This is a genomic window from Nocardia sp. NPDC059236 (assembly GCF_042754085.1).
GTDB lineage: Bacteria > Actinomycetota > Actinomycetes > Mycobacteriales > Mycobacteriaceae > Nocardia.
Map to the genome: position 1 here is coordinate 113,059 of NZ_JBHZAF010000017.1, position 55,664 is coordinate 168,722.

Consider the following 55,664-nt stretch of genomic DNA (forward strand, 5'->3'; position numbering starts at 1 on the left):
GGAGGCGATGACGCCGGCGATCCGCATCCACGAGATGGAGATGAGGAATCTGATGAGTTGCATGGCTGCTGGGCTCTCTGGACGGAAACTATGCCCGGATCAGGGGCGGATGATGTCGAAGACGACACCCTCGAGGGTGACGCCGGGCGCGAACGAGAACGCCACCCCGGTCGAGATAGGCTGCGTGGCCTGCTGCGCGATCATCTGCTCGAGCACGAAGATCAGCGAGACGCTGAGCATGTTGCCGTACTCGGCGAGCACGTCCCAGCTGGTCGCCGCCTGCTCGGAGCCGAGGCCGAGCGAGCGCACGGACTCCTCGATGATCTTCGGGCCACCCGGGTGGATCGCCCACAGGTCGATGTCGGACTTGGTCATGCCATTGCGCGCCAGCACGCCGGTCACCACCGGGTCCACCCCGCGCAGAATGTACTGCGGCAGGTTCTCCGACAGCTCGCAGGTGATGCCATTGTCGTTGACGCCCAGGACGATTCCGTCCTCCGCGTCGTCGAACAGGTAGCTGAAGCTGTCGCGGATGACCACCGCGCCGGCCGGCAGCGGCTGGTGCGGCTGGCTGGCCCCGATGACCACCGCGCCGCAGCCGTCTCCGAAGAGGCTGTGGATGATGACATCGTTGATATTGTCGTCGAACACGGCGTTCACCGAGCTCAGTTCGATGCAGATGACCAGCGCCTTCTTGTCCGGGTGCGCCCGGACGTAGTCCACCGCGGCGCGCACCGAGTTCATGGCCGCGGCGCAGCCCATGAAGTTCACGATGACGCGGTTGACGGTGGGGGACAGGCCCAGCTGCTTGACCACGGCCACATCCACGCCGGGTGCGATGAAGCCGGTGCTGGTGGCGAAGACCAGCATGCCGATCTCCGACGCCCGGTCCTCCAGGTGCGCGGTGGCGCGTCCGGCCACATCCACCGCCAGCGGCACCGCGTGCTCGTAGAAGGTGTTCATGCGGTCCCGGATAGTGCCGACTTCCTTGCTGTAGGACAGGAATTCGGGGTCGATCGGGTCGACCGCGAGGTGGCGGGTGGTGATGCGGGTCTTCTGGTAGATCCGCGGAATCCGGGCCTGCTGCACCGGATCGCTGAACAGCCCGGCCACCTGGGCGGCGGCGTCGGCCTGCGAGAAGATCTGGCTCGGCGAACCGGTCGCGATGGATTCGATGACGCCGACGCTGGTCGGCGGGGTCGGCGGCAGCGGTGCGGGTGCGAAGCCCTCCCGGTGTAGGAAGGCCGAGCCGGGCTCGCCCCCCGCGAGCCGGGGCACCGCCGTCGAGGGGCGGGCGCCCCCCTCATCGATGGTGATTGACACGAAATTCTCCCCTCGTTTCGATATGACGACCCGCGGTGCGGCCGGCGCATGTACGGACGCACCGCGGTAGTGGAATCGGTTCAGACGGTTCCGATTCCGGTGAAGCCCTGAACCGTGTAGACGGCGCAGGTCTTCAGGGCAAGTGGTGAGAAGTGCTCCTTGACGAACCCCCACTTGCGCTCCACCGCGTCGTCGGACGGCGCGAGAATGTAGGTGCGGATCTGCTTGGGGAAGCGGTCGGTGAAGAAGCTCTTGGCCGGCAGCCACTCCACCCCGAACTTCGCGGACTCCTCGCGCAGCACGTCCTCGGTCGCGATGTTCGCGAATCCACTGCGCTGGTAGGGCAATACGTGATGCACCCGGTGCGAGCTCAGGCCCGCGGACAGGAAGCAGTCGACGTAGCGGTTGCCGACCACCTTGAGGTCGTAGGCCTGCTCGATCTGGTTGACGCCCCAGTCCTCGGAGTTCGACTCGATCTCCTCGGTCTCCAGTTCGAAGTCGTGGCTGGCCACCACCAGGAAGGTGGAGATCCACAGCGTGATCACGAATTGCAGTGCCCAGGCCCAGAAGTCGCCCATCACGGTGAAGACGATCAGCTCGCCCAGCAGCAGGAAGCGCACGCCGAAGGAACCGATGAAGTGCGGCAGCGCACCGCCCCAGGTGCCGTACATGTCCTTGATGCCCACCTTGCGGGTGAGGCGGCAGACGTCGAGCAGGCGGATGGTCATGCCGGTGATGGTGTGACCGAACTTGTGCAGGGTGTGGATCGGCACCCGGTACAGCCGCGGGACCCGCATCATCATGGTGAAGACGTTCTTCTTGATGTCGACTTCACTCTGGGTGTGCGGGTGGTGCAGCAGCGCGTGGCCGTCCGCGGTCACGAAAGCCAGTGCGACGTAATTGAAGTCGAAGGCATTCGTGTAGATCTTGTTCATGCCCTTCTGGGCGCGGTGGATGGCGTAGTGCCCGAAGCCGGCCAGCGAGCTGCGCAGCAGCACCATGGCGATCACGAACACCGGCAGCGGCATCCAGCTGCGCTCGAACAGCCGCAGGCCCTGCACCGCGAAGTACAGCACCGCCAGCGTGGCCACCACGATATTGAAGTAGGTGTCCATGCGCCGGATGCGGGCGGCCAGCTCAGGTTCCTTGAGCCGGGCCTTCACCTGGTGGAGCAGGTCGTCCTTGTTGTCGAAGCTGAACTTCGGGGTGTCGCGCCAGCTGTCGAAGCCCTCGTTGAAGAGGAAGGCGGGCGCGTTGGCCTTGGGGTGGATGTCCTCCGGCAGGGCGTCGCGATCCAGCGCATACTTCTTCAGGATGCGGCCGATGGCCTCCGGATTCTTGTGGTACGAACCGACGATCGAGGTGATGTCGCGATTCTTGGTCCGGCCGATGAAGAACTCGCCGCCCGGATGCTTGGAAATCCAGTCGCTGAGGTCGTAGGCTTTGCCGTTGTAGACCCAGACATTCGATACCGGCGGCGGGCCGTCCATCGGGGGCCGGCGGAACTCCCCTTCGGGCTCCTGGCGTTCGATCGTCGCTTCGGTTTCTGGGCGTTCGATCGTCGCTTCGGCCTCTGGTCGTTCGATCGTCATAGCATCCCTCCACACGCAGGCACGACGTTTGAACTATCAGACGAAATCGTCGCTGCTGCGCCTTGCATTTCACTGAACAATCTCTTAAGCGTGCAGCCGAGATAGCTGCGGACTAACCAGCTCGCGGAGCGAGCCGGAATTGGTTGTAAGCAATGGTATTTCGGACCGTGTGCCGAAATGCGAAAGCCGGTCCGGGGAGGGCGGACGACAGGCGTTGCCGCCGTTGCTTTTTCCCCGAACCGGCTCCGAACTCACATGACAGGGATGTGCGCGATCAGCTGCCGGGCTTGGTGACGTGGACCGGCTTCGCCCAGTCGGACAGGGTAACCGTGACGGTGCCCGTGTCCTTGGTGACCACGGCGCGCACCAGGTTGGGACCGGTGCCCGGCGAGGCGGCCGTGGACGGCAGCGTGGTGCCGGCGCCGCTCGGCGGAGCGACGTCCTTGATGTACAGGGTGATGGGGAAGGTGCCGCCGTCCTTGCCGATCTGCGGCACGACCGGGTCGAACACCGAGGCGTCGATGGTGCCGCTCACCTTCACGGTGTCGACGCCGTCGATCTTCTCGCGGCTCTCGGCCTTCGCGTTCTTCACCTGCGCAATGACATTGGCGAGGCCCTTGTCCTTGTCCAGGAGGACGCCCGGATCGTAGATCTTCTCGGCGGGGCCGACGGGGGCGTACTTGCTGCCGTCGCCGGTGTAGAGGGTCTTGTCGACGACCATGAACTTGGTGTCGGTGAAGTCGGCGTCCGGCTTGACCTTGACCTTGGCCTCACCGATGGCCTGACCCTGGCCCTGCGGCTGGTTGGTGACGTCGGCCTTGAGGCTCTCGACCGGGAGGGTCGGAAGGTTCTGGACATCCATGACCACGTGCACCGACTGCAGGGTCTGGGTGGTCTTGGCGGATTCGGCGACGATCTGCGCACCGTCGGGCAGCTGCGACGGCGGGGCCGCCTGCGAGGTGGTGGCCTTGCTGTCCGAGCTGGAGGACGAGGAGCAGCCCGACACCAGCGCGGCGGCCGCGGCGGCGGCGATCATGATCGGAAGGACGCTGCGCCGGACGCGGCGTCCAGCGGTGTGCTTGCCTTGGGACATCAGTTCATTCATGTACAACCCCCGAAGATTCCGTTCGATCTCGTTGTGAGGACAGCCTTGCCGCTGCCCGTCGTAGTATGCAGGACTTCACCCGCGTCCGTGTCGAACGAGGCGATACTCTGGCATCCAACCAGCACCACCTGCGTGACGCCAAAGTTTTAGATCATCCAGCCGCGCAGGCGATTACCCTGCAACCCAGTATTTCCCACGCGGCGGCGAGCGTTAACAGCGTCGTTGAGTCGGCAGCAAGCCGAGCGGCCGCGAATTTGCGCGCAGTTCTGTCGCTGGATATTAGCCAATTGATTCTTGAAATTTCAGCTGATCGTTGAAATTTCGGCGGAATCAGTGCTGTGCGGTCTCGTGGATCAGCTCGGCGAGTTCCTCCGGTTTCGACCACATCGGCCAGTGCCCGGTCGGCAGGTCCACGTACTCCGCATCGATGTTGCGCAGCTCCCGGAACAGCGGCGGCTCCCCGGCGTCGCGGAGCTGCTGGACCAGCTCGGAGGGGAAGCTGCAGCAGATCACGGTGGTCGGAACCTTCAGTCGCGCAGCCGAATCGCCGAGCGTCACCGGGCGGCCCGCCACGCCGGCCGGGACCGGCACCGCCCGCTCCCGGAAGCGGGCCAGCATCGCCTCGTCCAATCCGGCCAGGCTGTTCCCCATGGCCTCCACCTCGGCCCAGGTGTCCGGCAGCGGAAACTCCGCCGCGTCCCCCAGGGCCGGGTTGAGGACGAACCCCTGCGGCATGGGTGCACTGTCGGCGTACACGACGCGCGAAAACAGTTCCGGCGCCAGATCTGTTGCCATGTACGCAACCGCACCGGCGCCCGAATGGGCCACCAGCACATCGCCCTCGCGGCCGGCCGCGACGATCGCGCGCGCCTGTGTCTCCAGGGTTGCCGACAATCGCTCCGGATCCGCCGGATCCAGACCCGGCAGGGTCAGCGCCTCGACCTCGTCCCCGAGCGACCGCAACTGCCCGGCCACTTCCTCCCACGCCCATGCGCCCAGCCAGAAGCCGGGAACCAGCAGTATCCGTGCCATGTCCTGAGGATTGCACAGCCCGCCGACAGTCGAAACCCCATGTCTCCTGGGGGCTCTTGACCCGAGCGGCGGGTGAGGCGCATTATGAACGCACGTTCATGAACCAGCGTTCATATAGGAGTCGATCATGACCGAGATCGTCAATACCGCTCAGTCCGATGCCTGGAACGGCTACGAGGGCGAACACTGGGCCGGCAACCACGACCGCTACGACGCGGTGAACCACGGCTTCAACGAACCCCTGCTGACCGCCGCCCGCATCTCCGCCGGTGACCACCTCCTCGACATCGGTTGCGGCAACGGCCAATTGACCCGCGCCGCCGCCCGCCGCGCCGGCACGGGATCCGCGACCGGCATCGACCTCTCCGGTCCGATGCTCACCCGGGCTCGCACCCTCGCTGCCGCCGAGGCCGTTCCCAATGTCACCTTCGAACGGGGCGACGCCCAGGTATTCCCCTTCACCGGCAACGCTTTCGATGCCGCCCTGAGCCGCTTCGGCATCATGTTCTTCGCCGACCCGCTGGCCGCCTTCACGAACATCGCCCGCACCCTGCGCCCCGGCGGCCGCCTCGCCTTCGTCACCATGCCGCCCATGCCCGGCACCGACCTCGGCACCGTATTCGGCGCGGCCGCACAGCATCTCGCCGACTTCGAGATCACGCACACCCACGGTCCGCTCGCCGACCCCGATGCCATCCGAGACCTTTTGACCGCCGCCGGTTTCCACGACATCGACGTCGAACACCGTGAGGCCGAAGGTCTCTGGGGCCGCGACCTGGACGACGCCACCGACTTCATCATCGACTGGGGCCCGCTGCGCTACCACCGCTCGCTGTCCGGTTTCACCACCGATACCGCAGTCCGCGCAGCCATCTCGACCGCCCTGGCCTCCTTCGTCACCCCCGGCGGCATCCGCCTCCGCAATGCGGCCTACCTGGTCACCGCGACCCGCCCGCTACCGTAACCACCCATGTCCCCGAGAAAGGCAGCGGCGCTGCGCGGCACCGACGACGACCGCAACCTCCGCGACCACCTCGTCACCACCGCCCAGCGCCTCCTCGCCGACCAGGGCGCACCCGGCCTCACCGTCCGCGCCATCGCCCGCGCCGCAGGCGTCGCCGACGGCGTCCTCTACAACCACTTCCCCGACAAGGACGCCCTCCTGGCCGCAGCCCTCAGCGCCCACGTCGCCGCCGCCCACGCCGCCCTGGCCCCCCTGCCCACCCCCGGCACCGCCACCGTCCAGGAGAACCTGGCGCTGTACCTACACGCCGGCCTCACCCTGCACCGCGCAGTCCTCCCGGTCTTCGCCGGCCTGCTGGCCAGCCCATCCGTACTGGCCCGCTACGCCGAATCCGAAGCCCGCAACGATGATTGGCGCGAACTACTGGCCCGCTACCTCCGCGCCGAACGCGACCTTTCCCGCCTCGCCCCCGACGCCGACACCGCCGCCGCGACCGCCATCCTCGTCGGCATCTGCCACGACGCAGTCCTCACCGCATTGCTCCCCGGCACCACGCACGCCGAAGTCGAGGTAGACGCAGTAGTTGTGACGCTCCTCGCCGGAATTGCACCCCACCCCTGAGGCATCCAGCTGCCGCCACAGTCTCGACCTTGCTCAGCCGATGCGGCCTTGTTGAACTGAAGGCTTTGTGTCACAGTCGATCCGGGGAACTCAGCCCGGCGTCGCGCGGCCCCACCACGGCGATTGCGATTTCCACGGCTGGGGCGCGGTCGACCCAGGTTCTCGATCCACCGGTCTCAGGCTACTGAGCGGGGCGGGGTGAATCGGCCGAGCGGTTGGCTCAGTACACCGGGCCGGTGTACTTCTCGCCCGGGCCGGCGCCGGGGGCGTCGGGGTAGGCGGAGGATTCGCGGAAGGCGCGCTGGAGGGATTGGAGGCCTTCGCGGAGGGGGCCGGCGTGCGGGCCGAGGTATTCGACGGAGGCGGTGATCAGGCCGGCGAGGGCGGTGATGACGCGGCGGGCCTCGTCGAGGTCGAGGTGGGGGCTGGTGGCAGGATCGGCTTCGCCGAGGCCGAGCTTCTCGGCGGCGGAGCTCATCAGCATGACGGCGGCGCGGCTGATGACCTCGACGGCAGGGATGTCGGCCAGTTCGCGGACGATCTCGCCGTCGATGAGGGCCGATTCGTCGCTGGTGATTGCCTCGCTCATGCGGTAGAGCATCCCACCGTGCGGGTCGGCGCTGGTCGCGGGGGCCGTCGATTCGGAGCTCACGGCTATGAGTGTTAGACTCTTCCGCGACGACCGTCCCGGACTGGTTCCTGCAACCGACTCGGGGCATCAAGTGGAGCCCGACTCCCACCGTCGATCGGCCCTTCCGGTCAGATCAGGCGGTCCGGTCGCCCATCATTTACCTGATGGGTTCTGTACGTGGGTTTGCCCTGCGTGTGGTGCGATGCCAGCTGTTTGCGTCGCGGATCGGTCGACTCGGGCCCCGTGGTGGTGAAATACCAGCACGGGGCTTTCGTGTTGGAATTGGGGTTGCAGTTATTGCTTGCGGTCGTTGACGAACCGCTTGACCTAGGAGGCCCCATCAGCACTGAGACCCGCATCAACGATCGCATCCGCGTTCCCGAGGTCCGACTCATCGGACCGGGTGGCGAGCAGGTTGGGATCGTGCGTGTTGAAGATGCACTACGCGTCGCTCAGGAAGCTGACCTCGACCTGGTCGAGGTCGCGCCGGATGCACGCCCGCCGGTGTGCAAGATCATGGACTACGGCAAGTTCAAGTACGAGACCGCGCAGAAGGCGCGTGAGTCCCGGAAGAACCAGGTTCAGACCGTGATCAAGGAGCAGAAGCTCCGGCCGAAGATCGATGACCACGACTACGCCACCAAGCGCGGCCATGTGATGCGCTTCCTCGAGGCCGGGTCGAAGGTCAAGGTCACCATCATGTTCCGCGGTCGCGAGCAGTCGCGTCCGGAACTCGGCTTCCGGCTCTTGCAGCGACTGGCCGCCGACGTCGCCGACCTCGGTTTCGTCGAAACTTCGGCCAAGCAGGACGGCCGGAACATGACCATGGTCCTCGCGCCCCACAAGGGTGCGAAGACGCGGGTGAAGGCCCAGCAGTCTGCGGCCCAGGGCGGCACCGTCCCGGCCGAGACCCCGGCTCCGGCCCCGGCCGAGACCGCAGCCCCGGCTGCCGAACCGGCCACCCCGCAGCAGTAATAACGAGAAGCTCCGGTGGCGCGCTGACGCGCGCCTCCGGCACGACAGATTGAGGAATCCATGCCGAAGATGAAGAGCCACAGCGGCGCCTCGAAGCGATTCAAGGTGTCGGGCAGCGGCAAGCTGCTGCGTCAGCAGGCGAACCGTCGCCACCTGCTCGAGCACAAGCCGTCCACCCGGACTCGTCGTCTGGACGGCGTGGAGGTCGTCGCGAAGGCGGACGTCGCTCGCGTCAAGAAGCTGCTCGCCAAGTAATTCGGCTGAGCCAGCCGCTCGCGATCCGTTCGCGGAACGCATCACCGACCAACCTCGGGCGCACTCACCGGGTTCACGCGAAAGACCCGGCGCCCCTTATTCGATCAAGGACTGACAAGTGGCACGCGTCAAAAGGGCCGTCAACGCTCAGAAGAAGCGCCGTTCCGTTCTCGAGGCCTCCAAGGGCTACCGTGGCCAGCGGTCGCGCCTGTACCGCAAGGCCAAGGAACAGCAGCTGCACTCGCTCACCTACGCCTACCGGGATCGCCGGGCGCGCAAGGGTGACTTCCGCCAGCTGTGGATCACTCGTATCAACGCCGCCGCGCGTCTGAACGACATGACCTACAACCGCTTCATGCAGGGCCTGAAGGCCGCCGGCATCGAGGTGGACCGCAAGATCCTGGCCGAGCTCGCGGTGAGCGACGCCGAGGCGTTCGCCCAGCTGGTGGCCGCCGCCAAGGCCGCGCTGCCCGCCGACGTCAACGCCCCGGCCGCCTGATTCGGCCTGCGTGACGACGCAACACTCGAAGCGACCCGCGGACGTGCTCTCCGAGCACAACCCGCGGGTCGTTTCTGCGGTCAAGCTCCATCGCGCGCCGGTGCGCCGCAAGACCGGCCTGTTCCTGGCCGAGGGCGCGAATTCGGTGGAGGCCGCGCTTGATACCGGGCGGATCGAGGAGCTGTTCTACTCCTCCAAGGCCGCCGAACGTGAGCACGAGCTGGTGGCCGGCGCTGCGGCGCAACGGGTGCGGACCACGCTGGTCAGTGACCGTGCCGCGGAGATGCTGGGGGAGACCGTGACGCCGCCCGGCCTGATCGCGGTGTGCCGCCAGGTGGATGTGCCGCTGTCGGAGATCATCGACGCGTCCCCGCGCATGCTGGCCGTCCCGGTCGAGATCGCCGACCCCGGCAATGCCGGAACCCTGATCCGGGTGGCCGACGCGGTCGGCGCGGATGGCGTGGTGCTGGCCGGTGATTCGGTAGATCCGCACAACGGCAAATGCGTGCGTGCCTGTGCCGGAAGCCTTTTCCACGTTCCCGTGGCCCGCTCCCGCGATATCGATGCCACCCTCGACGCCCTCGAGCATGCGGGGATCGCCGTGCTGGCGACCACCGCCAAAGGCGAGGTCGACCTGGACGATGCCGACGAGATCCTGCGCGGCCCGGTCGCCTGGCTGTTCGGCAACGAGGCGCACGGCCTGGACAAGGCCATCGCCGCCCGCGCCACCCATCGGGTCCGGATCCCCATTCACGGCCGCGCCGAGAGCCTGAATCTCGCTGCCGCGGCGGCCATTTGCCTCTATGCGAGCTCTCGGGTCCAGCACGCCAAGTGACGCCCGCCGAGTCTGCCGACGCCATCGTCGAGGTCGACGCGGTGCCGAAACCCGGCGAGCCGGCCCGGATCTGATCAGATGCCGTCCTCGCTGAGGTTGGCGAGGATCTCGGTGGCCCACGGCGGGGTGTCGGCGTCGTCGCTATCGGTGACCTGGAGCGCAGTCAGGTCGATGAGCAGCATGCCGGTGGCGAAGAAGCGGCCGATCTCGTAGGTCGTCGCGCCGGTGAGCTCCTTGGCCAGGTTGTAGAGGCGTCCGAAGTGATCGCGGATGTTCTCGCCGATGGCCGGCTCGCTCGCCGCCGCGATGCCCTGCAGGAAGACCCTGGGGAGATCGCGGTCGGTGAGGAAATGGTCGCCGAAGTGGCTGCCGAGGGAATCGAGGCGGTCTTTGGGGGAGGCGTCCGGTGCGGCCTGGGTGGCCCCGGTCCGGAAGAGCTCCTCGATGCGCCCGCACACCTGGTCCAGCACTGCCAGGAACAGCTGTTGCTTGGTGCCGAACAGTCGGATCACATAGGGCTGCGAGACCCCCGACCGGCGCGCGATATCGTCGGTTTTCGTTGCCGCGTAACCGGATTCAGCGAAGGCGGCGGTTGCCGCCGCGAGGACTTCCGCGCTGCGTTCGGTCGCCGTCATCCGGGTCCTGGTCATGGCTGTCGTGCCTCCTCGTCGTCGCGATCCCGTGTGCCATTGACATGTTATCAGTCAATGCATACTCTCTAGTTATCAGTCGATAACAACAAGGATTGGTCATGGCTGAAACACTCGAAACCTCAACCCTCACCGACAAGGTCGTCGATGCCGCCCGGCGGCGGCCGCTGGGCGCGATCCTGGCGGCCGTGGGCATCCCGATGTTCATGGTCACGCTGGACAATCTCGTGGTCACCAACGCGCTGCCGGTCATCCGCACCGAACTGCACGCGTCGCTCACCGACCTGCAGTGGTTCGTGAACGCCTACACGCTGTCCTTCGCCTCGCTGCTGCTCACCGCCGCCGCGCTCGGCGACCGGATCGGCCGCCGGCGGATGTTCGTCATGGGCATCGCGCTGTTCACGGCGGCCTCGGCGGCGTGCGCGCTGGCCACCGAGCCGTGGATGCTCATCGCCTCGCGGGCGGTACAGGGCTTCGGCGGGGCGGCGGTGATGCCACTGTCGCTGACACTGCTGTCGGCGGCGGTCCCGGAGAAGATGCGCAGTGCGGCCATCGGCATCTGGGGCGGCATCTCCGGGCTCGGCGTGGCGCTCGGACCCGTGGTCGGCGGCGCGGTCGTCGACGGACTCAGCTGGCAGTGGATCTTCTGGATCAACGTTCCGATCGGCATCGTCGCCGTTCCGCTAGCCGCCCGCATCCTGAACGAATCCTTCGGCGGCGCAAGGAAATTGGATCCGATCGGCCTGCTGCTGTCGGCGGGTGGCGTGCTCGCGGTGGTCTGGGGCGTGATCCACGGCGCGGACGACGGATGGACCTCGGCCAAGGTGCTGACCGGACTGATCGGCGGCGCGGCGCTGCTGGCGGCGTTCGTGCTGTGGGAGAACCGCTCGGCCGACCCCATGCTGCCGCTGCGGCTGTTCCGGTCGCGCAGCTTCACCGCGGTCAATACCGTGCTCTTCACCTTCTCCGTCGGCGTCTTCGGCTCGATCTTCCTGCTGGCCCAGTACTTCCAGGTGGTGCAGGGCTACACGCCGCTGCAGTCCGGTATCCGGACGCTGCCGTGGACCATGGCTCCGATGGTGGTGGCTCCGCTCGCCGGGCTGATCGTCGATCGGGTGGGTGTGCGGCCGCTGATCGCCATCGGTCAGGTGTTCCTGTCGGCGGCGCTGCTGTGGATGGCGCTGATCACGACGGTCGACGTCTCCTACGGTTCCTTCGTCCTGCCCTTCGTGCTGGGCGGCATCGGTATGGGTCTGACCTTCGCACCCACCGCCACCGCCGTCATGGCCAGCGCGGCCCCGGCCGATCAGGGCATGGCCTCCGGCACCAACAACACCATCCGTGAAGTGGGTGTCGCCATGGGTGTCGCGGTGCTGGCGTCCGTATTCGCCTCGCACGGCTCGTATCTGAGCCCGCAGGAATACGTGGACGGCCTCACCCCGGCGGTCAAGGTGGGCGCGGCCATCGTCGCGGTCGGTGCGCTGGTCGCATTGCTGCTGCCCAGTCGGCAGGCGATCGCCGAATCATCCACCGGTGCACCGGCTGTCGCTCACTGACCGGGCTGGTCTCCACGGAGGTGCCTCATGTACGAGACCCTGCTCCTGCTGTTCGTCCTGCTGCTCCCCGCGAATATTCATGCGGCAGTGGACAATATCCCCTTCGCTGGTCAGGCGGCCACACCGCTGTGGTTCCGCATCCCCGAACAACTGGTCTACATCGGCGTAGCCTTGTTCGCCACCCTCGGATCGGCGTCGACGATCCGATCCGTCCCTCGAACGGCGTCTCTGGCAACCGGTGCGCCAGGGTAACGCCGGCACGAACCGCGTTGTGCCCCTTCCGGACCGGTCCGGAAGGGGCACAACGCATTCACGTGCACTCGGGAGGTGGCGCCGGCTACGGAGCCAGGCTCGGAGCAGCGGCGGCCTCGAAGGCGGTGGTGATGGCGGCGACCACCCGGTCCATCGTCGGCGGCTCTTGCCCGGGGAGTTCCCGCTCGACGGAGGTCATGTCGACATCGGGCATGCCGCAGGCGACCGCGAGCTTCCAGGGGGTGAGGTCGCCGGTGACATTGAGAGCGAAGCCGTGCGTGGAGACATTGCGGCCGACGCGCATGCCGATGGACGTGATCTTGCGGCGGGTGTCGCGGGTCCAGACGCCGGTGAGGAGCTCGGAACCCGGTGGGGTGTCACGGCGTTCGGCGGGGATCCCGAGCTCGGCCAGAGCCGTGACGAGTCGGTGCTCGACGTCGCGGATGAGGTCGACGACGCCTTCGCCGGGTTGCAGTTTGACGATGAGATAGCCCACGAGCTGGCCGGGCCCGTGATAGGTGAGCTGGCCGCCGCGGCGGGTCAGGAGGACCGGGATATCGGTCTCGGGGGCGGGAAAGTGGGCCTCGGGGGTCCGGACGCCGGCGGTGAAGATGGGTTCGTGGCTCAGGAGCCACAGGGTGTCGGGCCGCTGGTCGGCGACGCGCTCCTCCCACATCTCCTGCATGCGGTCCATCGCCGCCGAGTACTCGATGAGGCTGTCGGTGTCGTCGATGAGGGTCAGCGGCCGGGACTTCACACGTTCATTCGTACCACCGCCGGCTTCGCCACCGCGCCGACAGGGTGGTCTCGAGCTGGGAAAATCCGGGTGAGGTGGCCTGATTACAAGGATTACGATGCGACCAGCAAGAATAGGTAGGAAATTCAGCCCGACCCGTAACCAGCCTGGGGAGTGACGAACCATCGTGGCCGATGACAACAGTGCCGAGCAGACCGCTGCGTTGAGCGAGGAGTCGCTCTCCGCCGCCGCGGAAGCTGCTGAGAAGGCGTTCGCCTCGGCCTCGACCCTGGACGAGCTGGCTGCCGCCAAGACCGAGTACATGGGTGGCAAGTCGCCGATCTCGCTGGCGCAGCGGTCGCTGGGCACGCTGCCCAAGGAGGAGAAGGCCGACGCCGGCAAGCGCGTCAATGTCGCGCGCGGCCGGGTGTCGCAGGCGTACGAGACCCGCCAGGCCGAATTGCTCGCCGAGCGCGACGCTGCGGTCCTGGTCGCCGAGACCATCGACGTCACCTTGCCCGCCCGTCGGCACGCCGACGGCGCGCGGCATCCGATCTCGGTGCTGTCCGAGCGGGTCGCGGATGTGTTCGTGGCCATGGGCTGGGAGGTCGCCGAGGGTCCCGAGGTCGAGACCGAGCACTTCAACTTCGACGCCCTCAACTTCCTGCCGGACCACCCGGCCCGCACCATGCAGGACACCTTCCACATCGCGCCGGAGGGTTCGCGGCAGGTGCTGCGCACGCACACCTCGCCGGTTCAGGTGCGCTCCATGCTGTCTCGCGAGCTGCCGATCTACGTGGTCTGCCCGGGGCGGACCTTCCGCACCGACGAGCTGGACGCCACTCACACCCCGGTGTTCTCGCAGATCGAGGGTCTGGCCATCGACAAGGGCCTGACGATGGCGCACCTCAAGGGCACCCTGGACTCCTTCGCGCGGTCGCTGTTCGGTCCGAACACCACCACGCGTATGCGGCCCAGCTTCTTCCCCTTCACCGAGCCGTCCGCCGAGGTGGACGTGTGGTTCGAGGACAAGAAGGGCGGCCCCGGCTGGGTCGAGTGGGGCGGCTGCGGCATGGTGAACCCGAAGGTGCTCATCGCCAGCGGCATTGATCCCGAGGTGTACAGCGGTTTCGCGTTCGGCATGGGTCTGGAACGGACCCTGCAGTTCCGCAACGGCCTGCCGGACATGCGTGACATCGTCGAGGGCGATGTGCGCTTCACGCTGCCGTTCGGCATCCAGTCCTGACCTGACCCCGATACGAGGAAGCGAAACGTCAAGTGCGAGTAGCGCAGTCCTGGCTGACGGAAATCCTGCAGCGGACCACCCCCGGGTGGTCGGTGACGCCGGAGGAGCTCGACGCGGGGTTCGTCCGGGTCGGGCTGGAGGTCGAAGAGGTCGACCAGTTGCACCAGGTGCAGGGTGACATCGAGCACCCGCTGGTGGTCGGACGGGTCGCCGAGATCACCGAGCTGACCGAGTTCAAGAAACCGATCCGCTTCTGCAAGGTGGACGTCGGCAATCCCGAGCTGCAGGAGATCGTCTGCGGCGCACGGAATTTCGCCGTCGGCGACCTGGTGGTCGTGGTGCTGCCCGGTGGCGTGCTGCCCGGTGGCTTCCGGATCGCGTCGCGGAAGACCTACGGCCACACCAGCAATGGCATGATCTGCTCGGTCGCCGAACTGGGGATCGGGAAGGACCACAGCGGCATCCTGGTGCTCGAGCCCGGCACCGCCGAGCCCGGCGCGGACGCCAATGAGCTGCTGGGTCTGGACGATACGGTCATCGAGCTGGCCATCACCCCCGACCGCGGCTACGCCTTCTCGGCGCGCGGCCTGGCGCGTGAACTGGCCTGCGGCTTCGACCTGGAATACGGCGATCCGGCCGTGCGGCTGCTGCCGGACGACGAGGCCGATGCCTGGTCGGTGAAGCTCGAGCCCGATTCGCTGTGCACGCGCTTCGCGGTGCGCCGGGTGACCGGCATCGACCCGAAGGCCGTGAGCCCGTGGTGGCTGCAGCGTCGCCTGCTGCTCTCGGGCGTGCGGCCCATCTCCCCGGCCGTCGACGTCACCAACTACGTGATGCTCGAGCTCGGCCAGCCGCTGCATGCCTTCGACGCCACGAAGGTGCAGGGCGGTTTCGTGGTGCGCCGCGCGCACAAGGGCGAAACGTTGCGCACCCTCGACGAGGCCGAGCGCACCCTCGACTCCGAGGACGTGGTGATCGCCGATGACAGCGGCGTCATCTCGCTCGCGGGCATCATGGGCGGCGCGAGCACCGAGGTGTCCGGCACCTCCACCGACATCCTGCTCGAGGCCGCCACCTGGAACCCGGTGTCCGTGGCTCGCACCGCGCGCCGCCACAAGCTCGGTTCCGAGGCCAGCCGCCGGTTCGAGCGGATCGTGGACCCCGAGGTCAATGTGGCCGCCCTGGATCGCGCCGCTGCGCTGCTGGCCGAGATCGCCGGTGGCACAGTCGAATCCGTGCTGACCGATGTGCGCGTGCCCACCCCGGCGCGGCAGCCGATCGTCATGGACATCGACCTGGCCGACCGCACCGCGGGCGTGCACTACGCGCCCGGTGCGGCCACCCGCCGCCTGCAGCAGGTGGGCTGCGCCATCGAGGTCGGCGTCAGCGAGTCCGGGCACGGGCAGCTGGTCGTCACCCCGCCGAGCTGGCGGCCCGACCTCACCCAGCCCGCCGACCTGGTCGAGGAGGTGCTCCGCCTGGAGGGTCTGGACAAGATCCCGTCGGTGCTGCCCACCGCCCCCGCCGGCCGCGGCCTCACCGCCCAGCAGCGCCGTCGCCGCGCGGTGAGCAAGGCGCTGGCATTCGAGGGCTGCGTCGAGGTGCCCGCGCCGGTCTTCATGCCCGGCGGTGTCTTCGACACCTGGGGTCTGGACGCGGATGACTCGCGCCGCAAGACGTTGCGCGTGCTCAACCCGCTCGATGTCGAGCGCGCCGAGCTGTCGTCCACGCTGCTGCCCGGTCTGCTGGAGATCGCCGCCCGCAATATTTCTCGCGGGGAGCGCGACCTCGCGATCTACGGCATCGGCCAGGTCACGCTGCCGACCGAGCAGACCGTGCCGGTGGGCCCGCTGCCCGTCGACCGCCGTCCCACCGAGGACGAGATCGGCGTGCTGTTGCAGTCGCTGCCGGAGCAGCCGATCCACATCGGTGCCGTGCTCACCGGTCGCCGCGAGCCGCGGGGGCCGTGGGGTGCGGGTCGTGCGGTCGAGGCGGGCGACGCCTTCGCCCTGGTGGACGCGATCGCCGACGCTTCGGGCCTGGTGATCGAACGTCGTGCCGCGCACTACCTTCCGTGGCACCCGGGCCGGTGCGCCGAGCTCGTCGTCGACGGGGTCGTCGTCGGCCACGCCGGTGAACTGCACCCCGCGGTCCTGGAGCGCTCGGGTCTGCCCCCGCGCACCTGCGCCGTGGAACTCGACCTCGACGCACTGCCGCTGCGCGAAATCCGGCCCACCCCCGTGGTTTCCGCGTTCCCCGCGGTGCTGCAGGACGTGTCGATCAGCGTCGACAAGGCGGTGTCCGCCGCCGCCGTGGAGGACGCCCTCCGCACCGGCGCGGGCGAACTGCTCGAGAACATCTCGCTCTTCGATGTCTACGAGGGCGCCCAGGCCGGTGAGGGCCGCAAGTCCCTGACCTACGCCCTGCGCTTCCGTGCCATCGACCGTACCCTGACCGAGGACGAGGCCAGCGCCGCCCGCGACGCAGCTGTCGCCGCCGCGTCCTCCGCGGTAGGAGCGGTCATCCGCGCCTGACCCGAACCGGCAAACACAACGGAGGCTCCGAACCCGGGGCCTCCGTTGTCATTTCCGCGGTTCGCTCAGCTCGGTGGTGTTGCTCGCCCGGATGTCGTTGACTTCGATCAGCAGGGGCAGGCGGAGCGGGATCTCCGCGCCGACAGCGGTCAGGATGCTGATGTGCGCTGAGCCGCCAGCAGCACGGTGAGAACGACGTCGAACCCCACCCACGTCACCCGCCACTGGTCCGCCTGATAACCGGTCCGGAAATGTAGTGGCCAGCAACGCAATCCACGCGGACATAGCGAGTGGTACGGCCGATTAGGCGAACCTCCCAACTCGATATCGCCTGCAGCACAGCATCGTCGATCACAAGTCCGAAGGTATGCGCCTGGGCCCGGAACGAAAACCAAAAGAAGACGAGCTGCGAAAAATCCGCGATCGCGCCGCCCGGGCAATAGAAGCCAAAAGATAAAGAACCAAAACCCAAAAGATCAAAAGATTAAAGATGCCTGGAGAAGGGAGGGGGTCGGGCTCACGTCCGCGCCTGCACCTTCCAGCCCCCTCACCTTTGAAGCCGCATGTGGGGTTGCTGCAGGAGGTATTCGCTCGGATCACGGGGTTGGGGTCGCCATGTGATGGCTTGGGCTCGTTGGGGACAGTGCGGATCGGTTGTGAAGCCAAAGGATCGACCTTCCGGCAGGCGATGGTGTGGTGAGCGTGGGAGGGTCGGTGTCGGGGTGAGGGTTTGAGGCGGGGTGTGCTGTCCGAGATCGGACTATCGCCTGGTGGGCTTCACCCTTCGCCGTGACCGCCGATCATTGGTGACGGTGGCGGTCGGAGGAGTGATCGCGCCGGTCGTTGAGATTGTCGACGCAGGTGCAGGTCGCAGTGGTGGTGGCGGGATTATCACTGTGGCCGTGGGTGGTTCGGTGATTGGTGGGTAGTTGGCGGTGGGTTTGTCTGTGAAAGGTGATGGGTGCAGTCCGTGGGCCGGGATCGGCGGGTGGCGGCTGTCAACCTGGCGTCAGCTCGAGTCCGGTAGGGCAGGCGAGGTGACCACACTTCCCCGTCCCTGCGCACGCCAGCCCGACACGAGCAGCCGGGAATCATGCAGCCCGTGAACCCCACCTCTGGCAACTGGAATCGATTGCCGTGGCGACCTGCTGCCCCACGTGATGTCTGTCGTTCACGCGCGGAGTGCCGGTGGGGTCAAGACGTTTCGGGGCAATCCACCCGGTCCGCCCCCTGTAAGGGGAATCCTTGCCCATGACAACGGTTTTCCAACCCTCGGCACCGTCATTCACCAGCGCGTGACAGTGATCGCACACCAAGGTCAGATTGGTCAGATCCGTGGGGCCACCCTTGGCCCAGTCGGTGATGTGGTGGACCGCGCACATGCTCGCGGGCGCATCGCATCCGGGTCGGGTGCAGCCCTTGTCGCGGGCGATCAACGCCAACCGTTGGGCGGGGGTGGCCAGTCGCTCGCAACGGCCCAGGTACAGCGGCAGCCCGTCGGCGTCGAGGACCGCCAGCACCGGCCGGGTGCCCTCGGCCATCTTCAACGCCTCGTTGATGCTCACGTGGCCGCCGGAAGCGGTGGTCGCGACACCGGCCCCACGCTCGAGATCGGCGACGGACATGGTCGGGATGGCCTGCACCGGCAGGCCACGGTGCGAACCCAGCTTGGCCGCGTCGACTCCGGGCTGCAGCAACGCGAACAACGCGTCGTGGGTGCGCTGACCGGCATCGCGACGGTCGCGGCGGGCGGCGGCCTCCAGCACCTTGGAATCGACGACTTTGACCGTGGCGGCGACGCTGTCGGTGTCGTCGATGTTGCACATGCCCGGACGCGCCAGCTTGGCGAAGACGGCATCGAGCAGGGCCCGCAGTTCGGGGGTGATCCAGCCTTCGATCCAGCTCATCCCGTCTACGCCGGGGCGGCCGAGGATGAGGCCGCGGCGGCGACGGCGGTCGGTGTCGGAGACGACCTTGCCGTCGGGGTCGATGAGGGCGAGGATGTCGCGACCGATCTTGGGCAGGTCATCGGGCCACCCGACCCGGGAGTGATCGACCAGGAGGTGTTCGGCTTCCGCGCGCGTCTCGGCGGGGATGTCGGCGGGCAGGTGGTTCATCACGTCGATGATGTTGCGGACATGATCACGCGAGATGTCGCCTGCCTCAAAGGCTTCGGCGGTCTTGACGAGGGAGGCGGGGCGCAGGTGTCCGGTCGGCTCGAAGAATTCCCCGCACTGGCGGGTGATCTTCACTCGCACCGACGCGTCGTACCTCGACAACCCCAGGGTTTGCCGCAGGAACGGCACCACATCCTTCGCCCCACTGCCTTCGGGCAGTGAACGGTTGCAGGCTTCGATGATCAGGCGTGAATCCAGCGCCGACAGTTGACGTTTGCAGGCCTCCAGGCGCTGCATCAACTCCACGACGTCACCGTCGGAGAACGGATTCAGGTTTCCGTGGAGGATGGAATTCGACAGGGTTTCGACGGCGGTCGCCAGGTCGGCGATGCCGCACGTGTCGAGTGTTTCCCCTTTCGAATCCATGTGCTAATTCTACCGCCAATATGATCGCGATAGAAGGCGAATTCTACTGTGATGCAATGTGTTTCAGAATTTCGTATGTTTCAGGTGAATCGGCTCGAGTGAGGTGAGCAGATCCGTGTGGCGGGAGTCCGAAGAAGGAATTGCCGAGTGTGGCTCGGTCGGCGGCGGGTATGTGCAGGGTTGGGTAGCTGTGGATGATCAGGCGGCCGTGGAGTGCTGACAGGTCGAGGTCCCAGTTGAAGCGGTCGCGGTGGGTGCATCGGGCGGTCGAGCGGTTCAGGTCGAGTTCTGCTTGCCGGCGGGACCAGCGGTTCAGGCGGCACAGTCGCTCGATAACCTCTTGCTCCCGGCCTTTTACCCGGGCCAGGCCGGAATGTTGGACCTGGTGGCAGCCGGGGCAGAGGGCGATCAGGCGTTGGATGGGGCGGTCGGGGTGGAACTCGAAGATCCACTTCTCGTGGCAGTCGGGGCGTCCGATGCGGCCGTTGCGGATCACCTGGTCGCCGCAGATCTCGCAGCGATTTCCGGTGGCTGTGCAGACCGGAATGCGCAGGGCATCCCAGATCTTCCGGTCCACGAGGCCGCGGATATTGGAACCGTGCGTGCCGGGCGGCAGCAGGTCGGACCGGATGACCACGCCGTCGGGGGATTCGGGACCGGCGAGGTTTCTGTCTGAATCAGGTCGTACTCGTCGAATGGCATGTGCCGCAACATATCTCGTGTCACTGACGGAACCGTCCGGTTCGAATTCATCGTCCGAATCAAAAGTGACGAATTGGTCGAATCGGGAATTGGAGGTGAGGCCTCTCGGCGGGCAGGGAGGTAGGGAGGTAAGAAAGAACCATGTGGCATCCGGCGACCCCCATCCTCAATGCGCTCAGCTATCAGCCGGGCGACCGGCGGATTCTGGAGACTCCGGAGACGTATGGCCTCGACTATGAGGAGATGTCGCTGCGGACCGCAGATGGCGAGACCGTCGAGGCCTGGTTCGTGCCGGCGGTGGGGGAGCCGGTGGGGCACATTCTGTTCGCGCACGGGAACGGCGGGAACATAGGGGATCGGTCGCCGATGGTGGGCATGCTCGCGGCGGTCGGGTTCGATGTGATGGTTTTCGATTACCGCGGGTATGGGCGCAGCACCGGCCGGACGGACGAGCGTGGGACGTATCTGGACGTGCGGGCGGCGCGGGAGGCATTGCTCGCGCAGCCCGGTGTGGATGCCAACCGGTTGGTGTATCTGGGAAAGTCGCTCGGCGGCGGCGTGATGCTCGAGCTGGCGAATGCCTTTCCGCCCGCCGCACTACTGCTCATGTCGACCTTCACCGGCATGCGGGACGCGGCGGTCGCGGTATATCCGTTCCTGCCGAAGCTGTTCGTGCCCAACGCCTATCCCAGCCTGCCTCGGATTCGCACTCTGACCTGCCCGGTCATGATCATGCACGGCGACATGGACGAACTCCTGCCCGTACAGATGGGCCGCGACCTGTACGCCGCCGCGCCCGAGCCCAAACAGCTGGTGATCTATCCCGGCGGCATGCACAACGACCTCATCGGATTCCCGGGCTGGGCGGAGACGGTGGCGACCTGGGCGGCCGGGGTGCTGCCGCCCAAGCGCCTCACTTCCGGATGATATTGGCGAGGAATTCGGCATTGCTGCCGGTCTTGCGCAGGCCGTCGAGGAGCAGGTCGAGGGCGCGCTGATCGTCCAGTTCGGCCAGGGTGCGGCGGAGTCTGTCCACGGCGAGCCGCTCGTCGGGGGCGAACAGCAGTTCGTCGCGGCGGGTGCTGGACTTGGCGATGTCCACGGCCGGGAAGGCGTGGCGGCTCGCCAGTCCGCGGTCGAGTTTGAGCTCGGCATTACCGGTGCTCTTGTACTCCTCGAAGATGACGGTGTCGGCGAGCGAACCGGTTTCGACCAGGGTGCTGGCGATGATGGTCAGCGATCCGCCGTGTTCGATATTGCGGGCCGCGCCCAGGAACCGCTTCGGCGGCGTCAATGCCATGGAATCCACACCGCCGGAAAGGATTCGGCCCGACGCGGGTCCGGTCATGTTGTAGGCGCGGGCGAGCCGGGTCAGGGAGTCGAGCAGGACGACGACGTCACGGCCCTGTTCGACCAGCCGTTGCGCGCGTTCGATGGCCAGTTCGGCCAGGGCGGTCTGTTCGGCGGGGGAATGATCGAAGGTCGCGGCGATCACCTCGGCGGGTACCCCGCGCGAGAGGTCGGTGACCTCCTCGGGGCGTTCGCCGACCAGCACCAGCATCAGGTGCACCTCCGGATGGTTGGCGGCGATGCCGTGTGCGATCGCCTGCAGCACAGAGGTTTTGCCCGCCTTGGGCGGTGCCACGATCAAGGCGCGCTGGCCTTTGCCGATCGGCATCATGAGGTCGGTGACGCGGGTGGTGAGCTGGTGCGGCCCGGTTTCGAGTCGCAGCCGCTCATTGGGATGGATGGGGGTCAGGTCCTGGAAGTGCGGTCGCGGGGAGATCTCGGCGACCGGCAGGGCGTTCACCGTGTCGACCCGCACCAGGGGAGCGAGCTTGCCGTTCTTGGGATTCGGCTGCGCCAGGCCGGTGAGGGCATCGCCGCGGCGCAGACCGTGGCTCCGGATCAATCGGGTGGGCACGTGGATGTCGTCGGGGCCGGGCAGGTATCCGCTGCGGCGCAGCACACCGCTCTGGCCTTGGACGTCCAGGATTCCCGTTGCGGGCGTGAGGGTTTCGATGTGTTCGAGGGCCGGGGTCGCGGCGGTGTGGGCGACCCGCGGCGTGGGATCGATGGTGGTCATGAGAGTTCTCCTTGTAAGGATCAGGTGACATGTGCACCGGGAGTGAGTGATTGGTGTGGCCGGATGCGGCCGAGGGCGGTAGAAAACCGCCAGCGAATCCGAGTGGTTCGCGAGTGGCGGTGCAGCACCGGGCGGAAGCTACAGTGCCGCCGGGTAACCGGCTCGAGGAGGGAAGAAATCGCGTGGGAGGGACTCGGCGTCGACCTGCATCCACGAGATTGCGACGCCCTCACCGTACGCTGTCCCCGAATCCGGCGCAATGTTCCGCTGTCGGCGCGCTGTGCCAGACCCCCGCGGTCCCCGCGATGCGTAGCCTGGAACCCATGAGCGATGCCAAGGAACTCGTGGCGTTGTTGGCGCAACTGCCGGACGCCGAACTCGCGGCGGTGGTCGAGGCCGCCACCGACGGCAAGGCCGGGCTGGCCGCGCTGCACGCGGTGGCGCAGTCACTGGCGGCCACCCTGGGTCATGCACCCGATGTCATCGATGTGACTCCGGACACGTTGCCCGTGGAAAGCTATCCGCAGTCTGAGACGGCCCCGGCATCCGGGCAGGTGGGAGCGGGTCCCGTGGTCACCGGGATACCGGTACCGCCTGCGGGTATCCCCGCAGGTCCGGCGATCGGCGGGTATACCTCCGGCGGCGTCCCTACTTTCGAGTCAGTTCGCGATAAGGTCGAGCAGCGCTACGGGACATCGCAGGGGATGGGCGAACTCGATCGGCAGACACCAGTGGGCCGTAGCGTCGAGGAACAGTGGGATGCGCGGGCGAAGGCCGCGCGGGAACGTCTGGAACAGATTCGAAAATCGGTGCACGGCAACGATTCCGAGTGATCAGGCGTTCCGTCTTCAATTGATGGGTGGAACCTTGACCGAGTCCGATACGCCGTCGCGGACGCCACGCGAAATCGCCGAGAAGCTCCTGGATCTGCAGGTCGACTTCATTGTCGCCGAGGTCAGCGGTGACCGCTTCGCCGAAGTGATCGCCCGTGATGTGGAAGCGGTGATCGGTGTCGCCGACACCATCATCTTCCGCGACGTGGTGGAGATCGATCAGGCCAAGCAGACCGTCGCCAATGTCATCGACCTGATCGGCGGCAGCCCGGTACTGGGCGAAATGGTCGGCACGCTGGCCGATTCGCTGTACGAGAACATCGCCGGGAATCATGACTACACCCTCGGTGACGTGGTGGACCGCGAGCCGGTCGAGCAGCTGCTGGAGAAGCTCTTCGGCATGCACCAGGCCCAGGAACGCATCCTGGAGCGGCTGACCGAGAGCCCCCTCATCGCGACCGTCGCCGCCAAGTTCGTGGACAAGCTGGTCGACGATCTGATGGAGACCAACAAGCAGATCGCCTCGAAGATTCCCGGCGTCGGCTCCCTGGTCTCCATGGGCACCAATGCCGCCAAGTCCGCGCGCAAGGCGGCGGAGAAGGCCGGCGGCACCTTCATCGGCGAAATGGCCGGCAAGGGCGCGCAATTCGCGCTCAAACGCACCAACAACGCCATTCGCGAAATGCTGCGCGACGCCCCGGTGCACGACGCGGCCATGGAATTCTGGGACCTGCACGCCGGCGAGCCGGTCAGCGGCCTGCGCGAGTACCTGTCCCAGCAGGACCTCCGCGACCTGGCCCTGATCATCCACCGGATCGCGCTGACCACCCGCAACAAGGAATACGTCGGCGTGCTGGTGGACCAGGGCGTCGAGGTGTTCTTCGAGAAGTACGGCGACCACACCCTGGCGGCCATGCTGCCCGAGCTGGGCCTGTCCGAGGCGGTCATCGCCGAGGAGATCCTGCGCTACGGCCCGGCCGTGGTGGAGGCCGCCAAGCGGAACGGCGTGCTGGCCAAGCTGATTCGCGAGCGGCTGGAGCCGTTCTTCCTGTCCGAGCCGGTACTGGCGGTGCTCGCCGGGAACTGACCCGAGTTTTGTGGACAGGGCCGCACGCTGAAACCGCGTGCGGCCCTGTTTCATTCCCTGACGCGGGAGCCCGCTCATTCCCTGGAGGGAATCGCGCAGCGCATCGCACCCGCGCAGACTCGATGACATGACGAACATCGACATCAACGAACTTGCCGACCGGTACCTGGCCATGTGGAACGAGCCCGACCCGGAGCCGCGGCGCAAACTCATTCGCGAACTGTGGGCCGAGGACGGCGCGCAGATTCTCGTCGATCCGCCGGAGGATATGCGAGATGCCGCCACTCGCTTGAACTTCCCGATCCCGTCGCTCGAGGTGCGGGGGCATCATGCGCTGGAACGGCGTGTGGAGCGGGCCTACGAGATGTTCGTGGCAGCGGGCGAACACCGCTTCGTCCAGCGTGGGGATGCGACGGTGCTGTTGAAGCAGGTCATCGCCTTCACCTGGTCGATGGTGACCGCCGATGGCACCGTGGTCGGTGGCGGGATGGACGTCCTCGCGCTGGACGAGGACGGCCGCATCCGTACCGACCACCAGCACATCGGCGTCGAGTAGGGCCTCGAGCCCGCGAGCGGGTGCACACGTCGCGGATCGTGCCGTGCATGATTGCTTCCACTCGAGCAATGCAAGGTTGCTTCGACCGAAAGGAGCGTCGTGGCCCTCGACAAGGGAGTCGCAGCAGCCCTCAGCGACAGCGTCCGCGCCTGTGGCGACGCTGTCCTGGGCCCGCGGCACAAATCGCTGCCCCCGGCCGCCTGGGGACTGACCGTCCGCGAATACCTGGCCACGAATCCGCACCTGGACGACCTGCAGACGCCGGTGCTCACCATGGACCGCTCCGCGCTGGACACGAACCGGGCCGTCATGGCCGACTGGGCGCGCGCCGCCGGTGTCCGGCTCGCCCCGCACGGCAAGACCTCCATGTCGCCCCAGCTCTGGGCCGAACAGCTCGAGACCGGCTCCTGGGGTATCACCCTCGCCACCGGCTGGCAGGCCCAGGTCGGGCGGTCGTTCGGCCTCGACCGCATCGTGCTGGCAAATACCCTGGTGGATCCGATCGGGTTGCACTGGGCGGCAACGGAAATAGCGTCTGACCCCGATTTCGAACTCTACAGCTGGGTCGACGGCGTCGACGCGGTCCGGGAGATGGAGCGCCATCTCGAGTCCGCGCCCGATGGCGTCCAGCTGAACGTCGTCGTGGAACTCGGTGGCCCGCACGGCCGTACCGGCGCCCGCGGTCTGGCCGCGGCCCACGCCATTGCCGACGCGGTCCACAAGTCCCAGCGCCTGCGACTCGCAGGGGTCGGCGGTTACGAGGCCGCACTCGCCCATGACCGCACCCCGGAGGCCATTGCGGCTGTGCGGCACTACCTGGACGAGCTCGCGATCCTGCACCGGGAGCTCATGGCCGCAGGCCGATATGACGATCGTGCGATCGTGACCGCCGGCGGCAGCGCATATCCGGACCTGGTCGTGGAGCGACTGGCCGGACTGGCGGATGAGGATGGCGCGCACGGTGTTCCGACAGTGGTAGTGCTGCGGTCCGGCGCGTATCTCGTGCACGATGACGGGTTCTACTCCGGGATTTCACCATTGGCCGCGGGGCGCGCGGAGCATCCGCTGCGGTCGGCCATGCACGGATGGGCACGATGTGTGTCCCGCCCGGAAGCGGAACTCGCGCTGCTCGATGCCGGGAGGCGCGATGTTCCGTTCGATCTGGGACTGCCGGTTCCACAGCGAATGGCGGGACCGGTGAACAGCGGGTTCTCGGCGGTTGCGACCACTTCGCTGCCGGCCGGCGCGCATGTCTCGGCCTTGAACGATCAGCACGCCTTCTTGCGGCTGCCGGGTGCTTCGGACGACCAGGTGCCGGTGGGAAGTGTGGTGCGACTGGGGCTTTCGCATCCCTGCACCGCGTTCGACAAGTGGCGTCTCATCCCGGTGATCGATGACGCCGACGCCGAGCGGCCGCGGATCGTCGACTTCCTGCACACGTATTTCTGAGCGGGATGTCGCAGACGCTCCGCTTCGGCCGCGGCGGGTGGACCTCGAGGTCCGGTCCACCGCCGCGACGACGGATGCCTCGCGGCACGGGCGCGATCCATCGGCGACAGCGATGCGGTCCGCGTTCGTGCCGGGCCATCGACGACTGGGAACGCGAAGCGCACTTCATGGTGTACGGATTCCGCTACATGGCCTCCGCCACCCACGCGCCCGAACGACTCGCGGCCATCGTCGACCGCTGCAGCGCGGCCCCGGAGTGGGATCGCTTCTGGTCCACCGAGGTTCCGCCCGAGAAGGTTGCCCGCCGGCCCGTGCGGGTGCGCTCGCCGGAGACCGGCGAGTGGGTGAGCTACCGCATGCAGATATTCAAATTCGAACTGCCGCAACGCCCCTGGCGGATCTACTCGCTGGTCCCCGCCAATTGAGCCGCGCCGGTGGCGAAATGCTGCCGGTAGCGTTCGGGCGTGGTGGCCAGGCGTCGGCCGAACACCCGGTGCAGGGTCTCGCCGTGGCGGTAGCCGACCTGGCGGGCGATCGCACCGATGGTCAGCTCGGTCGACTCCAGCAGGCGGCGGGCCGCCTCTATGCGCAGATCCTCCACGAAAGCCGCAGGCGTGCTGCCGGTTTCGATGCGGAAGGCCCGGGCGAAGTTGCGTTCGCTCATGCCCGCGCGGCGGGCCAGCTCGGCCACCCCGAGGTTCGCGTCGAGATGATCGGGCAGCCACTGCTGCACCGCGCGGATGGCGGGCGTGCGCGCGGGCTGGGTGCGCAGCTGTGCGCTGAACTGGGTCTGCCCGCCGGGACGCCGGGTGAACACCACGTACAGCCGCGCGATCATGGCGGCGACCTCGCGGCCGTAGTCGTCCTCGACCAGTGCCAGCGCCAGATCGACGCCCGCCGACATGCCCGCCGACGTCCAGCGATTGCGGTCGCGGACGTAGATACGATCCGGTTCGACCGTGACCCGCGGATAGCGCTGGGCCATCAGGTCGGTCGAGGCCCAGTGGGTGGTGGCCCGGTAGCCGTCGAGCAACCCGGCCGCGGCCAGCAGCAGCGCGCCCGCGCACACCGAGGTCACCCGCCGCGCCTTGCGGGCCAGGGCGGGCAGCTCCCGTACCACCTCCGCCCCGCCCGGCCCGGAGGCCATGCCGCCCACCACGATCAGGGTGTCGAAGTCGTCGCCGGCGGCGATGTCGTGCAGCGAATGCTCCACCGACAGGGTGAGGCCGCCGTCCGCGGTGATCGGGCGGCCCCCGGGCGAGGCGGTCAGCAGGCGGTAGGGCAGGGCTGCGCCGTCCGAATCCGCCTGGCCGCCCGCCGAACTAATGGGATGCTCCTGCAGCACCGGCGGCAGCAGCGCGGGCGGCCGCTCGCGGACGCCGTTGAGGAGCGCGAACACATCCAGCGGCCCGGCCAGCTCGGACAGCTGCATGCCCTGGTAGACAACGAAAACGATGGTGCGGGGTGCGGGCATCCCGCCATCATCGCAGTCGCCGGGCTCGGCTGCCATGGTCAGTGGCTGACCGATTCGGATGTGCGGTGGGCGATGTGCCGGTCGAGGAACGGGATGACCAGTTCGGCTACTCGGTCGGCGCACTGCGCGTGCGGGTAGTGGCCGCCGCCCTCCACCATGGCGACCCGGCCCAGTCCCGCCGGCATGGCCGCCACGATCGCCTCGGCTTCGGCCCGCGGGTCGGCGAAGTCCGGATCCTGGGTGCCCATGAGCACCAGTGCGGGACAGCGGATGTCGGCGATGCGAGCGTGCGCGTCGGCCGGGGTGGTGGCGCCGGTCTTCATGAATTCCGCCCAGCGGCCGGGCTGCCGCAGGATGGTCCGCAGGCCGGCGAGGAACTCCTCGTGGTCGGCGGGCTTGGTCGGGTAGGCGATCTCCAGATAGCGGAACCACCACCGGAAAGACCGCAGTCCCTGGGTGGCGAGCAGGCGCACCATGCCGCGGCGGTACCGGCGGCTGGTGATCATCGTGCCGATGTGCAGCTGCTGGGTGAGGGTGAACGGGTCGATTTCGACGATGGCGCTCACCAACTCGGGGGCCTCCGCCGCCGCGATGGTGGCCGAGCCGCCCGACAGCGAATGCCCGATGATGACCGCGGGACCCCCGAAATGCCGGATGACACCCAGCAGGTCGTGGGCCACGTCGGTGCGGCTGATGGCTTCCTTTCCGGTCACCGAGGGCCAGTTCGGGCTGGATTCGCCGTGCCCGCGCATATCGGCGTTCACCACCCGGTATCCGGCCGCGACCAGCGGCCCGACCAGGTGCCGGAACTCCTGCCGCCAGGTTCCCATGCCGTGCGACAGCACCACCAGCGGTCCGTTCCCGGCCACATCACACGCGATCCGCCCGTGCTCGAGCGTAACGAACTCGGTCATTTCCCGGTCCTTCCAAGCGATTTCGTTCCGGCCGCGTTTGCGGCATGCCGGAATTGAACGCCGGAAACCGATCCGGGCCGAGGGCTCGGGCCGGACGGATCAGCGGTGTGGCCGATCCGGTCAGTCGCTGACCGTGTTTCCCGCGCTCGGGACGGTTACCCGCGTCGGTGCGCCGAACCAGGTGGTCAGTGCGTCCCGCAGCCCGGGTTCGGCGGTGGCGGGGGATTCGCCGACCGTTGCGGCCCAGGCGATATGGGCGTCCGGGCGGATCAGGACGGCATCGGCGGGCCGGTCGTCGATGGCGGCCGTCCGGATGTCGACGCGGTCGCCCCACAGCTCGACGATCTCGCGCAGGTCGGCGCGGTCGGCGAGATCGAGCAGCACCGGGCGGGCGTCGTGCAGGGACTGGGCGGCACCGGGGTGCAGGTGCAGATCGGGGAGGAAGGCTCCGGTCAGCTGGTGCCCGTTGGGATTCGGCAGCGGATAGCGGATGTCGGCGCCCGCGATCATGGACCCCAGGCGCTGCAGGGCCGGTGCATCGGTGAGCAGTTCCTGGAACAGTGTCCGGAGTGCCTCGGCCGCCGGATCGTCGCCGCGGCGCAGCGCCGCCTGCGCCTGGGTGTGCACCATGGTGCGGGCCGCCGCGAAGGAACGCTCCGCGTGGTAGCTGTCGAGCAGCCCGTCCGGGGCCCGGCCGTCGATGTCCGCGGCCAGCTTCCAGGCCAGATTCACCGCGTCGAGCATGCCCGCGTTGAGGCCGACACCCGTGGCCGGGAACGTGTGCGCGGCATCCCCGGCCACCAGAATCCTTCCGGCGCGGAAGCTTTCGGCCTGCCGTGCCTGGAACTGATAGCGGGACAACCGGATCGGATCACCGAGGGGCAGGTCGACGCCCAGGACGCGGCGGATGCTGTCGCTCAGCTCCGCCAGGGTCATCGGCTCGTTGTCATCGGTCTCGGTGGCGGTGTCCTCGGTGGTCTGCACCATGAGCATGCCGGAGGCGAGCGAGCCGACCGCGAACACGCCGCGCTCGGTGCGGGTGAAACCGGCGGGGACGACACCGTGCCCGTCGACGTTCAGATCGCCGTTGTCCAGTACGGTCACCCCGGCCGCCACCGCGACCTGACCCAGGCGGTTGACCTCCGGATAGGTGATGCCGGGGAAGGCGATTCCCGCCAGCTCCCGGACCTTGCTGCGCGCACCGTCGCAGCCCACGACGTAGTGCGCGGTCAGTTGATACGGGCCGTCCGGACCCGACACCGCCACGGTGGCCCCGGCGTCGTCCTGCTCGATCCCGGTCACGGTGTGCCCGCGCCGCACCTCGCCACCGCGCTCGCGCACCAGCTCGTCGAGCAGCTGCTCGAGTCGTGGCTGCGCGAGGTGCAGTGCGCGCAGCGGGGGATCCGGCAGCGGGCTCAGGTCCACGTGCAGTCCGCCGAACGGGAAGGCCGCGGCGGGGGCGACCGCCGCGCCGGCCGATTCGAACCGGTCCAGCACGCCTCGATAGCTCAGCAATTGCAGGATCTGCCCGCTGAAACCATTGGCCTTCGGCACGGTCCGCAGCATCGGACTGCGCTCCAGGACCACCGGCCGCACCCCGGCCGCCAGCAGTTCGGCGGCCAGCATCAGACCCGTCGGGCCCGCGCCCGCAATGATCACGTCGGCACTCGTCACACGCACTCGCGCTACTCCATTCCACGGATTTCGGCTACGGCCAGCGATTCTGCGGCATACCGGGGGTCTTGCCGCAAGCCCGGGGGTGCGATATATGTTGAAAAGGGAAGCGGATCACCGCTTCCCTTTGCCGATCGTCATCCGTTGCCGGATGGACTCTTTCGGCTACCGGCCCAGATGGTGGCGCATGAACGCCGCCGCGAAATCGGGCTGGGTCCTGGCCATCTGATTGTGCCGGCCCGGATTCGCCAGCAGCGTCTTCTCCTCCGACGCGAACGCCTCGAACAGGTCGAAGCTGGGCCGGCGGTCGATTTCCTCATCGTTCCAGGCGACCTGGAGGGTGAGGGGGATGGTGATCTTGCGTGCGGCCTCGAACAGCGCGTCGAACACGAACACGCTGTTGAAGGTCGCGGCCCGGATGCGGGGTTCGACGGCCACCAGCATCATGCCGATGACGGTGCCCAGGGTGATGCCGCCGTAGCCGACCGGAGCGTCCGGGACGATCTCCGGCAGCGCCTGCAGCGCGTCCAGGGTGGCCTGCCACTCCGGCACGGCCCGCTCGGCCAGGGACATGTTGAACTCGGCGATGATCGAGTCCAGCGGTTCCCCGGCCGCCCGCGCCGCGTGCAGCGCGTCGGCCCACCGCTGGTCCTCCTCGTTGCGCGGCCGGTCGCCGTGCCCCGGGGCGTCGATGGCGGCCACCCGGTAACCGGATTCGGTCACGAAGTGACGCGCCGTCGTCACGAGGTTCGGGGCGCGCTTGTGCACGCCGCCACTGTGACCCAGCAGGATCAGGGGTGCGTTCTCGGACGCGGATTCGGGCGACCACAGTACGCCGGTGATCTCGCCCAGGAGGAAATCGCGTTCACGGACGCCGTTTTCCGACGTCTCCGCGGTGAAGTTCAGGTGCACGATGTTCTGCCTCTCGGAATGCCTTGCAACACAGGCGCTCCCGGCGACAGCTAATTCGTACGCCCAACCGCGACCACGATGGGGAGCACCCACCTCGATACGTCGTTCATGGGTCTCACCTCCTTCGTGATGTCACGGTCCACGGCACGGTACCAACGCGGACCGGAGGCCGCAAGCGACGCGTCACGAGGCGGCCTGCTCGCCGAGCGGGCGATCCGGATGGCGGAACTCTCACCCGCGGAGACGATTTCGGTGAGCAGCGCCGCCACCAGCCGGTCTCGATGCCGCTCGTGCTGCGCCGGCAACCGCTCGTCGGCCCCCGCGCGCGGCGTCATGATCAGCGCGGTCCCGTGCTGCTGAAATCTGATTTTCAGCCGTTTCCGCCCAGGCCGTTGGTTCGGGCGTCGGCGCGGGTGAGGACGGCGATGGGGAAGTGGCGGGGGCTGAGGGCTCGGTAGGTGGTGAAGTGGGGGTAGGCGGCGGCGAGGGTTTGCCAGTGGGTGGCGTATTCCGTGTCGTCGGTGACTACGCGGGTGGTGACGGGGAAGGTTTCGCGGCCGATGCGGACGCTGGCGTGGTCGGCGGCCAGGAGGTTTTTCCACCAGTTGGGGGTGCCGGGATTGCCGCCGTTGGAGCCGCAGACCAGGAGGGTGTCGCCGGAGCGGACCAGCATGAGCATGACGGGGCGGGGTTGGCCGGATGTGCGCCCGGGGACGGTCAATTCGAGGACCGGGTGGCCGAAGAGGGTGGCGAAGCGGGTGCCGCCGAAGCGGTCGAAGAGGCGGCGGTGCAGGCGGGCGTAGAAGCGGGCGACCGCGCCGAGATGGGTGCTGGAGTAGTAGTTGAAGCGACCCGCCAGGGTCAGCGGGCCGGAATCGGTGCCGGGCATTGGAGGTCCCCTCGGGTCGGCGGTCGTACGGGCTCAATGTACATGGTGTCCAGTGAGTTGACGTAGTGGCTCCTGAAGGATGGTGTCGTGCTCGCCCGGTTCGTGATTAGGCTTCGGATATGAGCATCGGCGCTGACACCGGACCGATGAGCGGGGTGGACGCGTTCGATCGGCTGCGGCCGCTGCTGTTCACCATCGCCTACGAGCTGCTCGGCAGCGCCGCCGATGCCGAGGATGTGTTGCAGGACAGCTATCTTCGCTGGCGCGAGACCGATCCGGCGCGGATCGAGCATCCGCGCGCCTACCTCACCACCATCGTCACCCGGCAGGCGCTCAACCACCTGCGCACCGTGCGCCGCCGCCGCGAGGACTACGTCGGCAGCTGGCTGCCCGAGCCCATCCGCACCGAATCCGACGCCAGTCACGATGTGCTGCTGGCCGAATCGGTGTCGATGGCCATGCTGCTGGTGCTCGAGACCCTCGGGCCCACCGAACGCGCGGTGTTCGTGCTCTCGGAGGTGTTCGGCCACAGCCTCGTCGACATCGCCGGCATGGTCGGCAAATCGGATGCCACCGTGCGTCAGATCGCGCATCGGGCCCGCGCGCACGTGCGGGCCCGGCGCAAGCGCTTCGAACCCGACTCCGAGACCAGCCGCGAGGTGATCGACCGGTTCCTGCGGGCCACGCAAACCGGTGAGCTGCAGACCCTCATGGATGTGCTGGCCCCCGATGTCGTCCAGATCTCCGACGGCGGCGGCAAGGTGAGTGCGGCGCGCCGCCCGGTCATCGGCGCGGAGCGCGTCGCCCACTATCTGATCGGGCTGAGCCGGAAAGCCATGGCGGACATGACCGTCGAGGTCGGCACCTACAACGCGCTGCCCGCCCTGCTGCTGCGCACCGCCGACGGACGCCTCGACACCGTCGAGCTGATCGAGACCTCCGGCGACCGCATCACCGGGCTGTACGCCATCCGCAACCCGGACAAGCTGGGGACCGCCGAACTGACCCGCGCCCTGGAACGGTGACCCGGGCGGTCAGCGGCCGCTGAACCGTTGTGCGACTGGGTATTTCAGCGACCGGCCGCGGTGGATCAGTTCACGCAGGGGATCTTCGAACCGATCTGGGTGGTGACTGGCTTGCCGGAATCGGGTGCGTCCGTGGTGGTGTCGGTGGCCGCGGCGCTGGTCGAGGAGCCGCCCGCCGTGGTGGTCGGGCTGGTGGTGGCGGCGGTGGGGTCCAGCGACGCCGGAATCTCGAGATCCGCGCCGACGACCAGCTTCACGTGCCCGCTGGACACCTCGGTGGACGGGCTCACCGGGATCCCGCCGAACATCTCCGACAGCTGCTTGGCGTCGGTATCGGCGCCGGTGCCGTAGTAGACGGTCGAGGTGGTGCCGTCGGCGTAGGTGGCGTTGGCGACGTCACCGGCCGGGAATCCCTTGGCGGCCAGCAACTTCGACACATGGGCGGCCTGGCCGGGCGTGCCGCTGGCATTGGCCACATCCAGCGTCGAGGTGGGCGTGGTGGCCGGCGCGCTGGGCGCGGCCGGGGTGGAGACGCCGAACGCCTCGCGCACCGTCTTCTTGATCGCCACCGGATCGATGATGTTCACGTCCTGGCCGTCGACCGTGTCGTAGCGCAGCACCGGCAGTGTGCGGAACTCCACTGTCGGGTTCTCCGCGCGGCCCAGCGTGGTGGCGAAATCGGTGAGGCTCCAGCCGTCCGACAGCACCACGTCCTTGTGCGCCACATCCATCAGTGCCTTGAGCCGGCCCGGGTTGGCCAGCGTGCCCGAGCTCTTCATGGAATTGGCCACCGAGGTCAGGAATGCCTGCTGCCGGTGGGTGCGGTCGAGGTCGCCGTTCTCCAGCCCGTGCCGCTGCCGCACGAACGCCAGCGCGTCGGAGCCGTCCAGGTGCTGGGGTCCGGCGGGGAACTGCGCGCCGGAGTAGTAGCTGTCGTCGACGGCGTGATTGAGACACACGTCGACGCCGCCGAGTGCGGTCGCGAGGTCGTAGAAGCCGGCCAGGGAGATCTCCGCGAACCGGTTGATGGGCACGCCTGTGAGCGCTTTCACAGTCTGAACGATGCTGGCGCGGCCCGCTTCCCGGCCCTGACGCTCCAGGTCGGGCCCGTCGGCCATGCCCTTCGCCTTGAGCTTCTCCTCGACCGTGTACTTCTTGAGGCCGTAGGACTCCTTGATCTTGGCGTGGTCGTAACCCGGAATGCCCTGCACCGGAACGTAGTCGTCGCGCGGGATGGAGAACGCGATGATGTGCTTCAGATCCTTCGGAATATGCACCAGGATCAGCGAATTGGCGTTGTAGCCGCCCTCCGAGCCGTCACCGGCGTGCAGCTGGTCGAGGATCTCCTTGGGTAGATCGTTGCCGTTCAGGTCTTTCCGGGTGTCCAGGCCGATCAGCAGCATATTGATGTCGCCGTCGAGATTGACGTCCTCCGGCGCGATCGCGCCCGAGCGGACAAAGCCGGAATCGAAGTCGTTGCGGCCGTACCAGACCAGACCTGTTATGCCGATCACACCCGCGGCCACCAGGGCCGTGATGCCGCGTCCGGCGAGGCGCAGGCGCCTGTCGCGCTCGCGCTGGGCCGCGGTGCGCTCGGGCTTGCCGCCGCTGCGGTCACGCTTGCCGTCGGTGTCATCACGCTTACCGGCGGTGCGCCGCTTGTCCGCGCGCCGGCTGGTGGAGTCCGCCTCGGCACGCCGCGAACGGCGGGGAGTCGGGTTTGGCGTCTCCGGTGCCCGGCGGGTGCGGCCCGGCTGGGGGCCGACGACCGGCAACGGTTGGGTGGCGTCGTCGTACATGGCGCTGTCGAGTGTGCCGTAAGCGGCGCTCTCTGTCAGATCTCCGCCCGGTTGTGAATGAGCTTGCACAGTCGTGCATAATCATCACATGGTGGATACCTCGAACGGGCCCCTGCGGGTCGCGGTAGCTGGTGCGAGCGGGTACGCGGGTGGTGAAGTCCTGCGCCTGCTGCTCGGTCATCCAGCCTACCGAAGCGGGCGCCTCGAGATCGGGGCGCTGACCGCGGGGTCCAATGCCGGTACCACCCTGGGTGAGCTGCAGCCACATCTGCTGCCGCTGGCCGATCGGGTGCTCGCGCCCACCACCGTCGAGGAGCTCTCCGGCCACGATGTGGTCTTCCTCGGCCTGCCGCACGGGCAGTCCGCGGCGATCGCCACGGCGTTGCCGGAATCCACGATCATCATCGACTGCGGTGCCGACTTCCGGCTGACCGATCCGGCGGCGTGGGAGAAGTATTACGGCACCCCGCACGCCGGCAGCTGGCCCTACGGGTTGCCCGAGCTGCCCGGCGGGCGCGAGAAGCTGCGCGGCGCCACCCGGATCGCCGTTCCCGGCTGCTACCCGACCGTGTCGAGCCTGGCGCTGGCCCCGGCTGTCGCGGCCGGCATCATCGAACCGCGCGTGAATGTGGTTGCGGTGAGCGGCACGTCGGGCGCGGGCCGCAAACTCGATGTGGGCCTGCTGGGCTCGGAGGTGATGGGCTCGCTGCGGGCCTACGGCATCGCGGGCGCGCACCGGCACACCCCCGAGATCGCGCAGAACCTGAAGGCCGCCACCGGATCCGGCGCCGACGTGAGCGTGTCGTTCACCCCGGTGCTGGCCCCGCTGCCGCGCGGCATCCTGGCCACCTGCACCGCCCCCACCACCGTGGACGCCGCCACCGCCCGCGCCGTCTACGAGAAGGCCTACGCCGACGAGCCTTTCGTGCACCTGCTGCCGGAAGGTGTACTGCCGCAGACCGGTTCGGTGCTCGGCTCCAATGCCGTCACGCTCCAGGTCACCGTGGACACCGACGCCGGGCTGCTGGTGGTCATCGGCGCGATCGACAACCTGACCAAGGGCACCGCGGGCGCCGCGGTGCAATCGATGAATCTGGCTCTCGGAATCGACGAGACCGCAGGACTTTCCACCGTAGGAGTGGCACCGTGACGATCGACAACGGCAAGCTGGTGCGGACCCAGGGCGTCACCGCACCGCTGGGCTTCCGGGCCACGGGCATCGCCGCCGGCATCAAGAAGAGCGGCAAGCCGGACCTGGCGCTGGTGTTCAACGAGGGCCCGGAGTACGCGGCCGCCGGCGTGTTCACCCGCAACAAGGTCAAGGCCGCGCCGGTGCTGTGGTCGCAGCAGGTGCTGACCGGCGGCCGGCTGCGCGCGGTCATCCTGAATTCCGGTGGCGCCAACGCGTGCACCGGCCCGGGCGGCTTCCAGGACACCCACGCCACCGCCGAGGAACTGGCAAAAGCGTTGAGCAACTGGGGAACCGAGACCGGCGCGGGTGAGATCGCGGTCTGCTCCACCGGTTTGATCGGCGACCGGCTGCCCATGGACAAGCTCATCCCGGCCGTCACCGAGATCGTGCACGAGATGGGCGGCGGCCTGTCCGGCGGCGCCGAGGCCGCGCGGGCCATCATGACCACCGACACCGTGCCGAAGGAAACCGCCTTCCACCACCAGGACAAGTGGAACGTGGGCGGCATGGCCAAGGGCGCGGGCATGCTCGCGCCGTCGCTGGCCACCATGCTCGTGGTGCTCACCACCGATGTGGTCGCCACCCCGGAGCAGCTGGACGAGGCGCTGCGCAATGCCACGAAGTACACCTTCGACCGGCTCGACGTGGACGGCTCCTGCTCCACCAACGACACCGTGCTGCTGCTGGCCAACGGCGCCTCGGGCGTCACCCCGAGCCAGGCGGATCTGAACGCGGCCGTGCTCGCGGTCTGCGACGACCTGGCCGAGCAGCTCATGTCCGACGCCGAGGGCGTCACCAAGCGCGTGCACATCACCGTGCAGGGCGCGGTCAGCGAAGAGGAAGCGCTCATCGGTGCGCGGGCGCTGGCCCGCGACAGCCTGGTCAAGACCGCGTTCTTCGGCTCCGACCCGAACTGGGGCCGGGTGCTGGCGTCCATCGGCATCGCGCCCATCGAACTGGATCCGAACCGGGTCTCGGTGTCGTTCAACGGATCTCCGGTGTGCATCGACGGCGCGGGCGCGCCGGGCGCCCGCGAGGTCGACCTGTCCGGCCCCGACATCCAGGTCCTGGTGGAGCTGGGTCTGGGCGACGGCGCGGCCACCGTCCGCACCACCGACCTCTCGCACGGCTACGTCGAAGAGAACTCGGCCTACAGCTCATGAGCGATGTGGTGAAACAGCTTTCGGCCCTCGACAAGGCGCACGTCCTCGCCGACGCGCTGCCGTGGCTGCAGAAGTTCCGCGACAAGATCGTGGTCGTGAAGTACGGCGGCAACGCCATGATCGACGACGAGCTCAAGCGGGCCTTCGCGGCCGATATGGCGTTCCTGCGCACCGTCGGCGTGCACCCGGTGGTGGTGCACGGCGGCGGCCCGCAGATCAGCGCCATGCTGAAGAAGCTCGGCATGACGGGCGAATTCCGCGGCGGCTTCCGCGTCACCACGCCCGAGGTCATGGACGTCGTGCGCATGGTGCTGTTCGGGCAGGTCGGCCGGGAACTGGTGGGGCTCATCAATGCCCACGGCCCGTACGCGGTCGGCATCTCCGGCGAGGACGCCCGGCTGTTCACCGCCACCCGCCGCACCGTGCAGGTCGACGGTGCGGCCACCGATATCGGCCTGGTCGGCGACGTCACCGAGGTGAATCCCGACGCCGTGCTGGATCTCATTGCGGCGGGCCGTATTCCGGTGGTCTCCACCATCGCCCCGGACGCCGACGGTGTGGTGCACAACATCAATGCCGACACCGCCGCGGCCGCGCTGGCCCGGGGCATCGGCGCGGAGAAGCTGGTCATCCTCACCGATGTCGAGGGCCTGTACACGAATTGGCCCGACCGGTCCTCGCTGACCAGCCGCATCGACACCGACGAGCTGGCCAAGTTGCTGCCGTCGCTGGATGAGGGCATGGTGCCCAAGATGGAAGCCTGCCTGCGCGCCGTGGAGGGCGGCGTCCCGACCGCGCACGTCATCGACGGGCGCGTCGCCCACTCGGTCCTGCTGGAACTGTTCACCGGGGAAGGCATCGGCACGATGGTCACCCCCGCACAGGAGATCTCATGAGCACAGCCGACATCCAGCAGCGGTGGAACACCGCGCTGATGAACAACTACGGCACCCCCAAGGTGGCGCTGGTGCGCGGCGCCGGCGCGGTCGTCTACGACGCCGACGGCAAGCGCTACCTCGACTTCCTGGGCGGCATCGCGGTCAACAGCCTCGGCCACGCGCACCCGGCCATCCTGTCCGCGGTCACCCAGCAGCTCGGCACCCTGGGCCACGTCTCGAATCTGTATGCCAGCGAACCGGTCATCGAGCTGGCCGAACGGCTGCTCGCGCACTTCGGCGACGGGCAGGGCAAGGCGTTCTTCTGCAACTCCGGCACCGAGGCCAACGAGGCCGCCTTCAAGATGGCGCGGCTCACCGGGCGCCGGAAGATCATCGCCTGCGAGGAGGCCTTCCACGGCCGCACCATGGGCGCGCTCGCACTGACCGGCCAGCCCTCGAAGCGGGAACCGTTCGAGCCCATGCCGCCCGGCGTCGTCCACGTGCCCTACGGCGACGCGCTGGCGCTGGCCGCCGCCGTCGACAAGGACACCGCCGCGGTGTTCCTGGAACCCATCATGGGGGAGAGCGGCGTCGTGGTGCCCCCGGCCGACTACCTGGCCAAGGCCCGCGCCATCACCAAGGAACAAGGCGCGCTGCTGATCCTGGACGAGGTGCAGACCGGCATCGGCCGCACCGGCGCGTTCTACGCGCACCAGGCCGCGGGCATCGTGCCCGATGTCATCACCCTGGCCAAGGGCCTGGGCGGCGGCCTGCCCATCGGTGCCGTGCTGGCCCAGGGCCCCGCCGCGGAGCTGCTGCAGCCGGGCATGCACGGCACCACCTTCGGCGGCAATCCGGTGTGCGCGGCGGCGGCGCTGGCCGTGCTGCGGACCATCGACGAAGACGGCCTGCTCTCGCATGTGGAGACGGTGGGCAAGATCCTCGTCGATGGGATCGAGAACCTCGGCCACCCGCTGGTCAACCACGTGCGGGGTGCCGGTCTGCTCATCGGCATCCAGCTGACCGCCGATGCCTCCACGGACGTGGAGCTGGCCGCCCGGGAGGCCGGGTACCTGCTGAATCCGGCCAAGCCCAACGTGATTCGCCTCGCTCCGCCCCTGGTGCTCACCGAGACCCAGGCGGAGAACTTCCTGTCCGACCTGCCCGGCATCCTCGATGCCGCCCAGGCCCAGAAGGAGACCAAGTGACCATCCGGCATTTCCTGCGTGACGACGACGTCACCCCCGTCGAGCAGGCCGAGATCCTCGCGCTGGCAGCGGAACTGAAGGCCGCGCCGCAGTCGCGGCGGCCGCTGGAGGGCCCGCGCGGCGTTGCGGTCATGTTCGAGAAGAACTCCACCCGCACCCGGTTCTCCTTCGAGATGGGCATCGCCCAGCTCGGCGGGCACGCCGTCGTGGTCGACGGTCGCGACACCCAGCTGGGACGCGAGGAGACCCTCGCCGACACCGGCCGCGTGCTGTCGCGGTATGTGGACGCCATCGTCTGGCGCACCTTCGAACAGGCACGCCTGGACGAGATGGCCGGCGCCGCAACGGTTCCCGTCGTCAATGCGCTGTCCAACGAGTTCCACCCCTGCCAGGTGCTGGCGGATCTGCAGACGCTGAAGGAGCGCAAGGGCTCCGACCTGAGCGGCCGCAACCTCACCTACCTCGGCGACGGCGCGAACAATATGGCGCACTCGCTCATGCTCGGCGGTGTCACCGCGGGCATGAACGTGACCATCGCCGCCCCCGAGGGTTTCGAGCCGTTCGGCTGGATCGTCGACGCCGCCCAGAAGCGCGCTGCCGAGACCGGCGCGACCATCACCATCACCCACGACCCGCAGGCCGCGGCCGAGGGCGCGGACGCGCTGGTCACCGACGCCTGGACCTCCATGGGCCAGGAGAACGACGGCCGCGACCGGGTCGCCCCCTTCCGTCCGTTCCAGGTCAATGCCGGGCTGCTGGCCCGCGCGGCCGCGGATGTGACCGTGCTGCACTGCCTTCCGGCGCACCGCGGTGAGGAGATCACCGACGAGGTCATCGACGGCCCGCACAGCGCGGTCTGGGACGAGGCCGAGAACCGCCTGCACGCGCAGAAGGCGCTGCTGGTGTGGCTGCTGGAGCGATACCAGCGAGGCGAGAGGTGAGCAGCGGCGAACGTCGCACGGCCGCACCGGTGTCGAGCAAGTCGGGTGCGGCCATCGCCCGCACCCGCGCCGGCCGGCAGGCCCGCATCGTCGCCATCCTCTCCCAGCACGAGGTCCGCAGCCAGTCGGAACTGGCCGTGCTGCTCTCGTCCGAGGGCATCGAGACCACCCAGGCGACACTGTCCCGCGATCTCGACGAACTCGGCGCGGTCAAGCTGCGCGCGGCCGACGGCGGCGCGGGCGTGTACGTGGTCCCCGAGGACGGCAGCCCCGTCCGCGGCGTCATCGGCGGCACCGAACGCCTCTCGAAACTGCTCGGCGATCTGCTGGTCTCCACCGATGCCAGCGGCAATATCGCAGTCCTGCGCACGCCGCCGGGCGCCGCGCACTTCCTGGCCAGCGCCCTCGACCGCGCAGCCCTGCCGGAGGTGGTCGGCACCATCGCGGGCGACGACACCATCGCCGTCATCGCCCGCGAGCCCATGACCGGCGCGGAATTGGCCGCCAAGATCGAACAGCTGGCCTGAATCGGACTGTGCCGCAGGATAATTGCGGTAGTGGGGTCCGAGTGCGGGCGTACGCTCGGTAGGAAGGACATCCCCGAGCAAGGAACGCACATGTGCGAAGGCTATGGACTGATCGGATCCTTCGAAGCCGGGACGCGGGAGCGGCCTCACGTTCCCGAGGCGGTCCGGCCCAGCCTGCGCCGGACCGACGACGGGGTCTGGGTGGTCATGGCCCGCAAGGTGGCCCGGCGCATCGACGGGGATCGGTTCATTCCGGCGACCGGCGGCGCGCCCTACCCGCGTGACGCGATCGCCGAGTGCCGGCGCGGCCGGAGTCACGCAGTGCCGGACGAGGACTGCAGCTGCGGTTTCCACGCCGTATCCGAAGCCGCACCGGAACCCTACGGCGGCCGCTTCACCGTCCTCGAGGTCGCGCTCTCCGGGCGGATCCTGGCCTCGCACTGGATTCGCGGCGGCCTGCTCTTCCGCGCCGAACGCCAGACCGTGATCACCTGGTCGGATATCACTGTGCCGCAACCGGTCCGGCTGCCGGACCGACCTCCGCAGCCGCCCATCCCGCCCCTGGAGCCGGGCGGTCGCACCGCCCGCCTGCGCCCACCCGACCCGCGCGGCCTGGATCGCGCCGGATTGCGCCTGCCGGTGCGTGAGCCCCAGGTCGTGCGCCTCGCCGACGATGCGGGCTACTGCGTGCGCGATGCTCACCAGGGAAAGCCTCGCGAACAGAGAAATCGGTGGCAGCATCACGAGGATGCCGCCACCGACGGGGTGCTGATGCCGATCGAGATCAGTTGAACGGGTACTGGCCGGGCGGAACCGCGCCGCCCTGGCCCTGTGCGCCGGAGGAGATGAGATCCTGGACGAGCTGCAGCGCCGCTCCTCCGATGGACAGCATGTCGCGGCCGAGGGTGCCTACTATCTGAGCGAGTGTCGAGAGCATGGCGGAATCCTTCGGTTGACCCGGAAGTGTCGACTTCCAGCGTGGCACAGCGGCGTACGCCGTGATCGTGAATCGCATCGAAGGGTGGGTTTCGGGCATTTGCCGGATTCGGTGCCGACTGGCCGCTCTGAGGGGCGACCGGTTCCTCTCACTCCGGCTTGTGCGCGACCGCGAACACGCGACGGAACGGCAACCAGGTGACACCGTCCGGCTGCTGCGGATAGGCCGAGCGCAGCAGTGGCGCGAGCTCGGCCCGGAAGTCCCGCCACGCGGCATCGTCGAGCGCGTCGCGGACCGGACGCAGCGCGGTTCCGGTCACCCATTCCAGTACCGGATCATCCCCGGTCAGCGGCTGCAGATAGGTGGTCTCCCAGGCATCGACCCGGCATCCGGACGCGGTCAGCACCCCGGCGTATCCGGCGGGATCGGGCACCGCCTGCCGATCCAGAATCCCCGCCGCCCCCAGTCGCTCCCGCCACCGCGGCGACGACGCGAGCTCCCGGATCGCGAGATGTGAAGGCGCATCGAAGTTCCCGGGCACCTGAATCGCCAGCCAGGCGCCAGTGGGCAGGGCTGCCACCCAATCCGGCAGCAGCGCAAGATGATCCGGTACCCACTGCAGTACCGCATTGGTCACCACCACGTCGGTGTCCGGTGCGGGCCGCCAGTCGCGGACATCGGCGACAGTTGCGTCGATGCCGTGTTCCCTTGCCGCGGCGACCATTTCGGGCGAGGAGTCGAACGCCTCGAGGGCCGCCTCCGGCCACCTGGTCGCGAGTGCCGCGGTGAGATTGCCCGGGCCGCAGCCGACATCGGCCACCCGCCGGGGTTTGTCCGCGCCGACCCGCCCGACCAGGTCGAAGAACGGCCGCGCGCGCAGGTCGTCGAAGGCGAGGTACTTGTCCGGATCCCACATGGGCCCTCCGTATGAACGTCGAATTTCCCAAACCGTACGTTCGTACTGTATTACTCGCCGGGTTCCGGTGCAAGGATGTGACGGTCATCGGCGGCCGGATCCACGCAGGCGAGGGCCCCGGTTATGAATGGGATTGCATCGTCATGCATAATCATTTGCAGGACGACGGAGCGCGCCAGAGGGACCGGGACGGGACCGCGGGGCAGCACACCGGTCGAGGGCCTATACGAACAATCGAGGAGCACACGGACTATGACCAAGCGCGTCGTACTCGCCTACTCCGGCGGGCTGGACACCTCAGTCGCCATCAGCTGGATCGGTAAGGAGACCGGCGCGGAGGTCGTCGCCGTCGCCATCGACCTCGGCCAGGGTGGCGAGGACATGAACGACGTGCGCCAGCGCGCGCTGGACTGCGGCGCCGTCGAGTCCATCGTCGTGGACGCCCGCGACGAGTTCGCCAACGAGTACTGCCTGCCGACCATCCAGGCCAACGCCCTCTACATGGGCCGCTACCCGCTGGTCTCGGCCATCTCCCGGCCGCTGATCGTCAAGCACCTGGTCGAGGCCGCCGAGTACCACGGCGCCGACACCGTCTCGCACGGCTGCACCGGCAAGGGCAACGACCAGGTCCGCTTCGAGGTCGGCATCGGCGCGCTCGCGCCCGACCTGAAGGTCATCGCCCCGGTCCGCGACTACGCCTGGACCCGTGAGAAGGCCATCGAGTTCGCCGGCGAGAACAAGCTGCCGATCAACGTGTCCAAGAAGTCGCCGTTCTCCATCGACCAGAACCTGTGGGGCCGTGCGGTCGAGACCGGCTTCCTCGAGGACCTGTGGAACGCCCCGACCAAGGACGTCTACGACTACACCGTCGACCCGACCGTCAACTTCGAGGCGCCCGACGAGCTCATCGTCACCTTCGACAAGGGCATCCCGGTCGCCATCGACGGCCGCCCGGTCACCATGCTCGAGGCCATCACCGAGCTGAACAAGCGGGCCGGCCGCCAGGGCGTGGGCCGCCTCGACATGGTCGAGGACCGGCTCGTCGGCATCAAGAGCCGCGAGATCTACGAGGCCCCCGGCGCCATCGCGCTCATCACCGCGCACCAGGAGATGGAAGCGGTCACCGTCGAGCGCGAGCTGGGCCGCTACAAGCGGCAGGTCGAGCAGCGCTGGGGCGAGCTGGTGTACGACGGCCTGTGGTACTCGCCGCTGAAGCGCGCGCTGGACGCCTTCGTCGCCGAGACCCAGCAGCACGTGTCCGGTGATGTCCGGATGGTCCTGCACGGCGGCAGCGTCGTGGTCAACGGCCGTCGCTCCGACGAGTCGCTCTACGACTTCAACCTCGCCACCTACGACGAGGGCGACACCTTCGACCAGTCGCTGGCCAAGGGCTTCGTCCAGATCCACGGCCTGTCCTCCAAGGTCGCGGCGCGGCGGGATCTCAACAGCAAGTAGTAGCCTGCGACCGGAGCTGATTTCATTCAAGCGCCGGCCGAAGGAGACGCGCCCATGCGAACCGATGACGACAGTTGGGACATCACGGAGAGCGTGGGCGCGACCGCCATCGGCGTGTCGGCCATTCGCGCCTACGAGACCAGCCGCGAGGACGCCCTGTTCCACGACCCGTACGCGGCGAAGCTGGTGGCCGCGGTCGGGTCCGAGGGCTGGAACGCCATGATGTCCGGGGCGCTGAGCCGCCAGAGCGTCAGCGACGGCGACTACCAGGCCTGGTCGTTGGGCAATGTCCTGGTGGCCCGCACCGTCTACTTCGACGAGTATTTCGCCGCGGCCGTGCGGGCCGGGATCCGGCAGATCGTGATCCTGGCCGCCGGCCTGGACGCGCGGGCCTACCGGCTCGAATGGCCCTCGGACACCCGGATTTTCGAGCTCGATCAGCCGAAGGTGCTGGCGTTCAAGGCCCGGGCGCTCGCCGATGACGAGCCGGTGGCCGATCGCCGTGAGGTGCCGGTCGATCTGCGGCAGGACTGGCCGAAAGCCCTGCTGGACAAGGGGTTCGAACCGGATCGGCCGACCGCCTGGCTGGCCGAGGGGCTGCTGCGCTACCTGCCCGGGCACGCCCAGACCCAACTGCTCGAGCGCGTGGTGGAACTCAGCGCGCCGGGCAGCCGGATGGCGATCAACCTCGGCACCGGGTCCGGTGATCTGGCCGACGAGTTCCGGGAGCGGCGGCGCAAGGTGATGGCGGATGCCGGGCTGAAGCTGGACCTGGAAGATCTGTTCTACCCGTGGGAGGGCCGCGAGGACCCCCGCAGCTGGTTCGCCATGCACCGCTGGCTGGTCACCGAGGGCGACCCGATCGCCCTGCTCGAGGACCGCGGGCGGGCCGTTCCCGAGGCGGTCCGGGCCGCTATGACCCAACACATTCTGATGACCGCGACGAAACCGCGAGGAGACGACACGCTATGACCCAGGGCGGCAGCACCAATGAAGGCGCGCTGTGGGGTGGACGCTTCGCGTCCGGCCCGGCCGCGGCGATGGCGGCGCTGAGCAAGTCGACCCACTTCGACTGGGCGCTCGCGCCGTACGACATTCGCGCCTCCAAGGCTCACGCGCGCGTGCTGCACAAGGCCGGGCTGCTGTCGGAGACCGACCTGGCGGGCATGCTCGCGGGCCTGGATCAGCTTGCGGCGGATGTGGAATCGGGCGCCTTCGGCCCCCTCGAATCCGATGAGGACGTGCACGGCGCGCTGGAGCGCGGGCTCATCGACCGGGTCGGCACCGAGCTGGGTGGCCGCCTGCGCGCGGGCCGCTCCCGCAACGACCAGGTGGCCACGCTGTTCCGCATGTGGCTGCGGGATGCGGTGCGGCGCACCGCATCCGGCGTACTGGACGTGGTGGACGCCCTGGTCGAGCAGGCCGCCGCGCACCCGGACGCGGTGATGCCGGGCAAGACCCACCTGCAGGCCGCCCAGCCGGTGCTGCTGGCCCACCACCTGCTCGCGCACGCCCACCCGCTGCTGCGCGACATCGACCGGATCCGCGACTTCGACAAGCGGGCCGCGGTGTCGCCGTACGGTTCCGGCGCGCTGGCGGGCTCCTCGCTGGGCCTGGATCCGGAAGCCATTGCCGCCGAGCTGAACTTCGACTCCTCCGCCGCGAACTCCATCGACGCCACCTCCTCGCGTGACTTCGCCGCCGAGGCCGCGTTCGTGCTGGCCATGATCGCCGTCGACCTGAGCCGCATGGCCGAAGAGGTGATCATCTGGAGCACACCGGAATTCGGTTACATCACCCTGGCCGACGCCTGGTCCACCGGCTCGTCGATCATGCCGCAGAAGAAGAACCCGGACGTCTCCGAGCTCACCCGGGGCAAGGCGGGCCGCCTCATCGGCAATGTCACCGGCTTGCTCGCGACCCTGAAGGCTCAGCCGCTGGCCTACAACCGCGACCTGCAGGAGGACAAGGAGCCGGTCTTCGACTCGGTCGCCCAGCTCGAACTGCTGCTGCCCGCCATCGCGGGCCTGGTCTCCACCCTGACCTTCCACACCGACCGCATGGCCGAGCTCGCCCCCGCCGGCTTCACCCTCGCCACCGATATCGCCGAATGGCTTGTCCGCCAGGGTGTTCCGTTCCGCGTCGCGCACGAGGCCGCGGGTGGTTGCGTGCGCGCCGCCGAGTCCCGCGGCGTCGGCCTGGACGAGCTCACCGACGCGGAGTTCGCCGCCGTCGACCCGGCCCTGACCCCCGGTGTCCGTGAGGTCCTCACCGTCGAAGGCTCCATCGCCTCCCGCAATGCCCGCGGCGGCACGGCCGGCACCCAGGTCGCCAAGCAGCTCGAGGAGGTGCGCGGCACCGCCGCCACCCAGCGTGCCTGGCTCAGCTGACACCCGAAACGGCAACGGCCCGTTGGATTTCCGACCTGGAAACCCAACGGGCCGCTTTCGTCATCCGCGTCGATAGTTCATGTGCTTCGCGGCGGGCACCGCGGCACGACCGGCGTCGTGCACCTTGCCGTTCGCGGTGGTCTGCTGCTTCTTGTCGCCCTTCCCGCGCCGTTCGCGCCGCGACAACGGGCGTTCGGCGGGGTCCTCGGCAGGGATTTCGGGCAGCGGAAAGCGCTCGGGCATGAGTCCTCCTATGGGTATGCGTGACCGACGGACCGGGTTCGATCGCCGGTCGGAATCGGGAATGCCACAGGCGCGGTCAATTCGGCAGACCGCCGGGCGTCACAAACGAATCGTGCTCAGGAGAACAGCTGAAGCCACATGCGGAGCACTGTAACCGGGCCTGGGCATTCAACGCATCCCATTTATTGCTCGAAGTCCAAGGTCGCCCGCTCCAGGAGTTTCACCAGCTCGGCGCGGACGACCTCGTCGGGTTCCGCGACGGCGGCCGCACCGACCCACTCTCGGACATCGGCGGGCAGATCCGGCCCGAACACCTCCGCGAGCTTGCGGATGGCCATGTTGCGCAATCGCACGGTGCGGCCGCGAATCCCGGTCCGCAGCAGGGGCGCTCCCACGTCGCCCGATCTGTGGTCCAGACGAGCGAGTACAACCTCGAGGATGTGGTCTTCGGGTTGCCACAGGGAGCGGCTCTGGTTTCGTGAGAGCGGTCCGCTCGCCATCTCGTCCAGCGGCAACTGCTCCTGTGTCAGCCTGGCGAGCTCGGCGACCTCGTGGTCGGGTGTCCGCTTGGCGACCCATTGCCAGGCGTAAACGCTGAGTACACCCGTGCGGAGGTGTGCCAGTGCATGCGGGTAGGCGTCGAAGCCTACGGCCTCGGAGCATTGCAGGTCCCCGCCAGGCGTTCCACGGCATGGATCCGTCCCCAGCCATCCACGCGCTGGGCCAGCTCGTAAACCGCCGCATCGCGGTTTTGCTGGGAATTGGCCAGCGCGACAGCCGCATACAGTGTGAGGTCCTCCAAACTGCCCAGGAGCAGGAGCAGTTCACGGTCGCGGTGATCACCCGCAACGCCCAGCATGACGATGCCGAGCGCGACGGCATTGCGGCGGGTGCCATTCTCCAGAAGTCGGCGGGCCAGCGATCGCAGGTCCGCGGCGGGTACTTCCCGAGTCCGCAGTTCCCGCGCGAGATCATCGGCCACATCGAGGGCTCGGTATTCGGCGAGCCGATCATGGAGCACCGCTAGGGTATTCGTGTTTGAAAGTGCGGCGACCTCAGTGATCAGGTCGGCAAGGGCTGTGGCGGGCGGCGATTCGGAGTCCATAGCGACGTGATGGGTCCGGATGCCGTCCAGGACAGTCGAATTGAGGAATGTTCGCTCGCCAGGATCATCATCAGGGAGCGGATTGCCGCCGCGTGGCCAGGGGTCTGCACCGTGGATGGCTGCGAGGCTGAGGGCGTGAGAAAGAAAAGTGGTCCGGCCATCCGTGTTCTCGGAAGTCGGCCACTGGCCGGGGTTCACCGGCAGGGGCGCTTGGCGCCCTTTCCATCGAAGAAGATCACAGTAAGACGATAGAGCCAAAAGACTGAAGAGACAAAAGATAAAAGATGCCTGGAGGAGGGAGAGAGGGTGGCCGAGCTTGCGAGGCCCCCTCACCTACCAGCCCCATTACGGCTCGGCCGTTCATCGTCTCTATGTAGTTGTCAAAGAACCACTAGCTGGGGAAATCTTGGCGGTCTCGAGTTGTCGGTAAAGGGATGCGTGCAGTCGGTGGGCTGGGAGGTGAGGTGTGGCTCTCGGTTGGGCGTCAGCTCCAGTGTGGCAGGGCGGGCGACGCAGCTACACCTCCCCGTCCCTGCGCACACAGGGTGGGACACCGGCAGCCCCGGGGCCCACGCCACCCGTGAACCCCACTCCCGGCAACTGGATTCGATCCTGGCGGCCAGCCGCTCCGCCACGTGATGACGCTCGTTGACCTGTGGGGTTTGGGTGGGGTCGATATGCCTGGGTGCGATCCATCCGCACCGGCCGGGGTGTGGTGAATCCTGGCCCATCACAATCGTTTTCCACCCGTCCCGGCTGTTGTTGACGAGCGCGTGGCAGTGATCGCATGCCAACGCCAGGTTGTCCAGGTCGGTGGGTCCGCCGACGGCCCAGTCGGTGACGTGGTGGGCGGCGCACATGCTCGCTGGTGCATCGCAGCCCGGGCGGGTGCAGCCCTTGTCCCGGGCTATGAGGGCGAGGCGCTGACCGGAGGTCGCGAGGCGCTCGCAGCGGCCCAGGTAGAGCGGAATCTCGTTGGCGTCCAGCACTGCGAGCACCGGGCGGGTGCCCTGAGCCATCTCGAGGGCCTCGTGGATGCTTACGTGGCCGCCGGTGCTGGTGGTCGCCACACCCGCGCCGCGTTCCACATCGGCCAGGCTCATTGTCAGTACCGGCTGTACGCGCATGCCTCGGTGGGAGCCGAGCTTGGCACCGCTGATGCCGAGCTTGATGGTGTTGACGGCGAGTTCGGTGGGGGAGATGCCGAGCGTGGCGGTGCTGGCGCCAGACTCGGCCGCGTCGGCATGGGGCTTGGTGGCGTTGATGCCAGCCTTGCCGATGTTGATGTCCGGCTGCAGCAGCGCGTACAGCGCGTCGTGGGTGCGCTGCGCGGCATCGCGACGGTCGCGGCGTGCGGCGGCTTCGAGGACCTTGGAATCGATTTGAGCTGTGGCGGTGAGGATTTCGGTGTCGTCGATGTTGCACATGCCGGGCCGGGCGAGCTTGGCGAGGATCGCGTCCAGCGACGCGCGCAGTCCGGGGGTGAGCCAGCCTTCGATCTTCGACATGCCGTCCACGCCGGGGCGGCCGATCACGATGCCGCGACGGCGACGCCGGTCGGCATCGGAGATCACGGTCCCGTTGGGGTCGAGGCGGGCGAGGATTTCGCGGCCGATCTTGGGCAGGTCATCGGAGGAGCCGGTGTGGCAGAACGTAACCAGCAGTTCCTCGGCCTCGACCCGTGCTTGTGTGGGGATATCGGAGGGCAGGTGCGTCATGATCTCGACGATGCCGCGTACGTGGTCGCGGGAGATGTTCGCGGTCTCGAAGGCTTTGGCGGTCGCGGCCAGAGTCGCTGTGCGCAATTGCCCGGTGCTGTCGAAGAACTCTCCGCATGCACCGGCGATCTTCACCCGCACCGAGGCGTCGTAGCGGGACAACCCGAGGGTTTCGCGCAGGAACGGCACCAGATCCTTGTCTCCATTCTTCCGCGGCAGCGAACGGTCGGAGGCTTCGATGATCAATCGCGAATCCAGTGCGGACAGTTGCCGTTTGCAGGTTTCCAGCTTGCGCATCAATTCCACGACATCACCGTCCGTGAAATGATCCAGGTTGCCGTGGAGGATCGAATTCGACAAGGTCTCGACCGCGGTCGCCAATTCGGCGATGCCGCAGGTGTCGAGTGTTGTCCCCTTCGAATCCATGTGCTAATTCTACCGCCATCAACAATGCCTGAAAACCCGAAATGTCCAGTATGGCACGGTAATTCAGTAAATTTCCGGGCGAATGCAGATGGTCGTTCTTTCCAATTCTATTGCTTGCCAACGGATCAACCTGCCCGCGTTGCCTGACGCGGCACTACCGGGTTGATGACCGATGGTGTAACCCGCCACCACGGGTAGCGGGTTACACCATCGGCCTTCCCGGAGGCGGCACTAGCTCAGGGACCGCTTCAGGAGGTCGGTGATGCGGGATTCGGTCTCGGGGGTCATGGCCTTCAGTGCATAGTTGACGGCCCACAGGTCGCCCTCGTCGAGGTTGGCGATGTCGTTGAAGCCGAGGACGGCGTAGCGGGTCTTGAACTTGGCGGCGGTCTGGAAGAAGCAGACGATCTTGCCGTCGCGCATGTAGGAGGGCATGCCGTACCAGGTCTTGCAGGTGAGTTCGGGGGCGACGGATTTGATGAGGGCGTGGAGGCGTTCGGCGATCTCGCGGTCGGTGCCGGTCATTTCGGCGATCTTGGCCAGGACGTCCTGTTCGCCGTCGGCCTTGGCGGAGCGGGAGCTGCGGCGGGCGGCGGTCTTCAGTTCCGCGGCATGGGCTTTCATGGCGGCGCGCTCTTCGGCGCTGAAGCCGACGGTGGTCTTCTTGGTGGCGGTCTCGATGGCCATGGCTGGATTCCTTTGCGGGAGTGGGGGAGAGGGCTGGGTGGGGTTGCGGTCAGCGGTCCTGGATGAGGCCCAGGACATTGCCGTCGGCGTCGGTGAGGGTGGCGACCAGGCGGCCGCCGCCCACCTCGCGTGCGGGTTGCTGGACGGTCGCGCCGGCGGCGGTGAGCTCGGCGACCTTGGCCTCGATATCGCCGACGTGCCAGTAGGAGACGGGGGCGGCCGGGCTCTGGGGGCTGCCCGCGGGGACCAGGCCGATGTGCTGGCCCTCGGACTCGAAACCGATGTAGTAGGGGGAGTCGGTCTGGGGCTCGATGCCCAGCAGCGCGGTGTAGACGGTCTTGGCGGCGGCGAGGTCGGAGACGGGGTGCAGCACGGTCCTGATGCCCAGCGTGGTCATGATTTCTCCTGGTGAGTGGGGGTCCGAAGCGACCCTGTGGTCCGGTTGGCTCCTGCGAACCCGGTGTGCATTCAGCTTCGCTTCCGGGGCCCCTCGGTCACATCCGTGGTGACCACGGAATCCACCACGGAGAGCCACACCGAACCCATCGGTACCGTCTTTTGGCGACAGATGCGGCAGACTGAATTCATGGCTGTGACGTCGGAAATCTCCACTCGCGAGGCGGAAGTGCTGACCCTCGTGGGCGAGCACCTCAGTAATGCCGAGATCGGTGCGCGACTGTTCATCTCGGTGCGCACGGTGGAGAGCCACGTGTCCTCGCTGCTGCGGAAACTGGACATGCCCGACCGGCGGGCTCTGGCCCTGCACGCCGCCGCGACGCGCGCCGCCAGCCCGCGACCCGCGCCGGCGCTGCCGAAACCGTTGACCTCGTTCATCGGCCGCACGCGGGAGCGGGCCGAGCTCACGGAACTGATCAAGACGCAGCGGCAGGTGACCGCGGTCGGACCCGGCGGCGTCGGCAAGACCCGGCTCGCCCTGGCGGTGGTGGCGGATGTGGCCGCCGACTTCGCCGACGGCGTGTGGTTCGTCGACCTGGTGCCGATCACCAGCCCGGACATGTGTGTGGTCGCGGGCACCGTCGCCATGGCGCTCGGCATCGGTGAGCAGCCCGGTCGCGGCTTCGACCGCGCCGTACTGGCCGCGCTCGCCGACCGGAACGCACTGCTGGTGCTGGACAATTGCGAACACGTGCGGGACGGCGTCGCCCCCTTCGTGGAGCAGTTGCTGGCAGCGTGCCCGGGGATGAGCGTGCTGGCCACCAGCCGCGCCCGGCTGATGGTGCCGTTCGAGCGCGTGTACACCGTCCCGCCGATGTCGCTTGCCGGGGACGGTGATTCGGACGCGGTCGCCCTGTTCATGGACCGCGCGGCGGCGGGCGGCTGGCCGCCCAACCACGCCATGCGCGACCAGGTCGCGACCTTCTGCGAACGCCTCGACGGCGTGGCGCTGGCCATCGAACTGGCGGCCGCCCGCTGGACCACGCTCGGATTGGACGGTCTCGCAGCCGGTTTGGACGATCAGCTGCGCATGCTCTCCGGCGGCGCCCGGGCCGACGACCGGCACCGATCGGTCCGCGCGGCCCTCGACTGGAGCCACGCCCTGCTCGAGCCCGAAGACCGGATGCTGCTGCGGCGGGTCTCGGTGTTCATGACCTCGTTCCCGGTCGAGGCGGCGGCCGACGCGGCGGGTCTCGACAAGGGCGCGGTGGCAGCCGGATTGGCGCGACTGGTCGAACAGAGCCTGCTCGTGGTGACCGATACGCCGACCGGTACCCAATTCCGCGCGCTGGAGACCATCCGGCAGTACGGGCTCGAACAGCTCGAGGCGGCCGGCGAGGTGACCGACGCCCGCGCCGGGCATCTGCGCTGGTGCCTGGCCGAGGCGGGCGACCTCTCGGTCGTGCGCACCGGCTGGCGGGCCCGATTCGATACCGCCGCAGACGATTTCCGCGCCGCACTCGGCTGGGCCTGCGAACAACCCGACCGCCGAAGTGACGCCCACGGGCTGGCGCGGCTGCTGGCTCCCCTGATGTTCACCCGGCACCTCACCGGCGAATCCCAATGGCGCTACGAGCAGGCCGCCTACCTCGCCGACGACCCGGCCGCCGCCGCGGAATTGCTGCGGCACGCCGCGGCCGCGGCCGGTTGCCAGGGGAACGGTGACGACATGTACCGCCTGCACCACGCCGCCGCCGAATTCTCCCAGCGCGCAGGGGATTCCGCGGGCGCATCCATCGACCTGGCGACCGCGGCGGCCTCCGCCTACCGATTCTGGGGCAGGTTCGAGCGCATCCCGGCCCGCGAAGATCTGGTCGCAGTCATCGCCGAGGCGCGCCGCCTCGCCGCCGCACCAACTTCCGCCGCTCCGGCCGATATCGCGTCGGTCGTTGCGGCGGGGGCAGATACCGTGCAGGATTCCGCTGCGCTGGCCGATATCGCTCGGTCCGGGGCTGTCACGATTGATCCGGCGCGGGCGGAGGCTGCTCGGGCTGCCATCGCACTGGCCGAGGCCGTCGTTCTCGCCAACCCCTTCGGTGCGCCGCAGGGCGTTACCGATGTTCCTGCGCCGGAGGTGATTTCGAGTGCGGAGCGAGCCGTCGAGCTCACACACGGCACCCGTGACCCGTTCGCCGAATCCGCTGCCCTCGATGCTCTCGCCGCCGCTCAGAGCCGCGCCGGGGAATTGCGCGCCGCAGCGGCCACCGCACGGCGGCGCATCCGGCTGCTCTCGACCACGCCGGACAACCCGGTCGGCACCCATGAACTGATCGGCGCTCTCGGCCAGGCCACCGAATTCGGTCTCGGGGCCGGCGATCTGGCCGGAGCGCGCCGCTGGGGACGGCAGCTTGCCGAGCATCCGATGCTGGCCGAGGTCGGACACACCGCGACCAGCCGCCTGCTGGTGGCGGATGCGTTGGCGGGCAATGTCGATGACGTCCTTACCCACAGCGCGCGCTTCCTCGAGGCCTGGCATCGCGAGGAGCGCCCGGCCCGCTGGGCGCTCGGCGCGGCCGTGGCCGGGGTGCGCATGATCCACGGCCTGCGCGACGACTACGACGCCGAACGCGAATGGACCGGCGTACTCCAGCAACTCGGCACCCCGGCCACGGATACCGATGGCTACCAGGCCGTTTTCGACGCACTGCTGATGCTGCACCACGGCCAGCCGGAGGACGCGCTGGAACGCACCGAACTGACCCCGGCCGAGGCGCGCACCCGGGTGACCGGCGCATGGCTGCCGTGGTACCTGGCCCTGCACGCCGAAGCTGCCGCCATGACCGGGAACACCTCCGCATCAGGCGATCTCGCACAGGCACGCACCGAGGTCACCGGAAACCCGGTGGCCACCGCCATTATCGACCGGGCCGAAGCCCTATTGGCCAAGGACCGGGACCGATTGCTCTCCACCGCAACCACGTTCGATGCCGCCGGCTGCATTTACCAGTCGGCCCGGACCCGTATCCTGGCCGGCGGTGCGGACGCCAACGAGGGCGCCGCCATGCTCACGACCCTGGGCCTGTCCCCGATGACAGCACTCGTGCACCTCTAACAGTTCAGCAGCGAGTATTCTGCTTCGCCGCCCCGGATGACGACGTGACTTGGCACTACGCCCGCTCCTGGCCCCGCCTCGGATCGGTGTCGAGCGCGGGTGACCAGGGCGTCGGAGCGGGCGCGACCCAGCGCCGATCACCTCGGCCACCGGCCGCAGCCGGATCCCGTAGCGGGTGAACGGCATTCTCGCCATGGCCTCCGGCTCGCCGACACCCACCACCACCCGGCCGCCGGGACGCAGCACCCGTCGCAGCTCGGCGCATGCGCGCTCCATGTCGCCCAGGCACTCCGGAAGCGGGGTGAAGGGTGGTTACTGTGCGGATATGACTTTGTTGTTGCTGGCGTTGGCTATTGCGTGTGAGGTGACGGCGACTGTTTCGCTGAAGATCTCGGAGGGGTTCAGCAGGCTGGTTCCTTCGATCATCGTGGTGATCGGGTACGGGGCGGCGTTCTATTTTCTGTCGCAGGCTTTGAAGCGGGGGATGGCCATCGGGGTGGCGTATGGGATCTGGTCGGCGGTGGGGGTGGTGGCGGTGGCGACCATCGGGGCATTGTTCCTGGACGAAGGGATCACGGCGGTGCAGATCGGGGGGATCGTGCTGGTGATCGCGGGGGTACTGGCGCTGGAACTCGGTGGGGCGCACTGACTATGGCGGCTTCCGTGGTCCTCAATCCTGTACGCGGACCAGGTATCCGGCGTCCGCGAGGGCGGTGAGCATCTCGTCGCGGTGGGCGGGGCCGCGGGTTTCGAGGGTGAGCAGCACCTCGACCTCGTCGATGGCGAGCCAGGCGCCGGTGCGGGAGTGGACCACGTCCAGGACGCTGGCGCCGGTGCGGCCGAGCTCGGCGAGCAGGCGGGACAGGCTGCCGGGACGGTCCGAGATGGTGACGCGGGCGGCGAGGTAGCGGCCGGCGGCGCTGAGGCCGTGACCGATCACGCGGGTCAGCAGCAGCGGGTCGATATTGCCGCCGGAGAGGATGGCGCAGACCGGGCCCTCCAGTGCGAGTTCGGCTGGGCTGCAGGCCATCAGCGCCGCGACGCCCGCCGCGCCCGCGGGCTCGACGATCAGCTTGGCCCGCTCCATGCACAGCAGCAGCGCCTTGGACAGCGCGTCCTCGTCGACGGTGACGATGGTGGGCGCGCTGGCCACGATGTGCTCGAACGGCACCTCACCGGGCCGGCCCACCGCGATACCGTCGGCCATGGTGGACATCTGTTCCAGCGCCACCGGCTTCCCGGCCGCGAGCGAGGCGGGCCAGGCGGCGGCCTCGGCGGCCTGCACACCGATCACCCGGACCTGCGGCTTCAGCCGCTGCACCGCCGCGGCCACCCCGGCGAGCAGGCCGCCGCCGCCCGTCGGCACCAGCACCGTGCCGACATCCGGGAGCTGGTCCAGGATTTCGAGCCCGACCGTCGCCTGCCCGGCCACGATATCGATGTGATCGAACGGGTGCACCAGCGTCGCCCCGGTGCGTTCCGCGAAATCCCGTGCGGCGGAGATGGATTGGTCGATGGTGTCGCCCACCTGGTGCACGGTCGCGCCATAGGCCCTGGTGGCCACCAGTTTCGGCAGCGCCGCACCCACCGGCATGAATACCGTGGCGTCGATCCCGAGCGA

The 55,664-nt window shown here is 68.2% G+C and carries 57 protein-coding genes (2 of these 57 only partly in view); 30 read left to right on the top strand and 27 right to left on the bottom strand.

Annotation, left to right across the window (positions count from 1 at the left end; genetic code table 11):
* The 4 genes from ACFXIV_RS35005 to ACFXIV_RS35020 all read right to left on the bottom strand — a co-directional run.
* On the bottom strand, positions 1-63 hold the beginning of the coding sequence (locus ACFXIV_RS35005) for an ATP-binding cassette domain-containing protein (RefSeq protein ID WP_379402186.1). The gene continues 1,860 nt to the left of window position 1, outside the view; 63 of the gene's 1,923 nt are visible here — the first part of the coding sequence; the start codon lies at positions 61-63; the stop codon falls past the left edge of the window.
* Positions 64-99: 36 nt separating this feature from the next.
* Positions 100-1,209 (bottom strand): type III polyketide synthase, encoded by a 1,110-nt coding sequence (locus tag ACFXIV_RS35010; RefSeq protein WP_379402203.1) that lies wholly within the window; start codon positions 1,207-1,209, stop codon positions 100-102.
* Positions 1,210-1,403: 194 nt separating this feature from the next.
* Positions 1,404-2,813, bottom strand: coding sequence for a fatty acid desaturase (locus tag ACFXIV_RS35015; RefSeq protein ID WP_379402204.1), 1,410 nt, complete (start codon positions 2,811-2,813; stop codon positions 1,404-1,406).
* A gap of 376 nt (positions 2,814-3,189) precedes the next feature.
* Positions 3,190-4,020 carry an LppX_LprAFG lipoprotein gene (locus ACFXIV_RS35020; protein ID WP_379402187.1) on the bottom strand — a complete coding sequence of 277 codons (831 nt, stop codon included), beginning with the start codon at positions 4,018-4,020 and terminating at the stop codon, positions 3,190-3,192.
* 65 nt (positions 4,021-4,085) lie between these two features.
* Here ACFXIV_RS35020 and ACFXIV_RS35025 point away from each other — a divergent pair, with 65 nt between their 5' ends.
* Positions 4,086-4,337, top strand: coding sequence for a hypothetical protein (locus ACFXIV_RS35025; RefSeq protein WP_379402188.1), 252 nt, complete (start codon positions 4,086-4,088; stop codon positions 4,335-4,337).
* Positions 4,338-4,350: 13 nt separating this feature from the next.
* On the opposite strand, the gene ACFXIV_RS35030 is transcribed toward ACFXIV_RS35025, so the two are convergent.
* The gene (locus ACFXIV_RS35030; protein WP_379402189.1) at positions 4,351-5,052 is read right to left on the bottom strand and encodes an alpha/beta fold hydrolase; all 702 of its coding nucleotides are present in this window, start codon (positions 5,050-5,052) and stop codon (positions 4,351-4,353) included.
* 127 nt (positions 5,053-5,179) lie between these two features.
* Between ACFXIV_RS35030 and ACFXIV_RS35035 the strand changes: the two genes are divergently transcribed.
* On the top strand, positions 5,180-6,016 hold the full coding sequence (locus ACFXIV_RS35035; RefSeq protein WP_379402190.1) for a class I SAM-dependent methyltransferase: 837 nt from the start codon (positions 5,180-5,182) through the stop codon (positions 6,014-6,016).
* A 6-nt stretch (positions 6,017-6,022) separates the two neighbouring features.
* Positions 6,023-6,637 (top strand): TetR/AcrR family transcriptional regulator, encoded by a 615-nt coding sequence (locus tag ACFXIV_RS35040; RefSeq protein WP_379402191.1) that lies wholly within the window; start codon positions 6,023-6,025, stop codon positions 6,635-6,637.
* 220 nt (positions 6,638-6,857) lie between these two features.
* On the opposite strand, the gene ACFXIV_RS35045 is transcribed toward ACFXIV_RS35040, so the two are convergent.
* Positions 6,858-7,226 (bottom strand): DUF1844 domain-containing protein, encoded by a 369-nt coding sequence (locus ACFXIV_RS35045; protein WP_379402205.1) that lies wholly within the window; start codon positions 7,224-7,226, stop codon positions 6,858-6,860.
* 330 nt (positions 7,227-7,556) lie between these two features.
* Between ACFXIV_RS35045 and infC the strand changes: the two genes are divergently transcribed.
* The 4 genes from infC (at position 7,557) to ACFXIV_RS35065 (ending at position 9,832) form a co-directional block, all read left to right on the top strand.
* Positions 7,557-8,243 (top strand): translation initiation factor IF-3, encoded by a 687-nt coding sequence (infC, locus tag ACFXIV_RS35050; RefSeq protein WP_354846243.1) that lies wholly within the window; start codon positions 7,557-7,559, stop codon positions 8,241-8,243.
* Between the two features lie 60 nt (positions 8,244-8,303).
* Positions 8,304-8,498: a 50S ribosomal protein L35 gene (rpmI, locus tag ACFXIV_RS35055; RefSeq protein ID WP_040856904.1), complete on the top strand. Its 195-nt coding sequence runs from the start codon at positions 8,304-8,306 to the stop codon at positions 8,496-8,498.
* A gap of 118 nt (positions 8,499-8,616) precedes the next feature.
* Positions 8,617-8,997, top strand: a complete 381-nt coding sequence (gene rplT / locus ACFXIV_RS35060; protein WP_040807291.1) for a 50S ribosomal protein L20 — start codon at positions 8,617-8,619, stop codon at positions 8,995-8,997.
* 10 nt (positions 8,998-9,007) lie between these two features.
* Positions 9,008-9,832, top strand: coding sequence for a TrmH family RNA methyltransferase (locus ACFXIV_RS35065; protein WP_379389509.1), 825 nt, complete (start codon positions 9,008-9,010; stop codon positions 9,830-9,832).
* A 74-nt stretch (positions 9,833-9,906) separates the two neighbouring features.
* Here the strand turns inward: ACFXIV_RS35065 and ACFXIV_RS35070 are convergent, their stop codons facing one another.
* Entirely contained in the window at positions 9,907-10,482 is a 576-nt protein-coding gene (locus ACFXIV_RS35070; RefSeq protein ID WP_379402192.1) for a TetR/AcrR family transcriptional regulator, read from the bottom strand.
* 101 nt (positions 10,483-10,583) lie between these two features.
* Here ACFXIV_RS35070 and ACFXIV_RS35075 point away from each other — a divergent pair, with 101 nt between their 5' ends.
* Both ACFXIV_RS35075 and ACFXIV_RS35080 read left to right on the top strand, forming a co-directional pair.
* Positions 10,584-12,038: an MFS transporter gene (locus ACFXIV_RS35075; protein ID WP_379402193.1), complete on the top strand. Its 1,455-nt coding sequence runs from the start codon at positions 10,584-10,586 to the stop codon at positions 12,036-12,038.
* A gap of 27 nt (positions 12,039-12,065) precedes the next feature.
* A complete protein-coding gene (locus ACFXIV_RS35080) occupies positions 12,066-12,290 on the top strand; it encodes a hypothetical protein (RefSeq protein ID WP_379402194.1) in 225 nt (74 codons plus the stop codon).
* An 85-nt stretch (positions 12,291-12,375) separates the two neighbouring features.
* Here ACFXIV_RS35080 and lipB read toward each other — a convergent pair whose 3' ends face one another.
* Positions 12,376-13,047, bottom strand: coding sequence for a lipoyl(octanoyl) transferase LipB (gene lipB, locus ACFXIV_RS35085; RefSeq protein ID WP_379402753.1), 672 nt, complete (start codon positions 13,045-13,047; stop codon positions 12,376-12,378).
* Positions 13,048-13,213: 166 nt separating this feature from the next.
* Between lipB and pheS the strand changes: the two genes are divergently transcribed.
* Together pheS and pheT are read left to right on the top strand one after the other, a co-directional pair.
* Positions 13,214-14,272 (top strand): phenylalanine--tRNA ligase subunit alpha, encoded by a 1,059-nt coding sequence (gene pheS, locus ACFXIV_RS35090; protein WP_379402752.1) that lies wholly within the window; start codon positions 13,214-13,216, stop codon positions 14,270-14,272.
* A gap of 32 nt (positions 14,273-14,304) precedes the next feature.
* On the top strand, positions 14,305-16,806 hold the full coding sequence (gene pheT / locus ACFXIV_RS35095; RefSeq protein WP_379402751.1) for a phenylalanine--tRNA ligase subunit beta: 2,502 nt from the start codon (positions 14,305-14,307) through the stop codon (positions 16,804-16,806).
* 1,091 nt (positions 16,807-17,897) lie between these two features.
* Here pheT and ACFXIV_RS35100 read toward each other — a convergent pair.
* Both ACFXIV_RS35100 and ACFXIV_RS35105 read right to left on the bottom strand, forming a co-directional pair.
* Positions 17,898-19,349, bottom strand: coding sequence for a DUF222 domain-containing protein (locus ACFXIV_RS35100; protein WP_379402750.1), 1,452 nt, complete (start codon positions 19,347-19,349; stop codon positions 17,898-17,900).
* Between the two features lie 43 nt (positions 19,350-19,392).
* A complete protein-coding gene (locus tag ACFXIV_RS35105; RefSeq protein ID WP_379421383.1) occupies positions 19,393-19,926 on the bottom strand; it encodes a hypothetical protein in 534 nt (177 codons plus the stop codon).
* Between the two features lie 266 nt (positions 19,927-20,192).
* Here ACFXIV_RS35105 and ACFXIV_RS35110 point away from each other — a divergent pair, with 266 nt between their 5' ends.
* Entirely contained in the window at positions 20,193-20,978 is a 786-nt protein-coding gene (locus ACFXIV_RS35110) for an alpha/beta hydrolase (protein ID WP_379402748.1), read from the top strand.
* Here ACFXIV_RS35110 and rho read toward each other — a convergent pair.
* Positions 20,965-22,137 (bottom strand): transcription termination factor Rho, encoded by a 1,173-nt coding sequence (gene rho / locus ACFXIV_RS35115; protein ID WP_379402747.1) that lies wholly within the window; start codon positions 22,135-22,137, stop codon positions 20,965-20,967. The two genes, ACFXIV_RS35110 and rho, sit on opposite strands and share 14 nt — an antisense overlap.
* 323 nt (positions 22,138-22,460) lie before the next feature.
* On the opposite strand from rho, the gene ACFXIV_RS35120 reads away from it, so the two are divergent.
* From ACFXIV_RS35120 to ACFXIV_RS35140, 5 genes are all read left to right on the top strand, one after another.
* Entirely contained in the window at positions 22,461-22,970 is a 510-nt protein-coding gene (locus tag ACFXIV_RS35120) for a PspA/IM30 family protein (protein ID WP_379402746.1), read from the top strand.
* A 34-nt stretch (positions 22,971-23,004) separates the two neighbouring features.
* Positions 23,005-24,057, top strand: coding sequence for a hypothetical protein (locus ACFXIV_RS35125; protein WP_379402745.1), 1,053 nt, complete (start codon positions 23,005-23,007; stop codon positions 24,055-24,057).
* Between the two features lie 127 nt (positions 24,058-24,184).
* Positions 24,185-24,613, top strand: coding sequence for a hypothetical protein (locus ACFXIV_RS35130; RefSeq protein ID WP_379402744.1), 429 nt, complete (start codon positions 24,185-24,187; stop codon positions 24,611-24,613).
* 99 nt (positions 24,614-24,712) lie between these two features.
* Entirely contained in the window at positions 24,713-26,062 is a 1,350-nt protein-coding gene (locus tag ACFXIV_RS35135; protein ID WP_379402743.1) for an amino acid deaminase, read from the top strand.
* A 74-nt stretch (positions 26,063-26,136) separates the two neighbouring features.
* On the top strand, positions 26,137-26,487 hold the full coding sequence (locus tag ACFXIV_RS35140; RefSeq protein ID WP_379421384.1) for a hypothetical protein: 351 nt from the start codon (positions 26,137-26,139) through the stop codon (positions 26,485-26,487).
* On the opposite strand, the gene ACFXIV_RS35145 is transcribed toward ACFXIV_RS35140, so the two are convergent.
* The 6 genes from ACFXIV_RS35145 to ACFXIV_RS35170 form a co-directional block, all read right to left on the bottom strand.
* Complete coding sequence (locus ACFXIV_RS35145) at positions 26,463-27,572, bottom strand: GlxA family transcriptional regulator (protein ID WP_379402741.1); 1,110 nt, start codon at positions 27,570-27,572, stop codon at positions 26,463-26,465. The two genes, ACFXIV_RS35140 and ACFXIV_RS35145, sit on opposite strands and share 25 nt — an antisense overlap.
* Positions 27,573-27,574: 2 nt before the next feature.
* Positions 27,575-28,450: an alpha/beta fold hydrolase gene (locus ACFXIV_RS35150; RefSeq protein ID WP_379402740.1), complete on the bottom strand. Its 876-nt coding sequence runs from the start codon at positions 28,448-28,450 to the stop codon at positions 27,575-27,577.
* A 120-nt stretch (positions 28,451-28,570) separates the two neighbouring features.
* Positions 28,571-30,130, bottom strand: coding sequence for an FAD-dependent monooxygenase (locus tag ACFXIV_RS35155; protein WP_379402739.1), 1,560 nt, complete (start codon positions 30,128-30,130; stop codon positions 28,571-28,573).
* 159 nt (positions 30,131-30,289) lie between these two features.
* Positions 30,290-31,030, bottom strand: coding sequence for an alpha/beta hydrolase (locus ACFXIV_RS35160; RefSeq protein ID WP_379402762.1), 741 nt, complete (start codon positions 31,028-31,030; stop codon positions 30,290-30,292).
* 56 nt (positions 31,031-31,086) lie between these two features.
* The gene (locus ACFXIV_RS35165; protein WP_379402738.1) at positions 31,087-31,371 is read right to left on the bottom strand and encodes a hypothetical protein; all 285 of its coding nucleotides are present in this window, start codon (positions 31,369-31,371) and stop codon (positions 31,087-31,089) included.
* 35 nt (positions 31,372-31,406) lie between these two features.
* The gene (locus ACFXIV_RS35170; RefSeq protein ID WP_379402737.1) at positions 31,407-31,925 is read right to left on the bottom strand and encodes a nitroreductase/quinone reductase family protein; all 519 of its coding nucleotides are present in this window, start codon (positions 31,923-31,925) and stop codon (positions 31,407-31,409) included.
* A gap of 146 nt (positions 31,926-32,071) precedes the next feature.
* Here ACFXIV_RS35170 and ACFXIV_RS35175 point away from each other — a divergent pair, with 146 nt between their 5' ends.
* Positions 32,072-32,950, top strand: a complete 879-nt coding sequence (locus ACFXIV_RS35175; protein WP_379402761.1) for an RNA polymerase sigma-70 factor — start codon at positions 32,072-32,074, stop codon at positions 32,948-32,950.
* Positions 32,951-33,015: 65 nt separating this feature from the next.
* Here ACFXIV_RS35175 and ACFXIV_RS35180 read toward each other — a convergent pair whose 3' ends face one another.
* On the bottom strand, positions 33,016-34,749 hold the full coding sequence (locus ACFXIV_RS35180) for an LCP family protein (protein WP_379402736.1): 1,734 nt from the start codon (positions 34,747-34,749) through the stop codon (positions 33,016-33,018).
* 88 nt (positions 34,750-34,837) lie between these two features.
* On the opposite strand from ACFXIV_RS35180, the gene argC reads away from it, so the two are divergent.
* From argC to ACFXIV_RS35215, 7 genes are all read left to right on the top strand, one after another.
* Complete coding sequence (gene argC / locus ACFXIV_RS35185; RefSeq protein WP_354848526.1) at positions 34,838-35,899, top strand: N-acetyl-gamma-glutamyl-phosphate reductase; 1,062 nt, start codon at positions 34,838-34,840, stop codon at positions 35,897-35,899.
* Positions 35,896-37,104, top strand: a complete 1,209-nt coding sequence (gene argJ / locus ACFXIV_RS35190) for a bifunctional glutamate N-acetyltransferase/amino-acid acetyltransferase ArgJ (protein ID WP_379402735.1) — start codon at positions 35,896-35,898, stop codon at positions 37,102-37,104. The genes argC and argJ overlap by 4 nt, the downstream gene beginning before the upstream one ends.
* Entirely contained in the window at positions 37,101-38,000 is a 900-nt protein-coding gene (gene argB, locus ACFXIV_RS35195) for an acetylglutamate kinase (RefSeq protein ID WP_379402734.1), read from the top strand. The genes argJ and argB overlap by 4 nt, the downstream gene beginning before the upstream one ends.
* Positions 37,997-39,190 carry an acetylornithine transaminase gene (locus ACFXIV_RS35200; protein WP_379402733.1) on the top strand — a complete coding sequence of 398 codons (1,194 nt, stop codon included), beginning with the start codon at positions 37,997-37,999 and terminating at the stop codon, positions 39,188-39,190. Before argB ends, ACFXIV_RS35200 begins: the two co-directional genes overlap by 4 nt.
* Complete coding sequence (argF, locus tag ACFXIV_RS35205; protein WP_379402732.1) at positions 39,187-40,131, top strand: ornithine carbamoyltransferase; 945 nt, start codon at positions 39,187-39,189, stop codon at positions 40,129-40,131. The genes ACFXIV_RS35200 and argF overlap by 4 nt, the downstream gene beginning before the upstream one ends.
* 29 nt (positions 40,132-40,160) lie before the next feature.
* A complete protein-coding gene (locus ACFXIV_RS35210; protein ID WP_379402760.1) occupies positions 40,161-40,658 on the top strand; it encodes an arginine repressor in 498 nt (165 codons plus the stop codon).
* A gap of 90 nt (positions 40,659-40,748) precedes the next feature.
* Positions 40,749-41,450, top strand: coding sequence for a hypothetical protein (locus ACFXIV_RS35215; protein ID WP_379402731.1), 702 nt, complete (start codon positions 40,749-40,751; stop codon positions 41,448-41,450).
* Here the strand turns inward: ACFXIV_RS35215 and ACFXIV_RS35220 are convergent.
* Both ACFXIV_RS35220 and ACFXIV_RS35225 read right to left on the bottom strand, forming a co-directional pair.
* Positions 41,443-41,595: a hypothetical protein gene (locus ACFXIV_RS35220; protein ID WP_379402730.1), complete on the bottom strand. Its 153-nt coding sequence runs from the start codon at positions 41,593-41,595 to the stop codon at positions 41,443-41,445. The genes ACFXIV_RS35215 and ACFXIV_RS35220 overlap by 8 nt on opposite strands.
* 148 nt (positions 41,596-41,743) lie before the next feature.
* Positions 41,744-42,511 (bottom strand): trans-aconitate 2-methyltransferase, encoded by a 768-nt coding sequence (locus ACFXIV_RS35225; protein ID WP_379402729.1) that lies wholly within the window; start codon positions 42,509-42,511, stop codon positions 41,744-41,746.
* A 252-nt stretch (positions 42,512-42,763) separates the two neighbouring features.
* On the opposite strand from ACFXIV_RS35225, the gene ACFXIV_RS35230 reads away from it, so the two are divergent.
* The 3 genes from ACFXIV_RS35230 to argH are packed head-to-tail and all read left to right on the top strand — an operon-like array spanning position 42,764 to position 46,356.
* Positions 42,764-43,966: an argininosuccinate synthase gene (locus ACFXIV_RS35230; protein WP_379402728.1), complete on the top strand. Its 1,203-nt coding sequence runs from the start codon at positions 42,764-42,766 to the stop codon at positions 43,964-43,966.
* A gap of 54 nt (positions 43,967-44,020) precedes the next feature.
* Entirely contained in the window at positions 44,021-44,938 is a 918-nt protein-coding gene (locus ACFXIV_RS35235; protein ID WP_379402727.1) for an SAM-dependent methyltransferase, read from the top strand.
* Positions 44,935-46,356: an argininosuccinate lyase gene (gene argH, locus ACFXIV_RS35240; protein WP_379402726.1), complete on the top strand. Its 1,422-nt coding sequence runs from the start codon at positions 44,935-44,937 to the stop codon at positions 46,354-46,356. The genes ACFXIV_RS35235 and argH overlap by 4 nt, the downstream gene beginning before the upstream one ends.
* A gap of 60 nt (positions 46,357-46,416) precedes the next feature.
* Here the strand turns inward: argH and ACFXIV_RS35245 are convergent, their stop codons facing one another.
* From ACFXIV_RS35245 to ACFXIV_RS35270, 6 genes are all read right to left on the bottom strand, one after another.
* On the bottom strand, positions 46,417-46,599 hold the full coding sequence (locus tag ACFXIV_RS35245) for a hypothetical protein (protein WP_354848491.1): 183 nt from the start codon (positions 46,597-46,599) through the stop codon (positions 46,417-46,419).
* Positions 46,600-46,781: 182 nt separating this feature from the next.
* Positions 46,782-46,994 carry a hypothetical protein gene (locus ACFXIV_RS35250; protein WP_379402725.1) on the bottom strand — a complete coding sequence of 71 codons (213 nt, stop codon included), beginning with the start codon at positions 46,992-46,994 and terminating at the stop codon, positions 46,782-46,784.
* Positions 46,995-47,245: 251 nt separating this feature from the next.
* The gene (locus ACFXIV_RS35255; protein WP_379421385.1) at positions 47,246-47,704 is read right to left on the bottom strand and encodes a hypothetical protein; all 459 of its coding nucleotides are present in this window, start codon (positions 47,702-47,704) and stop codon (positions 47,246-47,248) included.
* A gap of 380 nt (positions 47,705-48,084) precedes the next feature.
* Entirely contained in the window at positions 48,085-49,848 is a 1,764-nt protein-coding gene (locus ACFXIV_RS35260) for a DUF222 domain-containing protein (RefSeq protein WP_379402723.1), read from the bottom strand.
* Positions 49,849-50,079: 231 nt separating this feature from the next.
* Positions 50,080-50,535: an iron chaperone gene (locus ACFXIV_RS35265; RefSeq protein WP_379402722.1), complete on the bottom strand. Its 456-nt coding sequence runs from the start codon at positions 50,533-50,535 to the stop codon at positions 50,080-50,082.
* A 49-nt stretch (positions 50,536-50,584) separates the two neighbouring features.
* The gene (locus ACFXIV_RS35270; RefSeq protein ID WP_379389439.1) at positions 50,585-50,932 is read right to left on the bottom strand and encodes a VOC family protein; all 348 of its coding nucleotides are present in this window, start codon (positions 50,930-50,932) and stop codon (positions 50,585-50,587) included.
* A gap of 189 nt (positions 50,933-51,121) precedes the next feature.
* On the opposite strand from ACFXIV_RS35270, the gene ACFXIV_RS35275 reads away from it, so the two are divergent.
* A complete protein-coding gene (locus ACFXIV_RS35275) occupies positions 51,122-54,043 on the top strand; it encodes an ATP-binding protein (protein WP_379402721.1) in 2,922 nt (973 codons plus the stop codon).
* A gap of 325 nt (positions 54,044-54,368) precedes the next feature.
* Positions 54,369-54,692 carry a DMT family transporter gene (locus ACFXIV_RS35280; RefSeq protein ID WP_379389433.1) on the top strand — a complete coding sequence of 108 codons (324 nt, stop codon included), beginning with the start codon at positions 54,369-54,371 and terminating at the stop codon, positions 54,690-54,692.
* 21 nt (positions 54,693-54,713) lie between these two features.
* Here the strand turns inward: ACFXIV_RS35280 and ilvA are convergent, their stop codons facing one another.
* On the bottom strand, positions 54,714-55,664 hold the 3' portion of the coding sequence (gene ilvA, locus ACFXIV_RS35285) for a threonine ammonia-lyase (RefSeq protein WP_379402759.1). The gene runs 264 nt beyond the window's last position; only the last 951 of its 1,215 coding nucleotides appear in the window; its start codon lies off the right edge, out of view — the gene reads right to left on this strand; it ends in the stop codon at positions 54,714-54,716.

What these genes read in the sequence shown, in the direction of transcription:
- ACFXIV_RS35170 (WP_379402737.1), bottom strand. Translation starts at nt 31,925, where the DNA reads ATGCCCGGCACCGATTCCGGCCCGCTGACCCTGGCGGGTCGCTTCAAC.
- ACFXIV_RS35140 (WP_379421384.1), top strand. Translation starts at nt 26,137, where the DNA reads ATGCCTCGCGGCACGGGCGCGATCCATCGGCGACAGCGATGCGGTCCG.
- ACFXIV_RS35025 (WP_379402188.1), top strand. Translation starts at nt 4,086, where the DNA reads ATGCAGGACTTCACCCGCGTCCGTGTCGAACGAGGCGATACTCTGGCA.
- ACFXIV_RS35075 (WP_379402193.1), top strand. Translation starts at nt 10,584, where the DNA reads ATGGCTGAAACACTCGAAACCTCAACCCTCACCGACAAGGTCGTCGAT.
- ACFXIV_RS35200 (WP_379402733.1), top strand. Translation starts at nt 37,997, where the DNA reads ATGAGCACAGCCGACATCCAGCAGCGGTGGAACACCGCGCTGATGAAC.
- ACFXIV_RS35120 (WP_379402746.1), top strand. Translation starts at nt 22,461, where the DNA reads ATGAGCGATGCCAAGGAACTCGTGGCGTTGTTGGCGCAACTGCCGGAC.
- ACFXIV_RS35130 (WP_379402744.1), top strand. Translation starts at nt 24,185, where the DNA reads ATGACGAACATCGACATCAACGAACTTGCCGACCGGTACCTGGCCATG.
- argH (WP_379402726.1), top strand. Translation starts at nt 44,935, where the DNA reads ATGACCCAGGGCGGCAGCACCAATGAAGGCGCGCTGTGGGGTGGACGC.
- ACFXIV_RS35015 (WP_379402204.1), bottom strand. Translation starts at nt 2,813, where the DNA reads ATGGACGGCCCGCCGCCGGTATCGAATGTCTGGGTCTACAACGGCAAA.
- ACFXIV_RS35070 (WP_379402192.1), bottom strand. Translation starts at nt 10,482, where the DNA reads ATGACCAGGACCCGGATGACGGCGACCGAACGCAGCGCGGAAGTCCTC.
- ACFXIV_RS35030 (WP_379402189.1), bottom strand. Translation starts at nt 5,052, where the DNA reads ATGGCACGGATACTGCTGGTTCCCGGCTTCTGGCTGGGCGCATGGGCG.
- ACFXIV_RS35280 (WP_379389433.1), top strand. Translation starts at nt 54,369, where the DNA reads ATGACTTTGTTGTTGCTGGCGTTGGCTATTGCGTGTGAGGTGACGGCG.
- ACFXIV_RS35225 (WP_379402729.1), bottom strand. Translation starts at nt 42,511, where the DNA reads ATGTGGGATCCGGACAAGTACCTCGCCTTCGACGACCTGCGCGCGCGG.
- argC (WP_354848526.1), top strand. Translation starts at nt 34,838, where the DNA reads ATGGTGGATACCTCGAACGGGCCCCTGCGGGTCGCGGTAGCTGGTGCG.
- ACFXIV_RS35080 (WP_379402194.1), top strand. Translation starts at nt 12,066, where the DNA reads ATGTACGAGACCCTGCTCCTGCTGTTCGTCCTGCTGCTCCCCGCGAAT.
- ACFXIV_RS35145 (WP_379402741.1), bottom strand. Translation starts at nt 27,572, where the DNA reads ATGGCAGCCGAGCCCGGCGACTGCGATGATGGCGGGATGCCCGCACCC.
- ACFXIV_RS35045 (WP_379402205.1), bottom strand. Translation starts at nt 7,226, where the DNA reads ATGAGCGAGGCAATCACCAGCGACGAATCGGCCCTCATCGACGGCGAG.
- argB (WP_379402734.1), top strand. Translation starts at nt 37,101, where the DNA reads ATGAGCGATGTGGTGAAACAGCTTTCGGCCCTCGACAAGGCGCACGTC.
- ACFXIV_RS35220 (WP_379402730.1), bottom strand. Translation starts at nt 41,595, where the DNA reads ATGCTCTCGACACTCGCTCAGATAGTAGGCACCCTCGGCCGCGACATG.
- ACFXIV_RS35230 (WP_379402728.1), top strand. Translation starts at nt 42,764, where the DNA reads ATGACCAAGCGCGTCGTACTCGCCTACTCCGGCGGGCTGGACACCTCA.
- ACFXIV_RS35235 (WP_379402727.1), top strand. Translation starts at nt 44,021, where the DNA reads ATGCGAACCGATGACGACAGTTGGGACATCACGGAGAGCGTGGGCGCG.
- ACFXIV_RS35035 (WP_379402190.1), top strand. Translation starts at nt 5,180, where the DNA reads ATGACCGAGATCGTCAATACCGCTCAGTCCGATGCCTGGAACGGCTAC.
- rho (WP_379402747.1), bottom strand. Translation starts at nt 22,137, where the DNA reads ATGACCACCATCGATCCCACGCCGCGGGTCGCCCACACCGCCGCGACC.
- ACFXIV_RS35165 (WP_379402738.1), bottom strand. Translation starts at nt 31,371, where the DNA reads ATGACGCCGCGCGCGGGGGCCGACGAGCGGTTGCCGGCGCAGCACGAG.
- ACFXIV_RS35020 (WP_379402187.1), bottom strand. Translation starts at nt 4,020, where the DNA reads ATGAATGAACTGATGTCCCAAGGCAAGCACACCGCTGGACGCCGCGTC.
- ACFXIV_RS35265 (WP_379402722.1), bottom strand. Translation starts at nt 50,535, where the DNA reads ATGGCCATCGAGACCGCCACCAAGAAGACCACCGTCGGCTTCAGCGCC.
- ACFXIV_RS35270 (WP_379389439.1), bottom strand. Translation starts at nt 50,932, where the DNA reads ATGACCACGCTGGGCATCAGGACCGTGCTGCACCCCGTCTCCGACCTC.
- rpmI (WP_040856904.1), top strand. Translation starts at nt 8,304, where the DNA reads ATGCCGAAGATGAAGAGCCACAGCGGCGCCTCGAAGCGATTCAAGGTG.
- ACFXIV_RS35260 (WP_379402723.1), bottom strand. Translation starts at nt 49,848, where the DNA reads ATGGATTCGAAGGGGACAACACTCGACACCTGCGGCATCGCCGAATTG.
- ACFXIV_RS35110 (WP_379402748.1), top strand. Translation starts at nt 20,193, where the DNA reads ATGTGGCATCCGGCGACCCCCATCCTCAATGCGCTCAGCTATCAGCCG.
- ACFXIV_RS35245 (WP_354848491.1), bottom strand. Translation starts at nt 46,599, where the DNA reads ATGCCCGAGCGCTTTCCGCTGCCCGAAATCCCTGCCGAGGACCCCGCC.
- ACFXIV_RS35040 (WP_379402191.1), top strand. Translation starts at nt 6,023, where the DNA reads ATGTCCCCGAGAAAGGCAGCGGCGCTGCGCGGCACCGACGACGACCGC.
- ACFXIV_RS35175 (WP_379402761.1), top strand. Translation starts at nt 32,072, where the DNA reads ATGAGCGGGGTGGACGCGTTCGATCGGCTGCGGCCGCTGCTGTTCACC.
- ACFXIV_RS35215 (WP_379402731.1), top strand. Translation starts at nt 40,749, where the DNA reads ATGTGCGAAGGCTATGGACTGATCGGATCCTTCGAAGCCGGGACGCGG.
- ACFXIV_RS35180 (WP_379402736.1), bottom strand. Translation starts at nt 34,749, where the DNA reads ATGTACGACGACGCCACCCAACCGTTGCCGGTCGTCGGCCCCCAGCCG.
- ACFXIV_RS35100 (WP_379402750.1), bottom strand. Translation starts at nt 19,349, where the DNA reads ATGGATTCGAAAGGGGAAACACTCGACACGTGCGGCATCGCCGACCTG.
- ACFXIV_RS35255 (WP_379421385.1), bottom strand. Translation starts at nt 47,704, where the DNA reads ATGGACTCCGAATCGCCGCCCGCCACAGCCCTTGCCGACCTGATCACT.
- ACFXIV_RS35275 (WP_379402721.1), top strand. Translation starts at nt 51,122, where the DNA reads ATGGCTGTGACGTCGGAAATCTCCACTCGCGAGGCGGAAGTGCTGACC.
- ACFXIV_RS35150 (WP_379402740.1), bottom strand. Translation starts at nt 28,450, where the DNA reads ATGACCGAGTTCGTTACGCTCGAGCACGGGCGGATCGCGTGTGATGTG.